Annotated in this window: 51 protein-coding genes and 1 tRNA gene (1 of these 52 running past the window's edge); 13 read left to right on the top strand and 39 right to left on the bottom strand. The window is 35.1% G+C overall.

Translation table 11 applies throughout. The features are described 5' to 3' along the window. Positions 1-53 carry the 5' portion of a selenide, water dikinase SelD gene (gene selD / locus BKP35_RS08615; RefSeq protein WP_084031538.1) on the bottom strand. The gene continues 982 nt to the left of window position 1, outside the view, so only the first 53 of its 1,035 coding nucleotides appear in the window; its start codon is at positions 51-53; the stop codon falls past the left edge of the window. Positions 54-211: 158 nt separating this feature from the next. Then, the gene (gene trxB, locus BKP35_RS08610) at positions 212-1,150 is read right to left on the bottom strand and encodes a thioredoxin-disulfide reductase (protein ID WP_071312939.1); all 939 of its coding nucleotides are present in this window, start codon (positions 1,148-1,150) and stop codon (positions 212-214) included. Between the two features lie 148 nt (positions 1,151-1,298). Between trxB and BKP35_RS08605 the strand changes: the two genes are divergently transcribed. The 3 genes from BKP35_RS08605 (at position 1,299) to tsoY (ending at position 4,017) form a co-directional block, all read left to right on the top strand. Further along, positions 1,299-2,186, top strand: coding sequence for a LysR substrate-binding domain-containing protein (locus BKP35_RS08605; protein ID WP_071312938.1), 888 nt, complete (start codon positions 1,299-1,301; stop codon positions 2,184-2,186). A gap of 205 nt (positions 2,187-2,391) precedes the next feature. Further along, entirely contained in the window at positions 2,392-2,712 is a 321-nt protein-coding gene (locus BKP35_RS08600) for a DsrE/DsrF/TusD sulfur relay family protein (protein WP_071312937.1), read from the top strand. A 141-nt stretch (positions 2,713-2,853) separates the two neighbouring features. Continuing rightward, positions 2,854-4,017 (top strand): selenoprotein TsoY, encoded by a 1,164-nt coding sequence (gene tsoY / locus BKP35_RS08595; RefSeq protein WP_376797737.1) that lies wholly within the window; start codon positions 2,854-2,856, stop codon positions 4,015-4,017. A gap of 59 nt (positions 4,018-4,076) precedes the next feature. Here the strand turns inward: tsoY and BKP35_RS08590 are convergent, their stop codons facing one another. The 12 genes from BKP35_RS08590 to BKP35_RS08535 form a co-directional block, all read right to left on the bottom strand. Further along, positions 4,077-5,363 carry a molybdopterin molybdotransferase MoeA gene (locus BKP35_RS08590; RefSeq protein WP_071312935.1) on the bottom strand — a complete coding sequence of 429 codons (1,287 nt, stop codon included), beginning with the start codon at positions 5,361-5,363 and terminating at the stop codon, positions 4,077-4,079. A 171-nt stretch (positions 5,364-5,534) separates the two neighbouring features. Next, on the bottom strand, positions 5,535-5,747 hold the full coding sequence (locus BKP35_RS08585; protein WP_071312934.1) for a twin-arginine translocase TatA/TatE family subunit: 213 nt from the start codon (positions 5,745-5,747) through the stop codon (positions 5,535-5,537). 144 nt (positions 5,748-5,891) lie between these two features. Further along, positions 5,892-9,035 (bottom strand): molybdopterin dinucleotide binding domain-containing protein, encoded by a 3,144-nt coding sequence (locus BKP35_RS08580; RefSeq protein ID WP_071312933.1) that lies wholly within the window; start codon positions 9,033-9,035, stop codon positions 5,892-5,894. Next, positions 9,001-10,272, bottom strand: a complete 1,272-nt coding sequence (gene nrfD / locus BKP35_RS08575) for an NrfD/PsrC family molybdoenzyme membrane anchor subunit (protein ID WP_169819176.1) — start codon at positions 10,270-10,272, stop codon at positions 9,001-9,003. The genes BKP35_RS08580 and nrfD (BKP35_RS08575) overlap by 35 nt, the downstream gene beginning before the upstream one ends. 15 nt (positions 10,273-10,287) lie before the next feature. Beyond that, positions 10,288-11,160: a 4Fe-4S dicluster domain-containing protein gene (locus BKP35_RS08570; RefSeq protein ID WP_071312931.1), complete on the bottom strand. Its 873-nt coding sequence runs from the start codon at positions 11,158-11,160 to the stop codon at positions 10,288-10,290. Between the two features lie 159 nt (positions 11,161-11,319). After that, positions 11,320-13,581, bottom strand: a complete 2,262-nt coding sequence (locus tag BKP35_RS08565; RefSeq protein ID WP_071312930.1) for a molybdopterin-containing oxidoreductase family protein — start codon at positions 13,579-13,581, stop codon at positions 11,320-11,322. Further along, positions 13,565-14,788: an NrfD/PsrC family molybdoenzyme membrane anchor subunit gene (nrfD, locus tag BKP35_RS08560; protein WP_071312929.1), complete on the bottom strand. Its 1,224-nt coding sequence runs from the start codon at positions 14,786-14,788 to the stop codon at positions 13,565-13,567. Before nrfD (BKP35_RS08560) ends, BKP35_RS08565 begins: the two co-directional genes overlap by 17 nt. Then, on the bottom strand, positions 14,788-15,558 hold the full coding sequence (gene dsrO, locus BKP35_RS08555) for a sulfate reduction electron transfer complex DsrMKJOP subunit DsrO (protein WP_139192826.1): 771 nt from the start codon (positions 15,556-15,558) through the stop codon (positions 14,788-14,790). Before dsrO ends, nrfD (BKP35_RS08560) begins: the two co-directional genes overlap by 1 nt. 14 nt (positions 15,559-15,572) lie before the next feature. Next, positions 15,573-16,223 (bottom strand): response regulator, encoded by a 651-nt coding sequence (locus BKP35_RS08550; protein ID WP_071312928.1) that lies wholly within the window; start codon positions 16,221-16,223, stop codon positions 15,573-15,575. Next, positions 16,201-17,649 (bottom strand): ATP-binding protein, encoded by a 1,449-nt coding sequence (locus tag BKP35_RS08545; RefSeq protein ID WP_071312927.1) that lies wholly within the window; start codon positions 17,647-17,649, stop codon positions 16,201-16,203. The genes BKP35_RS08550 and BKP35_RS08545 overlap by 23 nt, the downstream gene beginning before the upstream one ends. Positions 17,650-17,668: 19 nt before the next feature. Then, positions 17,669-18,532 carry a PhnD/SsuA/transferrin family substrate-binding protein gene (locus BKP35_RS08540; protein ID WP_071312926.1) on the bottom strand — a complete coding sequence of 288 codons (864 nt, stop codon included), beginning with the start codon at positions 18,530-18,532 and terminating at the stop codon, positions 17,669-17,671. 281 nt (positions 18,533-18,813) lie between these two features. After that, on the bottom strand, positions 18,814-19,047 hold the full coding sequence (locus BKP35_RS08535) for a hypothetical protein (protein ID WP_071312925.1): 234 nt from the start codon (positions 19,045-19,047) through the stop codon (positions 18,814-18,816). A 67-nt stretch (positions 19,048-19,114) separates the two neighbouring features. Between BKP35_RS08535 and BKP35_RS18875 the strand changes: the two genes are divergently transcribed. Next, complete coding sequence (locus BKP35_RS18875; RefSeq protein ID WP_169819175.1) at positions 19,115-21,112, top strand: SNIPE associated domain-containing protein; 1,998 nt, start codon at positions 19,115-19,117, stop codon at positions 21,110-21,112. A 429-nt stretch (positions 21,113-21,541) separates the two neighbouring features. Here the strand turns inward: BKP35_RS18875 and BKP35_RS08525 are convergent, their stop codons facing one another. The 3 genes from BKP35_RS08525 to BKP35_RS19835 form a co-directional block, all read right to left on the bottom strand. Continuing rightward, the gene (locus BKP35_RS08525) at positions 21,542-21,895 is read right to left on the bottom strand and encodes a hypothetical protein (protein ID WP_071312924.1); all 354 of its coding nucleotides are present in this window, start codon (positions 21,893-21,895) and stop codon (positions 21,542-21,544) included. Positions 21,896-22,417: 522 nt separating this feature from the next. Then, entirely contained in the window at positions 22,418-22,606 is a 189-nt protein-coding gene (locus tag BKP35_RS08520) for a hypothetical protein (protein ID WP_071312923.1), read from the bottom strand. Between the two features lie 559 nt (positions 22,607-23,165). Then, positions 23,166-24,569, bottom strand: coding sequence for a restriction endonuclease (locus tag BKP35_RS19835; RefSeq protein WP_211274612.1), 1,404 nt, complete (start codon positions 24,567-24,569; stop codon positions 23,166-23,168). A 1,509-nt stretch (positions 24,570-26,078) separates the two neighbouring features. Between BKP35_RS19835 and BKP35_RS08510 the strand changes: the two genes are divergently transcribed. Then, entirely contained in the window at positions 26,079-27,578 is a 1,500-nt protein-coding gene (locus tag BKP35_RS08510; protein ID WP_071312922.1) for a hypothetical protein, read from the top strand. Between the two features lie 16 nt (positions 27,579-27,594). Beyond that, positions 27,595-27,897, top strand: coding sequence for a helix-turn-helix domain-containing protein (locus BKP35_RS08505; RefSeq protein WP_071312921.1), 303 nt, complete (start codon positions 27,595-27,597; stop codon positions 27,895-27,897). Between the two features lie 8 nt (positions 27,898-27,905). Here BKP35_RS08505 and BKP35_RS08500 read toward each other — a convergent pair whose 3' ends face one another. Both BKP35_RS08500 and BKP35_RS08495 read right to left on the bottom strand, forming a co-directional pair. Continuing rightward, positions 27,906-28,262 carry a hypothetical protein gene (locus tag BKP35_RS08500; RefSeq protein ID WP_071312920.1) on the bottom strand — a complete coding sequence of 119 codons (357 nt, stop codon included), beginning with the start codon at positions 28,260-28,262 and terminating at the stop codon, positions 27,906-27,908. Next, positions 28,262-28,498 (bottom strand): helix-turn-helix domain-containing protein, encoded by a 237-nt coding sequence (locus BKP35_RS08495; protein WP_071312919.1) that lies wholly within the window; start codon positions 28,496-28,498, stop codon positions 28,262-28,264. The genes BKP35_RS08500 and BKP35_RS08495 overlap by 1 nt, the downstream gene beginning before the upstream one ends. Positions 28,499-29,168: 670 nt before the next feature. On the opposite strand from BKP35_RS08495, the gene BKP35_RS08490 reads away from it, so the two are divergent. Continuing rightward, positions 29,169-29,375, top strand: a complete 207-nt coding sequence (locus BKP35_RS08490; RefSeq protein ID WP_071312918.1) for a helix-turn-helix domain-containing protein — start codon at positions 29,169-29,171, stop codon at positions 29,373-29,375. 69 nt (positions 29,376-29,444) lie between these two features. Continuing rightward, a complete protein-coding gene (locus BKP35_RS08485) occupies positions 29,445-30,590 on the top strand; it encodes a tyrosine-type recombinase/integrase (RefSeq protein ID WP_071312917.1) in 1,146 nt (381 codons plus the stop codon). A gap of 123 nt (positions 30,591-30,713) precedes the next feature. Here the strand turns inward: BKP35_RS08485 and BKP35_RS08480 are convergent. Both BKP35_RS08480 and BKP35_RS19475 read right to left on the bottom strand, forming a co-directional pair. Then, positions 30,714-30,789: transfer RNA gene (locus BKP35_RS08480), tRNA-Ala, on the bottom strand. Positions 30,790-30,887: 98 nt separating this feature from the next. Continuing rightward, on the bottom strand, positions 30,888-31,118 hold the full coding sequence (locus BKP35_RS19475; RefSeq protein ID WP_169819173.1) for a hypothetical protein: 231 nt from the start codon (positions 31,116-31,118) through the stop codon (positions 30,888-30,890). A gap of 256 nt (positions 31,119-31,374) precedes the next feature. Between BKP35_RS19475 and BKP35_RS08475 the strand changes: the two genes are divergently transcribed. After that, positions 31,375-32,370, top strand: a complete 996-nt coding sequence (locus BKP35_RS08475) for a potassium channel family protein (RefSeq protein WP_071312916.1) — start codon at positions 31,375-31,377, stop codon at positions 32,368-32,370. A 57-nt stretch (positions 32,371-32,427) separates the two neighbouring features. Here the strand turns inward: BKP35_RS08475 and BKP35_RS08470 are convergent, their stop codons facing one another. From BKP35_RS08470 to BKP35_RS08450, 5 genes are all read right to left on the bottom strand, one after another. Further along, positions 32,428-32,745, bottom strand: a complete 318-nt coding sequence (locus BKP35_RS08470) for an ArsR/SmtB family transcription factor (protein WP_071312915.1) — start codon at positions 32,743-32,745, stop codon at positions 32,428-32,430. A gap of 18 nt (positions 32,746-32,763) precedes the next feature. Continuing rightward, complete coding sequence (locus BKP35_RS19470; protein ID WP_071312914.1) at positions 32,764-32,943, bottom strand: hypothetical protein; 180 nt, start codon at positions 32,941-32,943, stop codon at positions 32,764-32,766. Positions 32,944-33,345: 402 nt separating this feature from the next. Then, a complete protein-coding gene (locus BKP35_RS08460) occupies positions 33,346-33,744 on the bottom strand; it encodes a YugN-like family protein (protein WP_071312913.1) in 399 nt (132 codons plus the stop codon). Between the two features lie 366 nt (positions 33,745-34,110). Next, positions 34,111-35,466 carry a glucose-6-phosphate isomerase gene (locus BKP35_RS08455; RefSeq protein ID WP_071312912.1) on the bottom strand — a complete coding sequence of 452 codons (1,356 nt, stop codon included), beginning with the start codon at positions 35,464-35,466 and terminating at the stop codon, positions 34,111-34,113. Positions 35,467-35,805: 339 nt separating this feature from the next. After that, positions 35,806-36,969, bottom strand: coding sequence for an iron-containing alcohol dehydrogenase (locus BKP35_RS08450; protein ID WP_071312911.1), 1,164 nt, complete (start codon positions 36,967-36,969; stop codon positions 35,806-35,808). 316 nt (positions 36,970-37,285) lie between these two features. Here BKP35_RS08450 and BKP35_RS08445 point away from each other — a divergent pair, with 316 nt between their 5' ends. Further along, on the top strand, positions 37,286-37,513 hold the full coding sequence (locus BKP35_RS08445) for a DUF378 domain-containing protein (RefSeq protein ID WP_071312910.1): 228 nt from the start codon (positions 37,286-37,288) through the stop codon (positions 37,511-37,513). A 543-nt stretch (positions 37,514-38,056) separates the two neighbouring features. On the opposite strand, the gene yugI is transcribed toward BKP35_RS08445, so the two are convergent. The 3 genes from yugI to BKP35_RS08430 form a co-directional block, all read right to left on the bottom strand. Further along, on the bottom strand, positions 38,057-38,467 hold the full coding sequence (gene yugI, locus BKP35_RS08440) for a S1 domain-containing post-transcriptional regulator GSP13 (RefSeq protein WP_071312909.1): 411 nt from the start codon (positions 38,465-38,467) through the stop codon (positions 38,057-38,059). A gap of 265 nt (positions 38,468-38,732) precedes the next feature. After that, a complete protein-coding gene (locus tag BKP35_RS08435) occupies positions 38,733-40,544 on the bottom strand; it encodes a tetratricopeptide repeat protein (protein WP_071312908.1) in 1,812 nt (603 codons plus the stop codon). An 80-nt stretch (positions 40,545-40,624) separates the two neighbouring features. Continuing rightward, positions 40,625-41,758 (bottom strand): DEAD/DEAH box helicase, encoded by a 1,134-nt coding sequence (locus tag BKP35_RS08430; protein WP_071312907.1) that lies wholly within the window; start codon positions 41,756-41,758, stop codon positions 40,625-40,627. 734 nt (positions 41,759-42,492) lie between these two features. On the opposite strand from BKP35_RS08430, the gene BKP35_RS08425 reads away from it, so the two are divergent. Continuing rightward, entirely contained in the window at positions 42,493-43,461 is a 969-nt protein-coding gene (locus BKP35_RS08425) for a bile acid:sodium symporter family protein (RefSeq protein WP_071312906.1), read from the top strand. Between the two features lie 178 nt (positions 43,462-43,639). Here BKP35_RS08425 and BKP35_RS08420 read toward each other — a convergent pair whose 3' ends face one another. Together BKP35_RS08420 and BKP35_RS08415 are read right to left on the bottom strand one after the other, a co-directional pair. Further along, positions 43,640-44,818, bottom strand: coding sequence for an aminotransferase (locus tag BKP35_RS08420; RefSeq protein WP_071312905.1), 1,179 nt, complete (start codon positions 44,816-44,818; stop codon positions 43,640-43,642). Further along, positions 44,815-45,309, bottom strand: a complete 495-nt coding sequence (locus tag BKP35_RS08415; RefSeq protein WP_071312904.1) for an Lrp/AsnC family transcriptional regulator — start codon at positions 45,307-45,309, stop codon at positions 44,815-44,817. Before BKP35_RS08415 ends, BKP35_RS08420 begins: the two co-directional genes overlap by 4 nt. Positions 45,310-45,800: 491 nt before the next feature. Between BKP35_RS08415 and BKP35_RS08410 the strand changes: the two genes are divergently transcribed. Then, positions 45,801-46,385, top strand: a complete 585-nt coding sequence (locus tag BKP35_RS08410) for an isochorismatase family protein (RefSeq protein WP_084031535.1) — start codon at positions 45,801-45,803, stop codon at positions 46,383-46,385. 224 nt (positions 46,386-46,609) lie between these two features. Here BKP35_RS08410 and BKP35_RS08405 read toward each other — a convergent pair whose 3' ends face one another. The 6 genes from BKP35_RS08405 to BKP35_RS08380 form a co-directional block, all read right to left on the bottom strand. Further along, on the bottom strand, positions 46,610-46,891 hold the full coding sequence (locus BKP35_RS08405; RefSeq protein ID WP_071312902.1) for a ferredoxin family protein: 282 nt from the start codon (positions 46,889-46,891) through the stop codon (positions 46,610-46,612). After that, the gene (locus tag BKP35_RS08400) at positions 46,891-48,186 is read right to left on the bottom strand and encodes an FAD-dependent oxidoreductase (RefSeq protein ID WP_071312901.1); all 1,296 of its coding nucleotides are present in this window, start codon (positions 48,184-48,186) and stop codon (positions 46,891-46,893) included. The genes BKP35_RS08405 and BKP35_RS08400 overlap by 1 nt, the downstream gene beginning before the upstream one ends. Beyond that, positions 48,179-49,210, bottom strand: a complete 1,032-nt coding sequence (locus tag BKP35_RS08395; RefSeq protein WP_071312991.1) for an electron transfer flavoprotein subunit alpha/FixB family protein — start codon at positions 49,208-49,210, stop codon at positions 48,179-48,181. Before BKP35_RS08395 ends, BKP35_RS08400 begins: the two co-directional genes overlap by 8 nt. 8 nt (positions 49,211-49,218) lie before the next feature. Beyond that, complete coding sequence (locus BKP35_RS08390; RefSeq protein WP_071312900.1) at positions 49,219-50,043, bottom strand: electron transfer flavoprotein subunit beta/FixA family protein; 825 nt, start codon at positions 50,041-50,043, stop codon at positions 49,219-49,221. A 924-nt stretch (positions 50,044-50,967) separates the two neighbouring features. Beyond that, on the bottom strand, positions 50,968-51,228 hold the full coding sequence (locus BKP35_RS08385; RefSeq protein ID WP_169819174.1) for a DUF3006 domain-containing protein: 261 nt from the start codon (positions 51,226-51,228) through the stop codon (positions 50,968-50,970). A gap of 235 nt (positions 51,229-51,463) precedes the next feature. After that, entirely contained in the window at positions 51,464-52,417 is a 954-nt protein-coding gene (locus BKP35_RS08380) for an alpha/beta hydrolase (RefSeq protein WP_071312898.1), read from the bottom strand. Here BKP35_RS08380 and BKP35_RS08375 point away from each other — a divergent pair. Then, positions 52,407-52,649, top strand: coding sequence for an HDOD domain-containing protein (locus BKP35_RS08375; RefSeq protein WP_084031534.1), 243 nt, complete (start codon positions 52,407-52,409; stop codon positions 52,647-52,649). The genes BKP35_RS08380 and BKP35_RS08375 overlap by 11 nt on opposite strands. A gap of 671 nt (positions 52,650-53,320) precedes the next feature. Here BKP35_RS08375 and BKP35_RS08370 read toward each other — a convergent pair. Both BKP35_RS08370 and BKP35_RS08365 read right to left on the bottom strand, forming a co-directional pair. Beyond that, positions 53,321-54,616, bottom strand: coding sequence for a radical SAM/SPASM domain-containing protein (locus BKP35_RS08370; protein ID WP_071312896.1), 1,296 nt, complete (start codon positions 54,614-54,616; stop codon positions 53,321-53,323). A 458-nt stretch (positions 54,617-55,074) separates the two neighbouring features. Continuing rightward, positions 55,075-57,153: a methyl-accepting chemotaxis protein gene (locus BKP35_RS08365; RefSeq protein ID WP_071312895.1), complete on the bottom strand. Its 2,079-nt coding sequence runs from the start codon at positions 57,151-57,153 to the stop codon at positions 55,075-55,077. Positions 57,154-57,671 lie beyond the last annotated feature (518 nt).

The following is a 57,671-nucleotide window of genomic DNA, read 5'->3' as shown; positions in this document are numbered from 1 at the left end:
GCTCAACCAGAGCCTGGTGAATACGAGGTTAATGAAATTGGTGGTAAATTCATTTTATATTCTCCTCTCAACATAGTTTACTTACTTCGTTAATTTATAAGATTTAATACACAGCCACGAAAACTATTGTATCATTTACATTAAAAGTATTCATAATCTTATTATTCGAAAAAATAAACACTCATTTCCGAGTGCTTATTTTCATTCCTTATTATAACTTATCATTTAAATTTTCAATATAGTGTTGAGCGGCTAGAGCAGCAATGCTTCCGTCCCCTGTCGCTGTGACAATTTGCCGTAATGTTTTATCACGGATATCCCCAGCGGCAAAAAGGCCTGGTACTTTTGTTTCCATTTCTTCATTTGTTTCAATATAACCTTCCTCATTCGTAATACCAAGATCTGCTACAGCATTATTCAATGGCACCATACCAATATAAATAAATACACCGTCTGTATTAAATGGACACTCTTCCCCAGTTTTGGTATTGACTAATGTAACACTGCTCACTTTATTATTTTCTCCATGAATTTCTTTTACCGTATGATCCCAAATGAATTCGATCTTGTCATTATCAAATGCACGTTGCTGAAGAATTTTCTGTGCACGTAATTGATCCCGACGGTGAACAACGGTTACTTTTGAAGCAAAGCGAGTTAAGAATACCGCTTCTTCAACTGCTGAATCTCCACCACCAACAACAACTAACTCTCTCCCTTTAAAGAAAGCTCCATCACAAACAGCACAATAAGAAACACCACGACCTCCTAACGCCTCTTCACCAGGGACATCTAGCTTTTTATAAACTGCACCAGTAGCAATAATAACTGCACGCGCTTTATATTCTTTACTACCAGCTATAATTGTTTTGTACTCTTTGCCACCTTTAATTTCTTTAATATCCCCGTAAGCATACTCAGCACCAAATTTTTTAGCATGTTCAAACATTTTGTTTGATAAATCGGGTCCTAGTATATGATCATACCCCGGGTAGTTTTCTACATCTTCTGTATTCGCCATCTGTCCGCCCGGTATTCCTCTTTCTATCATTAGTGTGTCTAAATTTGCTCTCGATGTATATACAGCTGCCGTCATCCCAGCAGGACCAGCACCAACAATAATAACATCATAAATTCTCTCATTGTTCAATTTATTCAACCCCTCACCTATTTTTCATTAATATACCTTATAGATTTATTGTATAAAACATTTTATAATAAATAAAATGCATATTAATTATAGATCTAATGCGTTTTACACATACATAAATCTAGGCTAATAAGTGAGGTGATTGTAAATGGATTTACATCAATTAAAAACATTCTATTATGTCGCAAACCTTCTTAACTTTTCAAAGGCTGCCGAAAAGGTTTCTTTAAGTCAACCGGCCGTTTCTAGACAAATTGAATCGCTAGAGAAATATTTTGGATTAGATTTATTTTATCGAATTGGAAAGAAAATAGAATTAACAGATGCAGGAAGACGATTACTCCAATATACAGAACAAATCCTATCGGTCGCCGAACAAACGGAAAAAGCAATGAATTCATTAAAGAATCTAGACGAAGGTGAAATAGTCATTGGAGCAGGTACCACTGTCGGAAATTACGTACTTTCACCCCTAATATTAGAATTTAACAAAAGATATCCTAACATAGAAACAAAATTAGTGATTGAAAAAACATCAGCTATCATTGAGAAAATAAAAGACGGTTCTATTGATACTGCGATTATTGCCAAATCCCTGAACCATCCCGAGTTTTTTTATCAACCTATTTTTAGAGATGAACTGATTCCGTTAGCACCGAATAACTATTATCAGAATGAAGAAGTAACAATTGAAAATTTATCGAATGAAGTATTCTTATTAAGAGAGCAAGGCTCTAACACTCGTGAACGCATTGACCAGTTAATGGAAAAGCACCATTTCAAACCTAAAAAAATCATCGAATTAAGTACAAATGAAGCTATTAAACACTCAATCTTAAAGGGGTATGGAATCGGTTTCCTTTCAAAATTTACAGTCCAATTAGAAATTGACCATAAACTACTTTTCCCAGTTAAACTAAAAGAGGAATGCACAAGGGAATTTTCAACAATTAGCCAGAAAGGGAAGTACTCTTCTCCAATCATGTTAATTTTTAATTCATTCCTTAAAAAGAATATCCATAGTTACACTAAATAGATAGATGATAAAAGGTATTGAAATATGGAATAAAAATTTAACAAGTAGAGATAAAAGCAACCAACTTATGGTTGCTTTATTTTTTCACCTTTACTATACGTTTCTTGCATAATTAATATAATTATAATGCATTTCACTTATTAATTAAACCGACTTATAATTTATATATAAATAAATTTAGTTTGATATTAGGAGAGTGTATAAGATGAAAATCGGGATCATTATTGAAACAAAGGAAGCTGAAAAAGCATGGAATGCGTTTCGTTTTGCCAATGCTTGCTTAGCTAGGGAACATGAGGTAAAGGTTTTTTTAATGGGGGAAGCAGTAGAGTGTGAACAAGTTGAACATGAAAAATATACTGTGCCAAAAGAACTTAACAAATTTTTAGATAACAATGGTGTATTATTTGCTTGCGGTACGTGTATCCAGTCACGAAAGTTAGAAGATCAAACGGTTTGTCCGATTTCAACAATGAATGATTGCGTTGATGTAGTAGAATGGGCAGATAAAATGGTTACATTTTAAGCAATTAGATCGCGCACAAAGGAACAAAGCAAAATATTTCCACATCAATATGCAATCATTTTTACCTTTAGGAATTGAAGAATCCTGCTCTCAACTAAGTTCTAAGTAGGTATAGAAACAACAATAATTAGGAGGGCAAGAATGATATTTAAATTTGCACCGATCAAATTTCAATCTGCTCTTGCAGCAGGTGGGATATCCCTCATGGCGTTTAATTACCTGCAAATGGTAATACCTCATGGGGGCGAATTAGTAAATCTAACAAATTTCATGTGGGGAGAGTATAGTTTAGCACAGATTGGATTATATCTATTTTTATTTGCTGTGATGATTATTTTCTCCTCGATTCATTTTATATTAACTACTATTCTTATAGTAGGGTTTATACAGTGGCTTATAAGGAAAAATCAACTTCAAGATTTTATGAAAAATCCTCACACAAATATCACCATTTTTGTCCCCTTTGCTTCATTATCTATGACAGCGAATGTGATATGGGGACCTGCTGGTTTTTTTGTACCGGATTTTTCTGTACAACCGTGGATGGTGCCTAGTTTAATTTTGTTTGCCTTACTCTGGCTTCCACTCCTACTTTTGGAATATAAAGTGGTTAAGGGCTTTATAGCAAAACCGACCGATATGAAACAACTAAATTTTGTATGGTTACTTGATGTATTTGCGTTTGGATTAGTAAGTATGACTGGAACAGGAATTGCATCTATGGCCGAGAATTCAACTGTTGCAACAATAGCTGCTGTGGGATCCGTCATCTTAATGATTGTTGGTTTAGTTTTGTTTTTTGCAAAACTTGGTTATTTGCTGCTTCTGCATGTAAAGACTCGTAAATTACCAGGCAAACCAATTTTACCAGCATATTTCCTTGTTGTTCCGATCACGTGTTTGATTGGGGTTAGTTCATACAGGTTGCTATTGTATATGGAGGGCACCTATGGATTTAATCCTTCAGGAGCTGCGTTCTTTTTAATTAATGCTTCCTATATATTGGCTATCAGCTGGGTATTGTTTGTTATTTATCTACTCTTTGATTATTTAAGAAAAGATTTTCTGAAAGCCGATTATGCCCCTACTCAATGGGGAATCGTTTGAGCGTTAGTTGGCTCCCAAGTTTTGGGGGTTTATGTGCAAGGATTTTATTTCACAGGGGTAGCACTTTCTACTATCAACCTTATAAGCATTATTTTAGCTATGATGGTTTACTTTATGATATTTGTAAAATTTCATCGAGCTAACAAAAAGGAAATCACCATTGAGATATCTACTCCAAACAGTGCTAATATTAAATAGCATAAAACGGGTGTCCCAAGTATTAAGGGGCACCCGCTGTACTAGCTTACATTTACATATTATTCTAAATTATTCTTGGATTTCTTTAGCATTGTGTTACTTCCTTCACCATTTAATAAAAGGATATCTACTTTATCACCTTGTTTATAACCTCTAGAACCACCAGGTAAAACGATTAGTGCATTTGAATTTGCCAATGATGTTACTACACCTGACTTATCTAACCCAACTGGTTCGGCATATATCATTCCAGATTCAATCGTCATTTTACTTCTAATAAATCTTACGAAAGGGTTTGGCTTAGGAAAATCTTGCTTTAAGATCCCTGTAACCATTTGTAAGTGCGGGCTGTTCGAACTTAAATAAGATTGTATCCAAGGGCGGACTAACAATTCAAAGGCTACATAACAAGCTGATGGGTTACCGGATAAACCATATAAAATTTTACCTTTATACTCGGCTACAGTTGTAATACTCCCCGGTCTCATACCAATTTTGTTAAATAAAACATTTGCACCAAGCTTTTCGTAAATTAATGGGAGAAAGTCGTAATCACCAACTGAAACACCACCAGTAGTAATTAAAATATCAACCTCAGTTAGAGCAGATGAAATTGCATTAAAACAATGATCAAAATCATCGACTAGTTTACCATAATACTTTGGTATTGCACCCGCTTTTGTTATTTGAGAATTAATCATGTATGAATTACTATTTCGAATTTTTCCCGGTAATAACACTTCATTCACATCAAGTAATTCAGTTCCTGTGGCATAAACTCCAACAATCGGCTGCTTTACTACAGGAACTTTACTGTATCCAAAAGTAGCAAGCAGTGCCTTCACACCTGGATCTACCTTTCTCCCTGCTTCAACGAGAATATCTCCTATCTTGGTTTCCTCTGCTTGAAATGATATATTATCGCCCGGCTTAAATGGTCGCTTAATTACTATGAAAAGTTTTCCTTCTCTAACTATTTCCCTTGTTAGTTCAAACATAACTATTACATCAGTGCCTTTAGGTATTTTCGCACCCGTCATTATCCGTATAGCTTGACCTTTAATTGGTACTTGTTGTGCTAGTGATCCAGCTCCAACTGTTTCAATCACTTCAAGTTCGACCGGATTTGAATGTGTTGCATATGTTGTATCCTCAGCCTTAATCGCAAAACCATCTAGTGGAGAACGATCAAATGGCGGGATATCATGATCCGCTTTAACCGGATACTTTAAATAGCGGTTATCGCTCTCTTCTATTGGAACATATTCTAAATCTCCATATTTTCTGTAATCTAAAACTAAATTTATAGCTTCTTGTATCATGATCGGTTTTCTTTCAGAATACATGTACCGAACCACCTTAAATTTTTTTGAATAAAGGATGTTTTAAATGGTTAGTTGAAAAAATTTAAAGCTCTTAAATAAAGTAATAAAATTGATTAAATAGCTGTCCGTAAAAAACACTCATTAAATATCCATTGAACGGTTGCCTAGGACAACCTTAACTCAGTTTGAACCTTAAACCTCTCTTTTTGTTTGGGACTTCTCCTCATTTTTCTCCATTTCAAACTCCTCAACTACATCCTTAGTCAATTCTTTTGTTGATGATTTAAACTCTTTTAAAGTTTGCCCTAATGCTTTGCCTAATTCAGGTAGTTTTTTTGGACCGAATATTATTAAAGCAATCACAAAAATAAGTAACAATCCTGGGATTCCTATATTACTAAACATAATTGCCTCCTTTTATAATAAGGGTGTCCAAAACAAGTGTCTGACACCGTTTCACAACTTAATATAGACATGCTATAACTCCTTTTTGCCTATATTAAATAGTTAACGAGTGGTATACACTTTTAGGACACCCTTTTCAAAAATTTATACTTTAATTAAATTAATACGAGAGTCGTAGAAAGAGACGCTCCCACCGATGGGTTCACTCATTGGAGTTCCGTTGAGATGATCATCAAGTCTGAATAATGGATTTGGATGTATCCCTGTTCCTCTTAACGGATCTCCTTTAATTATATTTCCATCTACTGTTACATCATTCGCACCATATCCCCAGTGTCCAAAATGTGTAGATATTCCAACTACGCCAGGACGAATTCCTTGAATAACTTGAACTTTACCTATTATTGGACGAGATCTCTCGTTATCTAATAAGTGAACACCATCCGGGTTACTCGTAGACGTTACTTTTACTTTATCTCCGTTGGATAACTTAAGTTTATCGGCATCACTTTTATTCATTACAACATAATTTTCAGGCTGTAAACCTAGTTGTCCCCAATAATTACTTGCAGTTCTTGATTGAGTTCCCCAACTTTCTTTGTATGTGATAAGTATAAATGGTTCTTTATCAATTACCTCTTTACCCATTGAATCAATGATTGGCTCGTAGATTGGATATCCTTGAAAATATTTACCTGTCATTGAATGACGAGTATTTGCCACTTCTTCAATATAAAGCCTAGAAAACCCTCCTAAGCTATTTTTAATAAAGTCTCCATCATAAGCATCTTCAAAGGAAGCAAATCTTCCACCACGATTAATGACATAAACAAATTTGCGCCACTCATCAGGACTTAATGCCTTTTTCCAACGCTCCTCGTCAAAAGTATGTTTCGGTAAATGTTCGTGAGACTTTCTGAATAATTCTAGTTCTGCATCATCGGCATCTTCTACTTCATCTCCCGGACCATTTCCATAGGCAATATTTGCAATCAATTTAAAATAAAAATCTTCAGGACGAAGTAAATCTACACCAGGTGCAAAAGCATCTTTTCCAAAACCAGGTAAATTCATTTTTTCAGCAATCCCAAGCATTAATGCTTCCAATGAAAGCGGCATTTCTTCCCCAAATACTTCGACTGTATCTGTTAATGGTGCTATAACAGGTTGACGAATATGACTTACTCGAACTCGCGTATGATGTGACTGCTGTGGAGTTGCCCATCTTTCTAAATAAGTAACATCTGGGAATATATAATCAGCATACTGGCTTGAGTCTCCAATAACTATGTCACATGCGATTAATAATGGAACCTTTTTAAAATCTAATAATGTCTTTAGTTGAGCCTGACCACCTGGAATTGAATACATTGGTGTATGAGAACTAACTAACGCTACCTTTATAGGATATGGGTATTCATCGCTTACTGCACCCCAAGTTTCCTGTGCTACATTGTTACTAAAAGGATACCACGGCCGTTTTGCTGGATACCCATTAAATAGTGTAGATTCTTCATAATTCCATCCTTCTTTTGTTATAGTAATTCCGAAACGAGATAATTTATTTGTGTGTAATTGATTTACATCATATTTTTGCCCTGGCCTATTACCTACAAAGTTCCATCCACCACCCGGTCTTGATGTCCCCCCTTTCCAATCAAAATTTCCAATTAATAAGTTTAAAACGACTAAAGCTTGAGCAGCATACCATCCATTTGTATGCTTATAAACACCTCTGTTATATTCCACACATGCTTTTTTGCCGTAAGAAGTTAATTCTTTAGCTAATTCAACGATGCTACCTTCATCTGTACCAGCGATATCAGCCCATTCAGTCATAGTTTTTGAAAATGCTTCATCTCTTATCAACTGTAGTGGAGTTTTAACTTGAATACCAGAATCTAGTGTTCTATCAACAAATAAATCCCCTTCGATTACCGTATTTTCATCATTCGGGTCAACAGCTACAGGTTCACCATTCACCATTACTACAAACTGGTTTTCGTTTCCTATACCAATTTCATCAGCTCTAAGATGTTTTCCTGGATGATCATCAACAATTTTTACAAGATATGTTGCATTGCTATGACCCGGTTCACCAGCTTTTTCTGCAGCTGCTTTTGTAGCACTTTTCAAATAATTGCTATCGTATCGTTCATTTTCCATTATCCATCGAATCATTCCGAAACCAATCCCAGCATCTCCACCTGGCTTTACTGGAACCCATTTCCAAGCTTTAGAAGCAACTTTAGTCATCCTCGGATCAACAACTGCCATTTTAATTCGACCTGTTTCTAAACCTTCAGTAATTGGCTCTGATTGCTGTACAGGACCGTAATTTGCTTCGAAAACTACTGAACCAAAGACAAGGTAAAATTCTGTATTAGCATGGTCTGGTCTTGGCGAATTAACCCCACCAACCCAACTACCATTATCGAATGTACGAGTTGTTCTATTCCAAATCCTGTTGTTAGTTTGACTACATAAAGTTGTTTTTTCTATCCAGTTCACGCTTCCAAATGCATCAAGAACGAACCTATCTGTAAAGTCTTTTCTTCCCCTATGAATCCTACCTACCTGATATAAGAATTGATTATTTTTTGGACCCTTATCTGGGTGTTCGGGATCAATAAGGACATCTAAGTGGTCCTTATGACTTCTTTGAAAATCTTTTACAGTAATTTCTTTCTTTCGTAGTTTGGCTATATCTTCTGCCATTCTTTTTGAAACTTCTGAATCAGTTAGTGTATAAATATCCTTTAAGCCCTCAACACTTCTGTCCTCACCAATGTCAGAAAAAATTTTACCGCCGTTCACAATTTCTTCTATTGCTTGATCAAAAGGAATCGTTTTCCATTCATTTGAACCTCGTGGACCATTTCTCTTTAATACTTTTCGAATTCGATAAGGATCATAAACATGCTGAATCCCAGCTTGACCTTTAGCGCATAATTTCCCATCAATATTCGTTACCATATCAGGTTTTAATTCATATGGGATGTTGTCCTTTAAAGTCATATTACTGTATGGATTTCCATCCACCTTCATTAAAACTCCATTATGAATTTTTGTTTTTATACTACAAGCAGTAGTACATTGTAAACATGTAGTGTACAAAACGGTATTTGCGTCTGTATATGGATAGTTATTGTCACCAGTTAATGTACCAGCGTAGCTTTTTCTTGCATTGGGTAGTGTCCCTGCCATAAACGCTGTCCCGCCTACAAACGCACTAGTTTTTAAAAAAGAACGTCTAGATAGCTTGCACTCCATCGGCTGTTTCTCCATTGTCTTCTTTCCCCTCCTTAGTTTCCATAATTGGTAACGAGTTTAACGCTAGGCTGAATAACAAAATTACTATCGAAATTAAACCTAAACTCGTTATCCACTCAAATAGATTTGGTGTATATTCAAATAATAAGCGATCGTGAACAAAAGCGGTTTCCAGGCCTGGCATCGGTGACTCTAAGTAGGCTGGTACGACTAGGTTCCATCTAACACAAAAGATACCAAGTATTGTAGACAGTCCTGCTAAAGCTTTTAATGTTGAGCTACCTTTTTTAATACTTAGGAGTAAAATAGGAATTATAGCCCCTAGCATTATTTGACCTACCCAGAATATATACCAACGTTCTCCAAACATCATATTTAGCAGGACTTGCCTTTCATCTGGAACATAATTGTAAAGTCCGACTAAATATTTAGCAGCAACTATTAATAAATCAACTGCAATAAATAGTATTAATAACCCACCAAGACTTTTTAACATTGTATTGTCTTGTTTTTCTTTAGGTACTAACAAAGCATATAAAAGTAACATTAATGCAGCTCCTGAAACAAGTGCTGATACTAAAAATAAAATTGGTGTAAGTCCCGAATTCCACATATGTTTTGCAACAATAACACCAAACAATGATCCCGTTCCTGCGTGAACCCCGATTGCTGTAGGGATACCTATAATACCAAGAATTTTCATCCATTTGTGTGTTTGTTTACGATCACGTTCTAATTTTTCTGAATTATCCGGGATACTATAGCCTATAGAAACTAATTTAAAAACAAATTTTTTAAATCCTTTAGCCTTTATAACTAATCGAGAAATATCTTCCCTTAATAAAAACCACAGTTCAGCTACAATGATTAACATGTAAATTAAGTAAAAATGAATTTCCCAGGATAAGATCGATGTAGGCTGCCTATAGACTAAAGCGTGCCAAAACCTTTCTGGGTGACCTAAATCTATAAAAATAAACATTAAACCAGCAACAAGTGAAAAAAATGCAGACAATAATGCAACTTTCCCAATTTTTTCATATTGTTTCATATTAAATACGTAAACCATCGTAGATAGAAGAAAAGAACCTGCTGATAACCCTATAAAAAAGATATAGAATACAACCCATAATCCCCAACTAACGTTACTAGTCAATGCTGTCATCTTTAAACCTTCAGTTAACCTATAATAAATTGCCCAAAGGCCCACTAATGAAAAGGCACCAATTATGAAAAAGTAAAGTCGTTTCAAACCTTTCACCTCCATTTAAGTTAAATAATAAACACTTGGTTTTGTTCCTAATTTTTCTTTAAGCCTTTTTACTCTCGGGCTTCCAATTAAACTCGCTACTAAGCCATTAGGATTATTTAAATCACCAAAATAGGTAGCTCTTCCAATACAAGTCGTTACACATGTTGGCAACATTCCATTTTGTAGTCGGTGAATACAAAAATGACATTTTCGAGCATTACCTATTGGTGATTTATTTCCTTTCCGAACTTTTTCATCACCGTATTCAAATGTAGGTTCAAGTTCATACGGCATAACTTCTGGTGTATTTTCAGTGTGGTATTCTCCCCAATCAAAACTTCTGGCTCCATATGGACAAGCAGATAAGCAATACCTACAACCTAAGCACTTATCATAATCAATCGATACAATTCCATCCGGTCGCTTATAGGTAGCCCCAATTGGGCAAACCTGTGTACATGGTGGGTTTTCACAATGCATACATGGGCGAGGAGTAAACCTCCTACTTACATTTGGATAGGTACCTATTTCTTCTTTAATTACTGGTCGATATACCACTCCGGGTGGAAGTCCATTTTCTGCACTACATCCAACCGTACATGCATCACAGGCAACACACTTTTTTTGGTCAATTACCATAATCCAATGAATTTCTTCAACTGGTTTTTTCAAAGCTTCATGTAGTTCTTTTTGCATTCTTATAACTACATCTTCAGTAGATACCGTTTCAACCAATGGCAATACTTCTGTATGCTGAGTTGCTTTTACAGCTTCAATCATAGGTTTCCATTTAATCAATTCACTAGCGACTAATAATCCACCACCGGCAAGTAAACCTTTTTTTATAAACTCCTTTCTACCTTGATTGGGTTCTTTATTACTTCCCATTGCTTTCACCTCCGTTAGAATAAAAAATGAAGAAATCCTTCTCTTTAATTTTATTTGAAAGTTGCCCAATGAGATATTGGGGTAACCTTTAAACTTATATCTTAAAAAGTAAGAAAAACCCTGATACAATGTATCAGGGTTTACCCTAAGTTTATAGAATCATATTTTTCTTATGTTCACACATATTTCTTTATGCAACGCTTGTCCAGTTACTTCATCAACTAAAAACTTATTTAGTTGATTAACCGCAAAGCCTTTTTCTCTTGCATAATCTCCAAAAGCCCAATGTCCAAATCCCCATTCAGTACCTAATACTTCTGGATGCATACCGGGACTAAAACGTAATTGCGCTTTAGTTTCCCCAAATGGGGAAATGACTCCTACAAGTTCCCCATCCTTGAATCCTAATGAATTTGCTGTCATTGGATTAATATAAAGATAATTTTGATCTTTTAATTCTGATAAATAAGGATTATTTTGTGTACGTGAATGTGTATGTGTTATATGCTTCCATGAAATAAGATAGTAAGGATATTTTTTATCAGGTAGCCATCTCCTTTGTTGGTATTCTGGTAATATATAATTCAAGCTAATATTTTTGGATGAATTTGAAAGTGAAAATTGAAATTTTTTCGTCTCAGTTTTTATTACTGTCTTTTCGTAACGACGGTACTCTGTTGATTCGGGCGATGTCCACACTCCGCCCGGAGCCTCTTTCAGTTCGTCTAATGTAATATTTGCTTTACTACGTTGCAGGCGAATATCTAAATAGTCCTCATACCTTATATTTGAAAAAGCAACCTGACCACTTTGATCTTTTAACTCGAGTCGCTTTGCAAGTTCAATAAAAAACTCAGCTTCTGAGTATTGATTAAATAATGGTTTAATTACTGGTTGCCTTAATGCAACATACTCCCAATTAATTCCTCTAGTAACTAAACCAAAACGTTCTAAATAAGTTGTCCCTGGTATAACTATATCAGCGAGATTAGAAGTTTCATTCAGATAATTGTCGTTAACAACTATAAATTTTAACTTTTTTAACCCTTCCACAACTTGAGAAGTATTCGGCATAGAAAGGACTAGATTACTCATTGTGATAAAGGCAACATCTAATTTGTATGGCCCATTTTCTTCAAAAAGTTGCCGGAATGTTTCAACATAAACTCCTGAATTATGACCAAATGGAAATTTTTCTTTTCCATCGAAACGTTTTTTCTTTGGAGGTGAAATCCTGATAGGTGACTCTCCTAACTTAAATTCTTCTGTCATCATCATTCCGCCTGGTTCATCAACGCTTCCTACTAAAACATTTAATAATAAAACAGCACGTATTGAATTAAAACCATTTGATTGTTGGCCAGGACCTATCCAAGCATCCGCAATTGAAGGTTGATTCGTTGCAAACTCAATAGCTAGACTTTTAATATCTTTTGCTGAAACCCCACATATTTTTTCAGCCCATTCTGGCGTTTTATCCTTAAGGTATTTTTTATATTCATCAAAACCAAATGTCCAATTTTCTATAAATTCTTGGTTATATAAATTTTCCTCAATAATTACATGGGACATAGCTAACGCTAATGCTCCATCGGTACCTGGAATGATAGGATACCAAAGATCAGCCTTAGCCGCTGTTTCACTATATCTAGGATCAATAATTACTAACTTAGAACCATTGCTTTTACCGTTTAACAAAATTTGAGGGAGGTGAGACCACTTAACCGCGGATAAAGGATTCCACCCAAATATTAACATGTACTTACTATTTTGATAATCTCCTAACGGTTCATCAACTCCAAACACCGCCATTGTGGCAGCTTTTCTTGTAGCGCTACATATATTTGTATGAAAACTTATATTTGGCGTGCCAAATAAATTACCAAAATCCCTTTGAATTGAAGTAGCCAGTGAATTTTCCGAAAAAGTGATTAAAGCTTCTGGGCGATCTTCATTTATTAATTTCTTCAATTCTCTAACAATAATATCAAAAGCCTCGTCCCATGTTATTTCACGCCACTTCGGATCAACATTTATTCCTTTTTCTGGATTTGTTCTCAGTAGTGGTTTTTTTACTCTATCTGGATCATACAATGCCATTATTCCAGAAAGTCCTTTAGGGCACATTGCAGCACCATCTTTTTGGTTTTCTGTAAAATTCAATGAAGTATTACAAACTCCAATAGGATTATATTTATTTGGTTCAAGCTTAGCAACTACGCCATCACGTACTGTAGCAATAACTCCTGTTCCCCCACCACACATATGACAACAAGTAGGGATTTTAATTTCCTCAAAATTTAATAGGTCATGAGCGACCGACTTCATAGATTTACCGTTAAGCAATGACACTCCAATAGTTGCAGTGCCAGCAATAAATCCTCTTCTCGTACATTTTAAAAAATCAAGCGGTTTCTTCATCGAAATCACCCTTCTTGGTCTTTTGATGAATGATATTTTTTAATATAGGTATATGGCTAACGCCAAATAAATAGACGATGAAGCCTGATATGATAATAAATAGACTATAGATCCATTCCATTAAACTTGGAACATAATTTGTACTTTCTATACCGTAGATGTTTTCAGATAATCCTTCAATTAAAGGAACACTTAATGTAGGAGTGATAAAGTTCATGCGAATAAACCAAATTCCTATTAAGCAAGAAATCGAACTTAACCAAAGTATCCAGAAACGTCCCTTCGTATTCATCCTATAGATTGCAAATAATATCAAAGTTAATATTATACCAATGCCAATTTGTCCGATCCAAAAAGATTTCGCATATTCTCCATAAAATAATAAATGGATAACAGCAATACTCTCGTTAATATCCGAATAATAGTGAACAAATAATTGAGTCATAACAACAAATACATCGAGGACAATAACAATTATAAAAATATTACTTAATTTCTTGATATATTGAGTTTTTAGGTTTACGTTATGAAAACAACCTAATAAAAATATTATTGCTGCAATTCCAGATAATAAAGCTGATATTAGAAAAATTACCGGAAAAATTGCTGAATTCCAAAAAACTCTTGCTTTAATTACTGCAAATAAAGCTCCAGTTCCACCATGTACAGCAATCGCTAAAGGAATGCCGAGATAGGTTAAATACTTTATTACCTTTTCTTTGTTTTCATTACACCAAGTACTAATTATACTTTCAGTGTTAGAATATTTTTTTTCTATACCAAGATTTTCAAAAACTAACAGTAATGCAACTGTAACCATATAAATAACGTAAAGGTGAAGTTCCCATGAAAGTACAGAGCTAACATTCCTATTTATAAAAACAGTCCAAAATCTCCCTAGATGACCGATATCTATAAAAATAAAAAATAATCCTACTATTAATGTAATAAAAGAAGAGTAAAGTGCAATTAGAGCTAGGTTTCTAAACTTAGCAATATTAAAGATGTTACAAACTCCATAAAATAAAAACAGGCCTACACTAATACCAAGAAAATAAACATAAAAGGTAACCCATAATCCCCATCCTACTATATTATTTAGATTAGTAAACGTTAGTCCCTGATTTATACGGAAATACATGAAAAAAAAAGTAGCAATTGCTAATAGGGAGAAAACACCCCACCAAAGCTTATTGGATTGTATCACTAATCATCCCTCTTTTCCCCTAAATAAAAAGTCCTCGGCTTTGTTCCTAAATTTGACTTCAGAGTCCAACTGCCCTTGGCTTTTATACTAACCTCACTGTTAGGATCATTTAAATCCCCAAAAAAGCGAGCTTTTCCTAAGCAAGCTGTAACACAAGCTGGTAATTCTCCTTTGTCAACTCTATGGGAACAGAAATGACATTTTCGAACGCTATTTTGAGGAGCCTTGCCTTTTCCACGCTGATAAATTTTATCATACTCTTGATAAGGTGATGCTTCAAAAGTATTTGGTTGATCATAATAATTTTCACCGAAATCAAAACTTCGGGCTCCATACGGACAAGCAGTCATACAATACCTACATCCAATGCATGTTTCATAGTCTATTGAAACAATTCCGTTCTTTTGTTTCTTAGTAGCGCCTACTGGACAAACCTTTACACACGGTGGTTTATCACATTGCATGCAAACTCTTGGTAAAAAACTATTGTAAACATTTGGGAATTCTCCTTCTTCCTTCTCAATAACCACATTATAATGTATGTTAGGTGGGGTGTTATTTTCTTGTTTACAGGCAATAGTACAAGCGTTACAGCCAATGCAGCGATCTAAATCTATCACCATACCATATTTTTTATTTTCTGTGTCCACTTCATTTTCGATATTATCAATACTATGGCTTTGACGAATTAACTCACCTGCAACTAGACCTAGTGTACCTAATAAAGATGTGATAACAAATTTCTTTCTTGTTATTTTCTTTTCTTCCATAAGCAAGCCCCCATTTATTCGTCTAATAGTCCAGACTCTAGACTATAACGAATTAATTCTGCTAATCTCTTCACTTGTAGTTTTTCTTTTATTTTATGTTTGTGAGCTTCTACAGTCTTGATACTAATTACAAGTTCGTCCGCAATTTCTTTATCCGTTGCACCTTGAGCAACTAACTTTAATACCTCTTTTTCCCGTGTTGTAAGAGCTTTCCTTTCTTTTTTAATTTCATTAGTTGTATTCTGCTTTTTTACCATTGCATGTACAAACGTTTGTGTTAAGCTACGATCAACATACGAGCCTTCATTTATTACTTGCTTAATCCCCATTATTAATTCTTCCTCTGGCGCTTTTTTTAAAATGTATCCATTTGCCCCTAACTCTATAGCCTTTACTAAAGATTCTTGATCACTATACATTGTTAACATAAGAATTTTGATATTTGAATTTATTTTTTTTATGTGTGTTACCGTATCAAAACCATCCATCTTTGGCATATTAATGTCTAATAAAACTAAGTCTGGTATCTGTTTTTTTATTAATTCTATCGCTTCTTCACCATTTCCGGCTTCCCCTACAATATCAAAATGTTCAACTTGATTTAATAAAATTTTTAATCCTGATCGAACCAAAGTATGGTCATCAGCTAATAGAATACGTATCATCTTCTACTATCCCCCTAAGTGGTATGCGCACAAAAATCGTTGTCCCAATACCTTGCTCAGATTCTATTAATAAATTACCGTCTAATAACGATGTTCTCTCTTGCATACTAAATAACCCCATATTTTTATTTGAGCTCATTTGCTCAAATTCTTTTTGTACATTAAAACCTACTCCATTATCCTCTATAATCAAAATTAAGTGACTGTGGGTTTTTTGAAGAGAAATGTTTATCTCAGTAGCTTGTGCATATTTTGCAATATTCGTAAGAGCCTCTTGCATAATTCTGAAAATAGACGCTTTAGCTTTATTTACCAAATTGATGTCTAAAGGATTATCAACTTCTAATAATACATTAATAGAATATCTTTGTTCGTATTCGTATACATACCTTTCAAAGACTTTTACTAAATCTTTTCCTTCTAAAAACCTTGGCCCAATTTCAACTATGATGTCGTGTATAGAGGTAAGTGATTGTGACACTTGGGTATGGAGGTCAATAATCTTATCTTTAGTATTTTGATCCACCACTAAATGTTCAAGTGACTTTAGATTCAATTTCACTCCTGTTAACGACTGACCTATTTCGTCATGAAGCTCCATAGATATTAACTTACGCTCTTCTTCTTGTATATTTATAACTTTTTCAAGAAGGAATCTCCGTTTATTATCTAGTTCACCTGTCTTTTTTTTATAGTTTTGAAGATCTTCGATCATTTGATTAAAAGAGGTGATCAGTTTCCCCATTTCATCTTTTCTTTCTGAATTAGGTACGCGATAATCGAATTTACCTTTTGACAACATTTGTGTTCCCTTAACTAATTCGGTAATTGGCTTAGTTAATATTTTATGCAAAGTTGATACTATAATAGCCGATATTACAAAAAACACCATTAAACTAATAAAAATATTTGATAGAATAGCTTTCACAATAGCAAGTTGTTTACTTTCAGAAATTCCTACTCTGACAACTCCTACCTGATAATCTGTAATCGGAGCTGAAAAATCCCAAATATACCCAGCGTCAGTTTTTACCACTTGCATCTCGTCACTATTAGAAATATTTAATAAATCATCAGATGGAGAGGAAGGTAGAGTGTGAGTAAATAAATTCCCAGCCCAATCAAATATTAATATATATTCAATGTTTTTATTTGAGTTGATATGTTCTTTTAGCATTCTATTCAGACTGTGTATATTTTCTGTTAATAAGTGATTAACACTGACATCTGCAATATTTCGAGCAATTGATTTACCTTGTTCTTCTAATTGTTGATGAAGGTGAGCTTTTAAAAGAGATTCAGTGTAACTACTAATCCACAAAGATAAAACTAAGACTACTACTAAATAAATACCAAATAGTTTACTACTCAAACTTAAAGATTCGATTAGGAACTTTTTAACTTTTAAGAGGTTAATTTTATTCATCTTTTTCTACCTCTCTTTTTTATTTTTCATTAAACGATACTATTTGTAGTTTTTCAGCAATTTCTAATTGGATTTTATCATTAGGAAAATTACGAAAATAATAAATAAGCTTCTCTTTATAATCCTCTTTTAAATTATTATTGATTAAAATCACAGGTATTGGAGCTACATCAAATTCTTCGATAATTGTCATTTCTGTAATAATTGGTACAATTCGTTGACTATTTAAATTCATTAAAATTTCATAGTTTAGCGAATCTATACTAATAGCCTTTACTATCTTTGATTGTAATGCTAATAAAGATTCGTCAACAAAGAATGAATAATAGTAATTTTCAAAAAAAGTTTCTCTATTTTCTCCTATTTCAATCAAATAATTATCAACCATTTTACTGCTTATCGAATTTGGCTCTGTATAACTGAAAAGGCTATTTTTTAGGATACTTATATCACTTGCCTCAAGATCATTTGAAACAATTATTGTTTTTAGTGGACTTATTAGTTTAGGGGAAAAGTATATTGAATAGTCATTACTAAATTTCTCTATATTAGAATCGTCTAGATAAACATAAGCAAAATCTAACTCATTTTCTTCTAACAATAAATAAAATTCCGAGTAGCTTTTTCTTAACATTAATTGAGTCTTTAGATTTAAAGTCTCTTCAATATTTAGTGTCATTTCGTTAAAGAGTAAAAAGTTTTGTAGGGGAGTAAGTTCATTATATACACCAAATTTCAATTCTGAACTTTCCATCGGTATCGAACTACTAGTTGCAAGTAATGGTATTACATCGTCTCTCTCACTATAACAACCTATGATAAAAAATGATAAAAAAACAAAAAAAGCAACTTGAACATTAACTTTTTTTACATTATTTTTCATAAATTAAGCCAACCCTTTTCATTAATCTCATTAGTAATACCTTAATAATAACAATAAATTCGACTAATTTATATACTAAGACAAATATTTAAGTCGTATTTATCAACACACAGAATAATATACACATTATTTAACTATTTTACTTTTTTTAATTAAATGCTATTCTCCTATTCCAAATGCATAGTATAAATAAATTCATAGGTCGAATTTTTAAAAAATATAGTTTGTTACGCAGTAAGAGTCTACTATGTCACATTATTATCTACCACAATATGGGACGTTTATCTCATAAGAAAAAACGTCCCCGCAATTATCCACGTTATAGGGTTTGCAAGCAATGTTAAATTAAATAGCTTAAATATTTTAATGGCTTTACTAATAACCCCTAAAACCCTCCCAACGGACGTTATTAACATTCCAATAAACATAATTGCAGGGGACAAAATTGCAACGAGTGCCCCTATTGCTACAGTTCGATTTTGCATCGGTGGCCATTCAACAAAAATGATTTTCAAATAGAGACCCTAAATAAAGTTTATTATGGTAAAATTTATGAAAAAGCTTAATTGGGGTGTGTATTCAATGGAGAGGGGTAACTGGTATTTATCGACTTGGTTTATTTCATTTTTATTTACATTATGGTTTTTAGTAGTTCCGCTAATTATTGGCATTATTCTATTAAAACAACAGTCGAAAAATAATGTAATTTTTTATAATAACCTTGTTGCAAATACAAAAAGCAAAGAAAGAGAATTACAAATGAAGGAAGACGATTTATGTACTAAAGAAAAACTATTAATAGAAAGTAAAGCTGAAAAAGAAAGACATATCAAGGAACTGGAATCGAGACACTTAGAAAAGCTTAAATTATTGACTAGAGACAGAGAAATTGATTTAAAAACAAGGGAAGTAGCGATTAATAAGAAGGAAAAGAGTTGGGAAGATAGATTAACGGCAAAGCAAAGGGAGTTAGCTTTGAAAGAACTTATACACACTATCAAGGTTACAGCTTTAGTAAAAGAGAAACTACAAAAGATAAGTGAATTAGAAATAACGTTGATTAATGAAGAAAAGGCTTTAAATCAAAAGATTTTAAAAAAGAAAAAGGAACTCTGTCTAATAGAACTGGCACACCGATTAAGGTTTTTATCTAATAAACGATCAATTGAACTAGAGTTAGTAAATCACCAAAATAAAATGAAAGCGATAGTTAATGAAAAACATGAGGAGTTGGCTTTACTAGAGCAAGTGCATATTCAAAATTTGGAGGATTTGACAAAAGAGAAGAAGTTGCAACTTGAAGAAAAGGAAAAAGATTTAAAGCTTAGGGAACAAGACGTTGTTATAAAAATACAAGAAAAACGGAATGAACTTGGCAACCTTGAGTTAGCACATTTGAAAAAATTAGATGCTCTAACTAAGGCAAAGGATGAAGCTTTGTTACTTCGTGAGAAAGATGTTGAGGAAAAAGAAAGAGAATTAAAGGGAGCACAACAAGAAATGCAATTAATCAACCAAAAGATTACTTTAATGAAACAACAAGTTATAAGCCTAGAAGATGAATTATTGTATCAGTCGTTTGGTTTTTATGAGACAAGATTTGACTTAGAAAGTTCAATAGAATACAAGGGATACCTACAGCTAGTAAGAGATAAGCAGAAAGAATTAGTTAAAAATAAGATGGCAGTAGTTAGTCACATTGGTGCGAACCATAAGCAAACAAAAAGCACCAATCAATTTAATAAATGTATTAAATTTGCTATACGCACATTTAATAATGAATGTGATGCTGTAATTAACAAAGTAAAGTTTTATAATGTAGATGTTTGTGAGAAACGGATACGTACAGCTTTTTATGAAATTAATAGTTTAAACATGTATAACTCCTTCGAATTAGCTGAAGATTACCTTAATTTAAAACTAGAAGAGTTATTTTTAGCTTACGAATATTCTCAGAAGAAGCAAGAGGAGAAAGAGGAACAACGACGGATAAGAGAATTAATGAGAGAGGAACAAGAAGCCGAGCGACAATTACAGGAAGAGTTAAAGGTATTAGAAAAAGAAAAGCAGCATTTAGAGAATGCTATGATACACGCATCACAATTTAGTGAAGAAAAAGTTAATGAACTGAAGGGTAGATTAGACGAAATAGAACACCAAATTGCAGATGTTGATTATCGTGTAAAAAATACAAAGGCTGGCTATGTATATGTCATTTCAAATATTGGCTCTTTTGGTGAGAATATATATAAAATTGGAATGACAAGACGGTTAGAGCCTATAGATAGGGTAAAAGAACTTAGTGGGGCATCCGTTCCATTTCGATATGATGTGCACGCTATGATTTTTTCAGAGGACGCACCACAATTAGAAGCATCACTACATCGAACATTTAGTCATAGAAGAGTTAATAAAATTAATGAGAGAAAAGAGTTTTTTAACGTTAGTCTAGAAGAAATAAAAAGAGTTGCCAAAGAAAACCATAACGCCATTATTGAATTTACGATGTTAGCAGAAGCTCAAGAATATAGGGAAACTTTATCAATAAATAAAAAGATAGCTAAACAGTATATTATCTAAATTTAAATATTAGTTTATTTATTGGTAAATTTAGAAGGTGTTGTAATTTGAGAATTATTCGTATTTGCTGAGAGAAGAGTATTTATAGGTCAAGTTAAAAATATGAATGTTGTTGGTGGATCTATAATGTATTTGCAGATTGTTTCACTGTAGGTGAAATGCTCATATTAGAGTAATCGGGATAGGCATTAAAATTGTATACTTACTGCATAGTTCAAAACTTATGTTCATTAAAAATAGGCTTGTTTATGCAATGTAACAATCTTGGAACAAGTTTTCATAAGAAAAATCTTAAAAGAGTAATCAACCTTAACAAGATTAGAAGGTTGATTACTTTTTTAAAATAAGATCACATACTTACCTTGCGCAAACTTAATTTGTCTCTTCATAACTTACTTAGCTCAACTTTATAACAATAATACAATAATCTTATATTCTTGGATCTACCAGATAAAATTTACCCACTACTTCAAAAGCTAAAGTGTCATCTCTTTTAACTCGAAATCTTCCCATTCCTCTACCATCATCTTCTTTTTGAAAAATTGCTATCCCATGCTTCTCTAAAACATCCATTTGTTCTTGTGTTATTACACCTAATGTATTTAAATTAGAATATTTAGTTGTATCCTTCATTTTTAAGCTTTCTATGTAATCGTATATATCTAGAATATTTGTTTCATTCTCATTTAAATACCTTAGTATTTTCCAACTTTGTTTTGAGTCTTTATGATTAAAAAATTGATACATTTCAACCTTTTTTTTGATATCAGATTTATTACTCATGATATTCCCCCTCTAAAAATAAAGAAACCTTATACATGGTATTATGTAAAATAGTCTTTTATGCCACAATATTTGTATGAAGGTCTAATTTCTAGACATATTATCCTACCAAAGAGCAACTGTTTCTAATATTTCATCTACTTCTCTTAGATTTACTTCTAATTTACTCCGTTTCAACGTAATGATTTTCACAGCTTTAACGCATGAGAACTGATCAAATTCTCTATAACATGATACTTATCGGATTACTTTTAAGGTAAGTTAACACACATTACAGGCACTCTTTCCACCAAACGCAGCTCTGTCATTTCTCCTCGGCGATATTCCGTGCATCGATTGTAGCGTATGCCCCTAAAATGGTTCAAGCATAACTCCTCTTACCACATTATTTTTTACTCTAGACGACCAACAGCTGACGAAATCCTGTAAGACAATCAAATTGTTACAACTAGAGGGTACAAAAAGGAGTTATTAATTGAGTAGTAAGCGTCTACCGCTCAGTAGTTATCTAATGTATATTCCCTACTTTATAGCCCATTCCCCTTTACAATCAGGACATTTCCACTTCACAATTCGGTCTCTCTCAATATCTGAAATTCCAATTTTTCGAGTAAAGTGTGTAGCATTATAAGAATCTTGATGTTCTTTCGGTATAGGTTCTCCTTGTAAATCAGCATTACAATGTGGGCAATATTCTTTACTGTTCTTCATCAATTCATATCCTTTCAGTTACTTCAAATTTTTCTCCTCTATAAAGAATTAATCCCATTCTCGTTGTACTGCGCAGCAAATGACATTTTTATTAGTTGACCTTCTTCAACCTAGTTCCATATTGTTGAGGATTTTTTTTAATTATAACTTTCACAAAAAGGATACTTTAGTCTATTTTACTGTTTGATTAAATAGTATAATATCGACTGTTCGAATAACTGAAATGTCTTTTTCTTTTGAAATTCTTTTTAGCAATTCGTTTTCGCTTTCATTATGTAAATACTCATGTAATGCAAAGATATAATTGTGATAATTAGTGTAGTTTTAGTTGCCATTAAATACGTCCGGGCATACATTACATAAATTAAAGCTCTCACAGTTGGACTTGTGTGTGGAACAGACCCAATCGTAGGAGGGAGCATTACCGTTTGAGTACACTTAAACGGTAATGAGAAAAGTATATTCAATAACACTAAATAATATTATGTATCAATTATGGGTTGCTTTGACAATCAAACAAAAACCTTGTGCGGGTGGCACAAGGTTTAAAGTCCTGTAATCATTTATAAAAATCATTGATCTTTACTTCCAACATAGAACGATCCCAGAGGACCACATCATTAGATTGAGCTAACGCAATTGCAGATTTAGTAAAGAAATTGTTTGTAATAACAATAGCTTTAGATAATTGGTAATGTTTTACTCCTGCAACCACTTCTTGAATAGCCTTATTGGAAACACTATTTGAATAACACTTGGTTTGTATGCCTATACGAAGTCCATTTTTTACAGCGACAATATCAATCCCTTGATCGCCAGAAGATGGTGTCAGATTAACTGAGTACCCCATCTTTTTAAATAAGTCGTAAATAAACTCTTCAAATTCCGTTCCACTCATAAAATCAACATCATCCATAGTAACATGCTCAAACTTATCACTTACACCATTTTTCTTCTTATTATTCACTCTCAAACTCAACTCAAAAGCATTACGTTCTATATTCTCTCCATACAGTTTTACTTTATCTTTTATCGCAACAAAAAGCCCAAAGATACTTTTATCGGAAGTAGGTACCAATAAAGGTTTATGAGTATATAAGAAGTAAGTAAAATAGCTAATACTTTGATCAGATTCATGTTCCAGGAAATCAATCTGGTAATAAGATGCGATACATTCATCAAAACTCATTTCTTTAAGCGAAGGAAAATAGCCTCCATAAGATTCTTCAAATTCCTTACTCAATAACTCAATAGCAATGTCTTTTAAAATGCTAATTATAAGAAGATAACCTTTCTCTTTATCATCTATAAATGATTTATCTATTATCCCCTTGTGAAACAATAGATCCAATAATTTATTATAATCACAAAATATTTCCTCTTTATGATTACTTCCAAAATAAAAACCATAATTTTTATTTAAATTCATTTTCCTAAGAAACATAGTTGCTAATAGATCTTCTTCAAGATAATCAACAAAATCGATTGCTTTAAATAAATTTTTCATATATCGTTCAAAGAAAACAATAATCATACTTTTTAAATCAGGCATCTCAATTAATCTCTTTTTCGTATGCTCTAAGCTTTCCAAAAACAGATCCTCATATGAACAAAAATCACTTATATATTTATTAATTTTCCCAATTTCTCTGTTTGAAACATCAAAACAATACTCCCAATCGTTTGATAAGACCTTTCTATTAATTCTCAGTTCATTATAAGTAAAATAATAACAGTCCCTTTGATCATTTTTTAATAAAAAGGTTTTTAATTCATTGTCAGATTCTCTAATTAAGTACCCTTTTTTATCAACAAATAAAAGATGATAGTTATACCTTTTTCCATCTAACAAAGTTTTATTTCTAAAAGTTTTATCAAACTCCAAGCAAGTCCACTCTTTCTGAAGCAACAATGAATTTTTCAAATTATTAAACTCACTAATATTTACAGAAAAATTGCTCATATATCCCTCTCCTCATTAACCACTTTTCTCCAATTATACTAAATTAAAGAATTTATAAAATAGATTTATAATTATCTACTCAAAAAAAGTGTCAAAACTTAAACATTATGATACCAATCATTACTACAGATGAAATCGTTTATGAAATATTGTCAGCACTTAGTGTCATAAGTATCTCAAAACTAGGTATATATACATAAAAAATAATTCCATATTGTTACTATACTTCCGCAAAAGTCAAAATTTATATATCGAATAATTATCCGATAACACTCAATAATATTTAATAATGTTTAATATATTTTTATAACGCTTAATAACAATTGACATCAGCAAATCCGACATCTGTTTAAATGCACACTTGCACGCGAAATGACCTTATCTTCCCCCTAATCCTATAAAGGATGAAAATAATTCCATTCTACTATACAATAGAGCTAGCATTCTAAGTATCTATAACCCACCTTATCAATAGATTACTAACCCTGTTTTTCCGGTCGATCAGGTGCAATCTTAACATATTGTTGTTTATTTTAAAGTCAATTGCAATTAATAAAACAATACATATACATATGTTATTTTTAACATATATGTATATGTATATGTATTAAATAGAACAATTATTAAATCATTGTCAACAACAAAATTAATAATATAAATAAAGTGAAAAAAAGCCTAATACCCCTTATGTTTACTGAGGGGTATTAGGCTTTTGGTCTTCCGCAATCGTGCACTCATCTATTGAACAGTATGCGTCTACTGAGCAGCAAAGATATGTTTACTTAAACTTTTGAATTTACTTCCCATTCTGCATCACAATCTGGACATTTCCCTCTTTCTGTAAATCGTATATTCAACTTATAAGCAGGAGGACTTTTTAGTTTTAGTTCGAAATTATTGCCTAAAAAGTGATTTGACAGGCTTTTATTAGTGAATATAAGTTAGGATACAATTCACATTTAGGAGCAGGGCTTCTAATAAATTTCGTTATCTAAAAAAATTAGTAAAGCTGGTGAAAAGTAAAGACAACCCGTTCCACTTATTAAATATAGAAGGAACTGGCAACTCAAAAAATCCAATAAGAAACTGAATACTACAAAAAATCGTGTGATGATTATCAGTAAATAGTAAGTTATACCGTCATCAAACCAACAAATACTTCTAGTCTAGTACAGCATGTAATTTAATAACGTAGCAAAGATGTAAAGAGTTATACTAAGTAAAATTTTTTTGTCCCTTTTAATTGAATTCTCTAAATAAATTGGTTACAATTATAATAACAAATATAAAAACACTAATTGCGAAGCACGCAAAAATATCTCTATGAGATTTTTTGCGTGCTTTTTTTGTTTTATATTTCCGTACAAATACAGAAAATACACAAAGCACTACAGAATATGCCCTTTCCCTGCTAAGGAAAGTTATAATATTGGTTTTGTTTTATGCCTAATGTGTGTTTTGTGTGTGAGCGTCTTTACTTAAAATAATAATTTGATGAGGTGAGCTTTAATGAATAAGAATTCCTGTTTTGATTATCTCAATAACAATCAAAAAGAGATAATCAATAATTATTTGACTTTTCGTGATAATAATGGTGTCGTCTCATTTGATGGGTTTAAAGCCAAGAAATACATTTCTAACAAGGAAAAGACTTTAAAAATCTTAAAAAGTGAAATTAGTTGTCTATTTTTCAGGATAATTTGCGGCAGATGTTCTATTAAAAGTTCCAAAAGTGATTTTAATCAACTAACCCCAGAGGAAAGAAAGCAATTTAATCCAGATGTGTTCGATCCGATTAATATAGAGGAAGAAGATTACTTCTTTATTTCTAAGGAAAGGTCACCTACAACACTTCATAGTACCTACAAAAAAATCAAACCATTTTACTATTGGATTTTAGGAAAACTTGATAAAAAAGCCGATGAAGATAATGATAAGTTCCGAGAATTTAGAAGAACAAAAAAGAATGTTATGGCTTTTTTAGAGCAGTTTCCTACCAATGAAAGCGAATATCCAAATGATATTATACTCAATAAAAAAGTGAAATCGTTTTTAACAAGAGAAGAAATGATTATTATTTATAATATGCTTTTAAAAAATATAAAAGCATTTAACCCAATACGTGATGCTAGTGCTTGGCAATTAACCTGCACGACTGGTATTCGTCCAGAAGAAATAATCAACATTAGGATTGAGCACTTTCAATTAAATGCAGAGGGGTTAATAGAACTAAATTATAGAGGATGGGGCATTTTAGACCTTCCTGCTCAGGCAAGCAAAAGGGGTATGAGCCCTTCTCATGCTTTATATAAAACCCCTGTACCGTATGAAACCGTTAAACAACTAAATAAATATTTGACACATTTATATTTGAACCAAGGAAAGAATGTACCAAAGGGAAAAGGTTACCTTTTTCGACCGGACGTTTCAAATATAGAAAGACCGTATAAAAAAAATTTCATGTGGAAGATCATGAATAAAATGAAACCACATCTTGATTTCCTTTCGATTGAACAAAGAAGAGACTTTGAATTAAAAGCAGGTAGACGTAGTATGAATAACCTAATCATGGGACCAAAAGTTACTCTTCTACCTGAAGATCTTAATGGAAAAGTCCAAGAGATGGCGGCAAATTACCAAATGAGGCACAAACCAAATCAAACTATTGCGGAAAAGCATTATACACAAGAGATTTCAGAAGATGATTATTATAGAGTATTAGAACATACAATTAACTTCCCTTGGAATCTTAAAGAACTTGAGAAGTGGGAATTAAAATATGGCTATAAAAAACCACTAGTAACATCTACAAAAGATGATACAACAACTAAGCTACCAGAAGAAAAAACAGCTACTGCAACCATTGCCGAAAACAATCTTACTGAAGTCGTATCAAAGTTAGAGAACCAACTCCATGATCTTAGAGTTAAACCTAAAGGAATGACGGCTCGACAATGGATGATTGAGAGAAACCAGATAAAAAAAGAAATTCGAAGATACACAATTTAATATAGGGGGAAACAAAATGACAAAAGATTACGTAGATTTCATAAGATATTCTACCTGGAAAGAGTTTGAGAATTCAGGTCAATTCCCAGGGCCTATCCCACGGATTTTTGAAATGATTGATGATGACATGATTTTAACGACCCAGGATATTAGTGAATTGCTAGATGTTAGTGGGGAGACTGTCAGAAGATGGTGTCGCCAAAACAAACTTCGAATTGTCGCTCCTATTGGACAATTTCGTGTTTTAGGGGAGGATTTAAAAGAATTTGTCTACCAATGGTATCGGAAAGACCTAGTTAAGAAGGCTAACCAATTTTAATAGATTGGTTAGCCTTCTTTCTTATAATAATTAATTAACCTATCCAATTTTTCTTTCATTTTGTCAATTTGCTCCCTGTTAGTTTCCGTTCGCAACTTATGAATCATCTGTAAGAGTTCTTTTCTTTCACGTTTGGGATTGTATATTTTAGACTTTATTTCCCCTTTTTGAACACCCTTAATAAAATTAATTAAATTACCATTGGTTTCACAACGATGACAGTCCCATTCCGTTGTATCTGTGCACATGTTGATCGGCTTCCCACAATGCGGACATGGAATCACCACTTGATTTTTTTCAGGTAAAAAAAGATAGTCGATTTTTTTTTGCTTAAAAAAGGACAAAACGGCATATTCTTTTCCCATTACACTCGATCCCAATAGGGTGTCACTTTTGCTTTTTTCATAAACGCCTTAAAATCCTCACCTACAACGATATATTTTCCACCAAATGAATAAGATGGCAGTTTTCCATTTCGACACCACCTTCTTACACTTTCTACATGCATGTTTAACAAATCCGCGATCTCTTCAGGATGTAAAACGGTTTCATCTGGTACATCGAAGATGGCATGAATGTCTTCTATTGAATGGTTTTCCATAGTAAATATCACCTCTAGCAAACCATTTTTCACACAAATCACAACATTTATACGTATTTATTTATTTGTTGTTATATTTAAATACAATGAATAGGACCTTGATCATTGGTAGACTGCTTTATTACGATAGTAAGGTTCTTTCTATAGGAAAGATGTTATATTTAGGTACTCCCTGTTAGACATCTGAAACTGTACCAAAAATATAATATTTTTTTGTTTTTATGTGTACTTACAATAGCCGTCTAACGAATGACTACTTATACTTAGGATAACGCAATAAATTTTCATTTTTAATGCACCCAAAATATTGGGCAATGAATCTGTAACCTAACCACCCTTTGTTTTATTAGAGGTTTTATGGTGCACATAAGAAAGGAGTTTAAAATATGGCCAAATAAATAATTTTTTGTTCCATAAATCCAATCACCAAATGACTTATAAAAAGGAAAAAGTGGAACAAGCACCTGACTTGATCAAACAAAGAAAAAGAAAAATTTAGTATTTTTGAATGTACTTTCACTCGCCACCCCAATCTCAGTAAGCTATGATGGAAACAAGAAGTAATACAACAACTACATATTAAAATAGCGGAAGTACCGCGAGATCGATTTAGGGACAAGTCTCTCTAAATGGTCTTGCGGTACTTTTTTATTTGAAAGGAGCAACCAAAATGAGTGTAAAAACGTTAAATGAAGATTACCCGATTGTCCTTACGGCATCTGACATTGCTGAAATCTTGCAAATATCCAAGCCCACCGTTTACGAGCTGATGCGACAACGCGACTTCCCAATCATCAGTGGAATCGGAAACATCAAACGGGTGAAAAGGGATGCCTTTTTCGCCTGGCTAGACAAGCGTTCTCAACAAGCAGGTTAATCCAACGGGCATGTGGTTATACTTCTAATGACCACATGCTTACCAAACCAAAAAATGGAGGTAAGCAACATGTTAAAATCGTTAAAAGGCTCTATAAAACCAAGAGGAAACTCCTTTCAAGTAAAATATGATGCCGGTCGTCACCCTCATACTGGTAGACGAATCCAAAAGACTGCCACCTTTAAGACTGAAAAAGAGGCAGAACAATTTTTAATTGAGGTGAACTATAAGCTCAACAACGGCATCTACAAAGTAGAAACAAAAGAGACATTTGGTGAGTATTTCAAACGATGGTTTGACACCATGCATAAAAAGACGGTCGCAGAAACGACCGCTGAAACCCGTGACTGTTTGGCAAGAAAACACCTGATCCCAAGATTTGGTTATCGGAAACTAAGTGAAATTACCACGATGGAGCTCGATTTTTTTTATAGTGATAAAATTGATGATGATTATTCTCCCAAAACCATCAAGGAATTGCATATTCTCATGAAAAAATCACTAGATCAAGCCGTTAAATGGGGATTGCTACAATCGAACCCAGCCTTATCCGCTACGCCCCCCTCCCTCGTTCCTAAAAAAGCTGAAATATGGGACTACGACCAATGGGATCAATTCCTAGAAGTAGCTAAAGCGTATGGGGATGAGGAGTTCTACACTACTTCTTATTTTACAGGGGGAAGACGAGGGGAACTGCTCGGGCTTCAGTGGAAAAGTGTGGACCTTGAGAAGAAAAAAATTCACATTCATCAAACGTTGGCATACACCAAAACCAAAAAACTTCACTTAAAGGAGCCCAAAACCAAAAGTTCCAATCGAACGATTTCCATCGGCGACTTGGTGGTGGAAGCGTTAACGAAGCAAAAAGAAAAGCTGGAAGCAAGAAAGAGAGAGTTAGGAGATGGCTACCAAGACCTAGACCTTGTGTTTCCCAATTCCTTTGGCGGGTTTAAAACCCCAAGAAACAAATTACGAGAATTTTATTCGTTAACCGAAAAGGCCGGTCTTACACGTATACCGCTACATAATTTGCGGCATTCCCACGCGACCAACCTCTTAAAAGAAGGGATTCAGCCAAGAGTCGTGCAGGAGCGTTTCGGTCATGCTGATTTAAGAACCGCTCAAGAAATTTATTCCCACGTCACCCCAGATATTCAGGAGGAGGCAGCGGTGAAGGGCGAGAACGCGTACAATGCCCGAAAAAAGAAGGCCTAAGCATTAGGAACCTTTGGTCAATGTTGTTGGACGTTGTGAACAATTGTGAACAACTCTCCGCAAATGAAAAACGACACGGTGCCTCATTTAGATGAAAAACCGCGTCGTTAGTACGTTTATGTATGGTGGAGACTAGCGGGATCGAACCGCTGACCTTTTGGCTGCCAGCCAAACGCTCTCCCAGCTGAGCTAAGCCCCCACATTTTTTAAACTTAAAACGATTATAGACAAAATAGGCAAAAATATCAACAGGATTTTTATTGCCATTTTCATTTATCGTAAAAATTTTATTTGATTTTAAAATAAGACAAACAAAACGTAATAGGCAGCCCCTGCCACAATCGCTGCTATTAATGCCGTTAACACATTTTCTTTTATAATCTTTTTATGCTTAACTAAGTCAAACATAAACCAACCGATAAATATCGTAAAAATAAAAACGATGACTTGTACCAAAATATAATCCGCTCCCCTACTTGCTTTTGCTTCTACTATCTTAATATGTTTTTCGGTAGATGTAAAATGCAAAAAAATTCAAATGAATATTAGTAGGGGGAAATATTCCGGCATCAAAGTTTTTGCATGTTTCTACGACTAACAACATTTCGAGCTCGCGTGACTTTTTCTCCTACTTGTAACAGGTTCAGGTGTACGACATCTTCTCGTGTTACCTTTTCACCCTACTTGTTCAGTTTCGGGAACGAGAAACGATAATAAATCCTAATTTTCCCTACACAATAGGACATACTAAACAACACACCAATTTTTTTCGGGGGTAGGAATTATGAACTTTTCAGCTGTAGCGCATACGTACGCCCGTTTTCCAGTGATTGTTCGTTTATTTTTAATGGTTATCGTACTTATTATTACAGCAGGGATTGCGATCCATTTTATTGAGCCTGAAACTTTTCCTAGTATTTTTGAAGGAATTTGGTGGGCAATTGTAACAGCATCGACGGTTGGCTATGGGGATTATGCTCCTGCATCAACGGTCGGACGACTGCTTGCTTTTATAGTTATCATGTTTGGCATTGGCGTCGTTTCTTTTTTTGTAACAACGTTAGCCTCTTCAACAATTACAACCCGAAACGCCTTAAAACATGGGGAACTTGAATTTAAAAAAGACGGTCATTTCATCATAATCGGTTGGAATGAACGATCGAAAAATATGATTATACATTTACAAAAACTAAATCCACTGCTTGAAATCGTTTTAATCGATCAAACGTTGAAACAATGTCCGTTAAAAAATCATCAAATGCATTTTATACGTGGCAATCCGCTACAAGATGATACACTTCATCGCGCGAATATCGAAAAAGCTCATACAGCTGTAATCACCGCAAATTTACACGGGCAAGAGGCGGAATCCGATGCGAAAAGTATTATTACTTTACTTGCCTTAAAGGGACTGAACCCTAACCTATATACCGTTGTAGAAATTTTAACGCCTGAACAAAAAAACAATTGCGAGCGAGCGGGCGCTGATGAAATTATCGAGACATCTCTTTTAACGAGTTTAGCGATGGTTAATAGTACGTTGTATCATGGGATCAGCTCTGTTATTCACGAATTACTGGAACACGAAAAAGACCATATGCTTTTATACGATGATGTCCCAAGTAGATATTTCGGTCAACCTTTTCAACAATGTAGACTTGATTATGAACATCAGGATAAGCTAATCATCGGAATTAAAAGAAGAGACCAAGTCACACTACACCCGCCTAGGTCTTTTATTCTTAATGAAAGAGACCAGTTCATTGTGATTAAACGGTAAAAAGTGGCTGTCTCGAAAGTGGCTGACACTTTCATTTAGGACAGCCACTTCTTCCTTCTAATTTCTACTAAAAATACAGCATAGTTGCGGGGATAATATTTTGTTAACTTCTGTATCGTTTAACTTGTAATAACTCCATGTACCTTCAGTTTCTTTCATAATAAAACCGGCGTCTAGTAATATTTTCAAATGATAAGAAAGTTTAGATTGCTTCATATCAAAAATGTCACATAAGTCACAGACACATATTCGGTCTCTCATACACAGTTCATGCATAATTTCGAGACGCTTTTCATCTGCTAATGCTTTGAATTTCAGTTCATATGCTTTAAAATCAATCGAACTTTCCGTGGAGAAAAGTTTTATTTCTTTCATGCTTATATCACCTCCGTCCTAATATGAACAACATATGTTTTTACAACAAGGCTTTTGTTTTACAAATAACCCTTTAATAGCTTTTATAAAACTTAGCCCCATTTTTTGTTTAGTAGATGAACTCTCCTTCATTTGTTTGGCAATCATATGTTGACGATATTCAATTTCAGTCTTCAAAAAATAGTGGTTATGAAGCATTTTCAATTCCTCCTCATCAATTTATCAATTTTTTTTGATTAATAACACATATTAAATCAACTTTTTTTGATCTAATTTAATTATAATACAACAAGAAAATTTTAACAATGTTATTTATCAACTTTTTTTGATTAATTTATTTCGAGTAATTTTGATTTCTCCAAACGAAAAAAGAGGGTGGGACAAAAGTGTCTGACACCACGCGGATCCTACTAAATATAGACGTAAAGATTTATCATATGTCTATATTCGGTGTCTAACGGTGTCTGACACTTTGTTTTGTCCCACCCTCATTAAAAAAGTTGACTCACACTTCGAATTACTTCGGCCCTTAAAGAGAAATTCTCTCTTTCTATATACTGAAGTTTCGAATGTCCTTGAGTCATCCTCACTTTCTTTGCTTTAATCTTGCAGTACTGCCTCTAACTCTTTGACAAGGTCTTGTCCTGTTAAAATCCATTGCTGAGGAAACTGAGCATCGCTATCGACAGGCGCCTGAAATTGATTGACCCAAGGGTTTGGATCTATCGCCTCATCATCTAACCCTTTATTATATTTATGGGAAAGTAAAAACGGGCGACCGAGCTGTACAACGACGCCTCGTTGGTCTAACATCCCTTTGACAGCACTAAACGGTACACGTAAAAATAAGTAACTCACTTCATCGTCCATTTTGTAATCAAAATAGCCGTGATCATAATCCCAGTTTCCACCGATGTCATATCCTAGCGGCTTTAATTTTTTTTCTAAGTCAATTAACTTGTATTGCTGATTTTCTATTTGCGACGGAACTTCGATCATTTTTACTCCTCCTAGTGACAACTTTGCTAATTATAGGTTGTCCTTTTGGCATGTAAAAATGTAAAAGTATCATACGATTTTTCTCGACTTAGGCTGTAGCAAAAGTTGCGGACATGAGAGGCCTTATTTTGTGATTTTCCTTGTTTTTAAAGAATTATCGGACACGAGGGCCCTTATTGCCCTCCATTTTGCTGAAATTTATACTTATTTCAGTAAATAAAGGCTCTCATGTCCGCAAAGTTAGAAAAACTTGCTTATTTACGAAAATAAGGGCTCTGATGTCACATAAATTTTTAAGGTCCTCGTATGTCCGTTAAAATACTAGGTCGAAAAAACCAGCCCTTATTCCGAGCTGATTTTCCAAACTTATTTATTTAAACGTGCTTCCAACTTCGCCTTTTCTTCTTCAAATCCTGGCTTACCAAGTAAAGCAAACATGTTTTTCTTGTATGCTTCAACTCCAGGTTGGTCGAACGGATTCACTCCTAGTAAGTAGCCACTAATAGCGCATGCTTTTTCGAAGAAATAAACCATGTAACCGAAGTGATACGGTGTTAATTCAGGGATTGATAAGATTAAGTTGGGAACTCCACCGTCTGTATGAGCAAGCATTGTTCCTTCGAATGCCTTTTTATTAACGAAATCCATCGTCTGGCCTGCTAAATAGTTTAAACCATCTAGGTCACTCGCTGCTTCTTCAATCAGAATTTCTTTTTCCACTTTTTCTACGTGAAGGATCGTTTCAAAAAGATCGCGACGCCCGTCTTGTACGTATTGTCCCATTGAATGTAGATCAGTTGAGAAGTCTACAGCAGCAGGGAAAATTCCTTTTTGATCTTTTCCTTCACTCTCACCGTAAAGCTGTTTCCACCATTCAGAAACGAAGTGAAGTGCTGGCTCGTAGTTGACCATTAATTCAATCGTTTTTCCTTTGTTATATAGCGCGTTACGAACTGCGGCATATTGATAAGAATGATTCACGGTTAAATCTGGGTTTTCTAAATCTGTCATCGCATTACGAGCACCTTGCATCATTGCATCGATATCGACACCACTTACAGCAATTGGTAGTAAACCTACAGCTGTTAAAACTGAAAAACGTCCACCTACATCATCAGGGACAACAAACGACTCGTAACCTTCTTCTGTAGCTAACGTTTTAAGAGCACCGCGCTCTTTATCTGTTGTCGCAAAAATACGTTTGCGTGCTTCTTCCACCCCATATTTTTTCTCTAAATAATCACGGAAAATACGGAAAGCAATTGCTGGCTCTGTCGTAGTTCCAGATTTTGAAATTACGTTAACAGAAACGTCTTTTCCTTCAAGTAGATCTAGTAAGTCACGTACATATGTAGAGCTAATGTTATGTCCTACGAAAATTACTTGTGGAGTTTTGCGGTCTTCTTTTGATAATACGTTATAAAATGTATGGTTTAATGCTTCAATCGCAGCACGTGCACCTAAATATGAACCACCAATTCCAACAACTAATAATACGTCAGAATCAGACTTGATCTTTTCTGCTGATTTTTTAATGCGAGCAAATTCTTCTTTGTCATAGTTTTCAGGAAGATCAACCCAACCTACATAGTCATTTCCTGCACCTGTTTTGTTATGTAATGCATTGTGAGCCGCTGTTACTGCATCTTGTAAGTAAGATACTTCATGCTCTTGAATAAAATCTAATGCTTTTGAGTAGTCCAATCTTAATTTTTCAGCCATTGTTAAAATCCTCCTAAAGTCGATTTTTTATCGTCGATTAAAAATTAACATAATGCTAGTGAGTGAATTTCATAATTACCAAAAAGTAGTCACAATAAACGATATATAGTTGCAAAGTGTTTTGGTGCAACTATATATTCATCTTAGTGACGGAAATAATGAATTATGAAATTTATTATAGTATGTGTTAATTTAAAATATCTAAAAACCTCACCTCTTTCACTTTATAAAAACGGTACGGACAAATCAAGTTTCCATTTTTATGTAAGCGTAACCAATTTGAATATTTTTAATAAAAATGAGCATCGGGTCAACTAACACCCCGATGCTCTAACTTTTTTATAAAGACTTCGTCAAAATCTCTATTACATTTTCTTTATTCAATTTTTTAAAGTTTCCGAACTCGCCTTTAACCATTGCTTTGTCCGCCATTAATTCAATGTTGGAGTTATCGATATTATAATCACTCAAACGACTAGGGGCACCTAGGCTTTGCCAAAACTGTTCAAGTTTCACAATACCTTTTTCAGCAATTTGTTGTTCTGTTTTTCCTGTTGGATCGACACCCCAAACACGAGTCGCTAATTGATTAAGCTTACGTAGTCCTGGTTCTTCGACATGACGTAGCCATTGTGGATATATAATCGCTAAGCCACCTGCATGCGGGATGTCATATACCGCTGAAATCGCATGCTCGATATTGTGTGAGGCCCAATCTCCAACAGCCCCCATTTGTAAAAATCCGTTTAAAGCGATCGTTCCTGAATAAAGAACCGTTTCACGCAACTCGTAATTTTCCAGATCATCGATCAATTTTGGAGCGGCCTCAATCACTGTGAGTAGGACGGCCTCACACATTCTTTCTTGAAGTGGTGTGTTTTGTGCCGGGTGAAAATATTGTTCAAGCACATGCGTCATCATATCAACAACACCATATACAGTATGATTTTTCGGAACAGTGAACGTATTTACTGGATCTAATATTGAGAACTTCGGAAAAACGTGTGGACTTCCCCAGCCGTATTTTTCTTTCGTTTCCCAGTTCGTAATTACAGAACCAGCATTCATTTCAGAGCCAGTTGCTGCTAATGTTAATACGGTGCCAAACGGGATTGCCTCTTTAGGAATATGTTTTCTCGTCACAATATCCCATGCGTCACCTTCATATTTCGCACCTGCAGCGATTGCCTTCGTGCAGTCAATTACACTTCCACCGCCCACTGCTAAAATAAAGTCGACATCATTTTGCTTACAAATGTCTACACCTTTATGTACGGTCGTCAGTCGTGGGTTTGGTTCTACACCTGCCAATTCAAAAACTTCAACTTCGCATGCTTTTAATTGAGAAAGCACACTTTCATATAGCCCATTACGCTTGATGCTGCCTCCACCGTATACTATTAAAATCTTGTTTCCATACTTCGGTACTTCTTTTTGCAATTGTTCGACTTGCCCTTTACCAAAAATTAATTTTGTAGGATTTTGAAAAATAAAATTATCCATATTCCATCCCTTCCTTTCTACCTCTTATTATGTACGATTTTCATTTTTAACGTAAAGTAATACGAACGGATAGACTATTATTTTATAAAAACTGTAGCATAATGCAAAATACCATTTCATATTCTAAAATCGAGTCAAAAATGGAATTATTAATTCTACATTATGAATTTTGATTTATAAATTCTAAATTATACATTCTTAATTCTAAATTAAATGCCAAAATGTATAATAAACGTCATTCTTTCTCATTCTAACAGTAGAAGCAGTTAAGCTTCTTGTACAATGCATGATTCCCCCGTTTAAGGAGGTGAGAAGAATGAGCGGAATTCAACGATTTGCTTTAGTTTTAGCTATAATTGGAGCGGTTAACTGGGGCTTAATTGGGTTCTTTCGTTTCGATTTAGTAGCTGCGATCTTTGGTGGACAAGCAGCTGGTTTTTCAAGATTTATTTATGCGTTAGTCGGTCTTGCTGGCTTATATTGTATCTCTATCCTTTTCAAGCCTGACGAAGAGTTAGAGCGCAGCCCACAACCAGAAAGATAACGTGTTTTTCACAACAGTTGGGGGGGCTTTAGAGCACTCCCAATTGTTTTTTAGCTAGCTCATATCACTCCTTTATAAATTAGTTTAAGGCTGTTATTAAATTAAAGGGTTTAGACTTTCAATTCACAGAAGCTCTTTCTGTCGATCCTTTATTTTCTGACAGCCTTTTATCATTTCCGAGGCAATATTACAAGAAAAGCGCAAGGCGCCCGCCTATCGGCGAAAACCAGTGGAAGACCTGCCCGTAGCGGTCAGGGTTTAGACCGCGAGGGAAGGTCTGAAGTGGTCGAGCCGATGGCGCCTGAAACTAGACAATTAGAAAAGCGCAAGCGCCTTGGTCACGAGCGAAAGGCACTGGAAGGCCTTTGACAGAAGCCGCCTTTTGGCTTCCGAAATGGACTGAAGTGACCGAGCTCGTAGGCGCTGGAGCTAGACAATTAGAAAAGCGCAAGCACACCGCTTAGCTTCGATAAGCGTTGGAGGGCCAGAAATGATTACATAAAAAAAAGCAACCGTCTATATAGAGCGATTGCGTTTTTTTCATTATTTTTTAATACGTTTGTTTAGGTCAGCTTGAATTTCGTTTGATTGCTTTAACCAACCTTTAAGTTTCTCTTCAAGAGTGTTGAAGCCTTGGCTCTTCTCTTGGTGTTTTGCTTCTACTTTTCTTGGCTTTTCCGAACGAGCCGGTCTTGCTGGCTTTTCTGGCGCTGGTACTGTTTCACGAATAGATAAAGAAATTTTTCCTGATTCTTCATCGATTGACATTACCTTTACTTTAACTTGATCTCCAACAGAAAGGTGCTCGTTAATATCTTTAACAAACCCATGAGCAACTTGAGAAATGTGAACTAATCCTTGTTTTTCTCCATCGATTGCTACAAACGCTCCAAAAGGTTTAATACCTGTAACTTTTCCTTCTACTACACTTCCAACTTCTACTTGAACTGACATGAAAACAACTCCTAACTATTTTTTAACTTATTAAGTATAGCACAAATCGACATAATACACAAAGAGAGTGTTTTACTTTTATATACCACTTTTATTTTTGTCTAAAACATTTCAGAAAATGCGTAAGCGCGCACAGAAAAAAAGAGGGTCCCAAAAGCATCAGTTCACAAAAGCCAAATACTAAATAGAGACGTACTTAATTGTTTCCGTCTTTACTTAGCGCATAATGTTGACTGACACCTTGTGTTAGGGACAACCCTCTTTACTATAACTCAGCTAATTTTTTTGTCACAAGTTGAGTCAATTCTGTTTCTGAAATCGTTTCTAAATTCTCCTCTGAAGAGGATAAATTTTTCCAAGCTTCATTTTCCGTTAATTGGGAAACAATAAGCTCAATTAAATCTTTTTTATTTAATTTTGAATACCCACGAATTTTGCAACTTTTCGCAAGAGCAACTAGCTTGTCCTTCGTATAAGTTTGTAAATTTTCTTGAAGAGAATTGTCGCCAGAATTAACTTCTTCACTCTCAACCACTTCTTTAGAAGGATGTACTCCTTTTTCCACTTCTTCGGCACTCTTATCAGAAGACTCTTTTTTCGTATCATCATCGACACCAATCGTGTCCATTAACGTTTTTTCGAGATCTTCCCAATCATTTAATACAGGTCCAAATTTACTTTTTTCAATTTGCAACTGTTGTAATGCCTGCTCTTTGTCACTAGCATGTAATGATGTTTTTATTTTTAATGAAATCGCTTCGTATACATCTGCGATTTCGTCTAATTCACGTGTATCAAAACGATCTACTGCTTGCTTTGCTTTTTCCATATCACCAACAGCACTGTAATATTTTCCAAAACTTAAGAAAACTGTGGCTAAAGGTGCAATTTCAAGAGCCTCGTTAAGTGCAGTTTCTGCTTTACTATAATCGTTTGTTTGTAAAAATGCTTCAGCAATTTGTAAGTATACTGGTAAAAATTGAGGAGAATCTTTGCGAACAACATTAAACTTTAGGAGAGCTTCTTCGGATTTCCCTTCAGCAAGATCCGTTTTACCTTCCGCAAAAATACTACTTAATTCCTCGTTTAATGAAAGCTCAACTGGTTTTAGTGATATTTGCTGCCAGTTGCCCTCTATCCATACTGTCACTGGTTGGTCTGCTTCACCCCACTCAGCGAGGACAGACAGAAGCTGCTTTTTCAACCAATCTTCAAGTCGTTGAGACTTTAAAAGCTCTCTTGTTAATTGTAATGACCAAGGGTTATGATGATTCCTTATAAACTCTATTCCCGCTTGCTTTTCATGCTCACTACCATTATATAAAGACGAAACCATCATCAGTTGTTCAAACCCTAAATCGTCTTCTGCATAAAGAAGGGGGATTGGTAGTTTCTCTTCAGAGAACAAAAGAAGATTATTTTTTAAAATCTCGCCTTTTTCTTTAATAGGTTCGTTCACTTTTATTTTTTCAAAAGCCTTTTGAGCGTCGTCTATATAGCCTTCGTTACTTAGGGCCAATGCCGATCGATATAAAGACATCGGTGCAAAGTGGGCATGTTTTTCTTTATAAAGTCCACTAAGAAGCTCGTCTTCCTTTAAAACTGAGAACATCTCTACGAGCTTTTGTAGCATGTCATAATCATGGTATGGATCATGACCTTCACGTTCATTAAATGCACTTAAAGCTTTTTTAGCATAATTTCTCGCTTCGTTCTCACGCTCAAGCCGATAAAGAAATATTGCTCCTTGTGTTAAGGCAAAAATATTTTTATCATCTAGCGTTAAAACTTTTCTCACTTTTTGGAATCCTTCTTGAAAATTGTTTAAAATCCCATGAATAACCGCTAAATGGTTTTGTGCAGGAATATAATCTTCAAAAATAGATATCGCTTTCTCAAAGCTGTTTTTAGCTGATTGTAGGTCACCTTGATTTAATTGCTGTAGTCCTTTTTGGTAATTCTCAAACACTTGTCTAAATTTATAAGGTTGACTCGTCTGAAAATGTTTCAGCCGCTCTTGTGTTGCTAATAAAGGTGACTTTTTAAGTTTTTTCTTTTTTACTTTATTCCGTTTCATAGTTGAAAACTCCTTTTTCCGATCGACAAACCTATCAACTATTTATAATAATATAAATTAGCCTTTCGCGCTACCTTCGTTTAACGAAGTTTTCCAAAAGCTAATTGTTTTTCACTGATTTTAATCTTTAAATGCTTCTCAAATTTATCAATGATAAACATTTGTTTATGCGTAACAAGTGTAATTACTTCGCCTGTTTTACCCATTCTTCCTGTTCGGCCTGCACGGTGAACATAAGCTTGTGCATCAACAGGAGGGTGTACGTTAATAATATGGCTAACATCGTCTACGTCTAAGCCGCGAGCCGCTAAGTCTGAGGCGACGACAATTTCAATTTCACCGTTTTGAATTTGCTGCATAACTTTAGCTCTTTGTTGCTTATCATTATCACTAGATAATGCGGCAGCCTTTATTCCTTTGTAACGAAGTTTCTCTGTCGTCTCAACAACCTTATCTAAATGGTTCACAAAAACAATCCCTCTTTTTATTTTCAAACTATGAATAAGCCGCCTTGCAATATCAATCCGCTCGCGTTCTTCACACTTAATAAAAAGGTGATCAACCTTCTCTGTTTCGATTTTTTCATCACTAGAAATGAACGTGACGCTCGACCTGATCAACGTCTCAATATCATCTTTTAAGTCATTTGAGATCGTTGCTGAGAAAAACATATAATTTGTTCCTTTATCAAATCGTTTAGAAAGTTCGATAAAAGCTTGTCTCGTTTCTTTTTCTCCAAGCATGCGATCTGCTTCATCGACAACGACCATTTTACTTTGATGGACTTTTAATTTTTTTTGTTGGGCTAATTCATGTATACGCCCAGGTGTACCGACAATGACTTGAGGCTTTTGCTTCTTTAGTTTTTCGAGTTGTCGTTTAATATTTGCACTACCGATAAAAACATCAATGTTAATATTGGTATCAGTGGTGAGCTCTTCTAACACACGGTAAATCTGCATCGCTAATTCGTGTGTAGGAGCTAAGATCATCGCTTGAAGTTCTTTATTATTTTCATCAAGCTTTGTGAGTAGTGGTAAGAGATAGGCTAACGTCTTGCCACTACCTGTCTTTGATCTACCTATGACAGACTCCCCTTGTAAAATTTTCGGAATTGCATCTTTCTGTATTTCGGTAGGTGCTGTTATGTTCATTTTTTGTAATGCTGTTTGTAAGTAAGGAGCAAGCTCCAACTGAGAAAAAGTATTTTCCATTTCATTCACCTTTCAATAGTTCATTCTACTTGTACTATACAGAAAACGAGTTAAAAGAACAAACGGGAATATATTTTGGATGACCACTTCTTTTCATATAAAACCGTCATGATCATTTAATTGCACCATCTAATATGGAAAAGGCGGGGGCTTTTTCATACAAAACCTTCATGGCGGCATATCCGTCACAATCTAAAATGTAAAAGGAGGGCGATTTCCTTCTCTTCGCTGTAAACCTCTAACGAGTTTTAGAGGCTCGTTCTGAAAATCACCCTCCTTTTTTCATACAAAACTATAATGACGTTGTAACGTCACCGTATAATCTGTAAAAATGGCTTGTTACCATTCCAACTTTCAGCTTTCCGACTAACCACTAACCCCTAACCAACAAACCACCTAACTACTAACCAACTTTTATACAAAAACACTTTCCTTAATTGAAATTCAGCCATGTTAAATAAATTTCTTTATTTTATGTATAAAAGAGAAACTATTGGTAAAGATATAGATGTATACAATTTAGTATTCCCCCTATTTTTAGGCAAAACTTTTAAAAGTTTTGTCTTTTTTTATGTCCAATCTAAAATTTGCAAATTTCTGCATTTAGTTTACAATTAATTTCATAATTACCAAAAACGAGCCACATTACGCAACTATATATTGATCTTCGTGGCGAAAATAATGAATTATGAAATTCATGAAATTAGAACAAATTCTTTTTGGGGAGGGGTTAGTTGAAAGCTCTTAAGATTATTAACTACTTGATCACGAAATTTATGCCGCTCTGGATCATTTCTTTTGCTATCATTGCTTATTTTTTTCCATCTCTATTTTTTGTATTAGAAAAATGGCCAGGTCCTGCCCTTGCTTTTATCATTTTTATCATGGGACTCTCCTTACCTGCAAATCAATTTATCGCCTTTTTAAAAAAGCCTAAGCTAGCTTTTCTCGGTATTTTTTTAAAGTGGGTAATGACTGTTAGCATTTCAATGGTTTTAGCTTTAGTATTTTTTCGAACCTCTCCTGAGATTGCAACAGGTATAATATTGTCTGGCGCAGTCCCAGGTGGAACGTCAGCTAATTTGTACACATTTATGGCAAACGGAGCAACCGTTCTAAGTATATCGATGTCAATAATCGATACCATTATCGGCCCTTTTCTTACACCAATGGTGGTTAAAGCCTTTGCTGGGCAACTCATTTATATTGCATTTTGGCCATTTTTTCTCAAAATGGTTTACATTATTTTTATTCCGATTTCGATTGGCCTATTTAGTCAATGGAAGTGGGGAAAGTCAGTTGAGAACATTAAACCATTTGTAACCCCTTTTTCAGCAATTGCCCTTTTTATTATCGTTTTAGCAACTGTTTCATCTGCGCAAGATGCAATTTCTGTGAATTTGCCATTAATGCCTCTATTAATTTTCGTTGTATTTTTACAAGTATTATTTTCGATGATTGCGGGCTATTACGTTGCTAAACTCTTCCGTTTTCGTGAAGGCGAATGTCGGGCAATGTTATTTCAAACAGGAATATGTAATACAGCATTAGCCGCCTTACTTGCGATGGAATACATTAGCCCTCTTGCGGCTATCCCTGCTGTAATTGCTGTAGTAATAAATCTTACATTAGGTGCTACAATGGCAGTTGTTTTTCACAGAATTGATTTAAAGGAAAAGACATCTAAAACAGATGTAGCATAATCTGTTCTAAAGAAGCCAGTAATGCTTCGTCTTATTTTGCGTTATAATCTTGTACATTAATAAGGTTGTATTCATTCAAAAAGGAAAGTACCATGCAGTTATTACTGCACAGTACTTCCCTTTTTTTATGTGTTACTTATTCCAAATTGTTAATAGTGTTTTAGACAAGCCAAAAATCTTACCTAAAACTTACAAGAAATCGGTCAATTCTTGCTACCGCCTCTTTTAAATTTTCTAATGATGTTGCATACGAACAGCGAATATGCCCTTCACCACCAGCTCCAAATACATGACCAGGAACGACAGCGACACGCTCTGCTAATAATAGTTTTTCTGCAAACTCCTCAGAAGTGAAACCTGTATTTTTTATCGATGGAAAGGCGTAAAATGCTCCACCTGGAACGTGACAAGGAAGTCCAATCTCTTCAAATGACTTAACGAAATAATTGCGGCGTTGTTTGTAGCTTTGAACCATTTTCTTTACGTCTTCCATGCCAGTTTGCAGTGCCTCAAGAGCTGCGTGTTGTGCCATTGTCGACGCGCACATCATTGAATATTGATGAATTTTTAACATTGCGCTAATGATGTCACTAGGTCCAGTGACAAAACCAAGTCTCCACCCTGTCATCGCAAACGCTTTTGAAAAACCAGAAATAATAACAGTTCGATCTTTCATTTCATCAATATTAGCGATGCTTGCGTGTTTACCGTCATACGTCATTTCTGCATAAATCTCGTCAGATAAAACAATTAAATCGTGTTCTTCAACTATTTTGGCAATTTCCTTAAGCTCATTTAAGCTCATCGTTGACCCTGTTGGATTATTCGGAAAACTTAGCATAATTGCTTTTGTCCGATCTGTTATTGCTTCTTTTAGTTGTCTTGGCGTTAGGCGGAAATTCGTCTCTGCCGTTGTGCCAACAGAAACCGGATTACCACCAGCTAATGTAACTAACGGAGCATACGAGACAAATGTAGGCTCTACAACGATCACTTCATCCCCTGGGTCAACAATCGACCGTAATGCAATATCTAGCGCTTCACTAGCACCAACAGTAACAATAATTTGTTCTTTCGGATCATATTCAAGCTGAAACTGTTTTTTCATATAATTTGCAATTTCGATGCGCAGTTCAATCATCCCTGCATTTGCCGTATACGAAGTATAACCTCGTTCTAATGAAGAAATGCACGCCTCACGCACTCCCCACGGTGTGATAAAGTCAGGTTCACCGACTCCTAAAGAAATAATATTCTCCATCGATGAAGCCAAATCGAAAAACTTCCGAATCCCCGATGGTTGTATTGAATTTACAAGATTAGATGTTCTTAACGAAGACTTTGTTTTTTGTGTCATGGTGTAATCACGATCCTATGATCACCTTCACCGTCACTAAACACTACGCCATCATGCTTATATTTTTTTAACTGAAAGTGTGTCGTTGTGGATATAACCGAATCTATCGTTGAAAGTTTATCAGATACAAAACGCGCGACCTCATTCATCGTTTTTCCTTCAATGACCACTGACAAATCGTAAGCTCCACTCATTAAATACAATGCTCTCACTTCTGGAAAGCGGTATATTCTTTCAGCAACATCATCAAAGCCGACACCACGCTTTGGGGTCACTTTTACATCAATTGTCGCTGTAACAGTTTCTGTTTCAACGATTTTTGACCAGTCGATTACTGTGGAATAACCGACAATCACTTTTTTCTCTTCTAATTTTTTAATAATCGCTTCTATTTCAGCAACTGGTAAATCAACCATTTTCGCTAAAGTCTCCACTGGAATTCTTGCATTTTCTTCAAGCAACTGTAAAATTTCTCGATGTTTTTCTTCCATAAGATTATCCCCCCATTAAAATCTAAAAATAAAAAGGATAGCGCGATTGAATAACGTTCGCTCAAAAACCTAAATCACTTTATCCCTTTAACTCAGTAATTTGTTAATTATGCAGTATATCTTATCATAAAATAACCTGTGTTTGTTATATTTTTTCGTTAATTCTGAACTTTGCATAGTTTCCCCTTATATTTTTCAAATCCGTACGCATTGAACGCTTCTATACGTATGATTTTACCTAATATTTCCAAAACAGTACACATTAAGGGCTTCGTTATAAAAATTGTTATATCAATTATAAAGGTTGTACACATTAAGATAAGGAAACAAAATTAATCGTTAGCTTTATCAATTGAGTGAATTTCATAATTACCAAAAACGAGCCACATCACGCAATATATAGTTTGCGAATGGTTTTGGCGCAACTATATATTGATCTTAGTGGAGAGAATAATGAATTATGAAATTCATTAAATTATTTTAACTTTTAAATTATAAAGGGGGGAGCGATCATCGAACATACAAATATAGCTCTCATACTTATTGATGTAATCAATGATTTTCAGTTTGACGATGGTGAGCAACTCCTTGCTCAGGCACTTTCGGCAGCGAAAAATATTGCGAATTTAAAGGAACGGGCAAAAATGTATAATATCCCGATTATATATGTTAATGATAATTTTAAAAATTGGGATCTTGATTTTGTTGAACTAGTTGAGCAATGTCTTCGTCAAGAAGAAAGAGATAAACCTTTCGTAAAGTTGTTAAAACCAAATATAGGCGATTATCATATCTTAAAACCTTCTTATTCTGGGTTTTATGCAACGCCCCTTCAGTTGTTACTAGATGATTTAAACATTGATACACTCATTATTACAGGCGTTGCTGGGGATATGTGTGTCCAGTTTACCGCTAACGATGCTTTTATGCGCGGTTTTAATCTTTATGTTCCAAAAGATTGCATTGCCTCTAAGACGGAAGCGGCAAACGATATTGCGTTAAAACAAATGAAGGAAATTTTAAAAGCGGATATTACAGTTGCGGACCAAGTAGTACTTCATCATTATATACAATAAGCATAAGACATTTCTGTTGATTTTCCTATACTTTCTACTATAATAATAGTGTAAACATCACATAGTTAGTTTGTCGCCATACAAACTAATAGTAGTGTTAAAGATTTTCTCATACTATCACTCCCAATTGATGATCAATTTTAGGTAGTAAAATGAAAAGAACCTTAAGGAATTAGCGGTTCCTTAAGGTTCGTGAAAATCTTTGTCTTAACAAATGTTATCCATTAGGCTAAACGGAATACAACTCCGTGTCCGCCTTTTGGATACTCCCATTTAATATTATCATTTGGACAGCCGATACGACAGCTTCCACATTCGTGGCAACCTTCGTATCCAACAAACATACGGTCACCTTCCCATTTGTACACTTCGCCTGGGCAGAAGATCGTACAGATTTGACCTTCACATTGTGTTGCGCATTTGTTATGGTCTAAAATCGTTAAATGTGACTTTGGGTCTGCATTATAACGTAGGAGATACTGTTTTTCTTCAATTGTTTTAGCCATTATTTCATCACCTTCCAAGCTTGATAAATATCTTTAACAACACCAAACTTGCCACGGCCTGCAGTCATAGATTTCATAATTTTCGCCTGCTTATCCCACTTAGGCGTGCCGTCAATTGTAAAGAACTGGCTTGCTGCACGGTTCATTAATGGAATGTACTCATTTAAGTATTGAGGGTTGTTCTCAAACGTATGAGTAAGATCCTTGTATTTCTTCAAGTCTTGCCCGATAAAGCTATCGTAAATGCTTGTGCGATAAGAATCTAAGCCAACTTCTGAGAAGTCTTTATTTTGCTTCGCTTTAACAATGGCTTCTGCTGCCATTTTACCTGAAGCCATCGCCATGTTAGAACCTTCACGGTGAATTGCGTTTACAAGTTGAGCCGCATCGCCAATTACAAGCACTCCGTTACCAACAAGTTTAGGGATAGCATTATAACCACCTTCTGGAATTAAGTGAGCTAAATACTCAGCCGATTCTCCATCATGAATATAAGGACGGATCATTGGGTGATTTTTTACATACTCTAATAATTCATAAGGCTTAATTTTTGAACGGATCATTCCAGATAAAGTTGTACCTACACCGATGTTGATACTATCTTTATTCGTATACAAGAATGCTGTTCCTAGTTCACCTTTCGTTGCATCACCAAAAATCTCAACTGAACAACCTTCGTTTCCTTCTAAACCGAAACGGTCATTAATTTTACCTTTTGGCATGTTAAGAACTTCCATTGCACAAAGTGCTACATCTTCATTTTGCATAGGTTTACGCATTCCAAGTGATTTAGCTAAAAGTGAGTTTACTCCATCTGCTAAAACAACAACATCCGCATAAATATCGCCATCAGGACGGTCAGTACGAATACCAACAACTTTTCCATCTTCTTGAATGCACTCTGTAACAACAGTTTCATTGATTAGTAGAACGCCTTCTTCAACAGCTTTTTGCGCGAACCATTGGTCAAATTGCGCACGAAGAACTGTAAAGTTATTGTAAGGTTCCTGAGCCCACTCTTTCCCTTTATAGCCCATTGATACCATAGATTCTTTTTCTAACATCCAAAAACGTTGTTCAACCACTGGTCTTTCGATTGGTGCTTCCTTCCAAAATTCAGGAACAATTTCTTCAGTTTGCTTGCGGTATAAAATACCACCCATTACGTTTTTAGACCCTGGATATTCACCACGTTCAACCATTAATACTTTTAAGCCATTTTTCGCACATACATTCGCACAAGCTGCCCCTCCTGGACCTGCACCAACTACGATTACATCAAATTTCTCAGGCATTAGTTTTGACACCTCCAACTTCTTTTAACGCTGTTCTAAATTCTTCAGTTAACATTGGAACGATTTCAAACAAGTCACCAACGACACCATAGTGAGCAGCATTAAAAATTTGTGCATCTGGATCTTTATTAATTGCAATAATAGTTTCAGAGTTACTCATTCCTACTACGTGTTGAACAGCTCCGGAAATTCCGATTGCAAAGTATAATTTTGGTGTAACTGTTTCACCTGTTTGACCTACTTGGTACTCATGACCGATGAGTCCAGCTTCAACAACGTCACGACTAGCACCAACTGTTGCATTAAGTACGTCAGCTAAGTCAGTTACTAACTTAAAGCCCGCTGCATCCTTCACGCCTTTACCAGCAGCAACAATAATTTCTGCCTCTGCTAAGTTTACCTTTTTACTCGCATCACGAACGATTTCTAGTACTTTCGTACGTAGATCTTCTTCTTTTAACGAGATTGTCTCTTCAATGACTTCACCAGTACGGCCTGGCTCTGGATCTAACATCTTCATTACTTTCGAGCGAACCGTTGCCATTTGTGGGCGATGCTTTTTACAAAGGATCGTCGCCATTATGTTACCACCAAACGCAGGACGGCTTGCTTCAAATAAACGCTTCTCTAAATCAATATCAAGCATTGTCGTATCTGCTGTTAAACCTGTCATAACTTCTGTTGCAACCGCACTAGCTAAATCTTTTCCGTTAGCTGTTGCTCCGTATAAGAAAATTTCAGGTTTATATTTGCGAACTAAATCACCAACAGCTTTCATATATGTTTCAGAACGATATTGTTCTACGATTGGGTCATCGATGACGTAAACTTTGTCAGCACCGTATTCAAATAATTGTGGGCTAAGGTCTTTTACATTATGTCCGAGTAATACCCCACAAAGATCTACTCCTAGCTTATCAGCTAAAGCACGGCCAGCACCGAGTAACTCTAAAGAAACTCCTACTACTTCACCTTCAATTTGCTCGATAAATACCCATACACCTTTGTACTCTTCGATATTCATAGCCATAATTACTTCCCGCCTTTCTGTGCGAATAGCTCACGTTTCTCAAGAACTGCTGAAACAAGCTCTTTGACTTGCGATTTTGCATCGCCTTCAATAAGCTTAGCACCTTCACTTTTCGCTGGCGGCCACATCTTACCTACAATTGTTGGTGAGCCTTTCATACCTAACTGTTGCTTGTCAACATCATCAAGGTCTGCTACCGTCCAAACGGTTGGTTCATAACGAGCAGCTTTAATCATGTTTGGCATTGGAGAATAAGCAACTTCATTAATCTCTTTTTCTACTGTTAATAGACAAGGAGTTTGAGATTGAATGATTTCATATCCGTTTTCAATTTTACGACGAATTTCCACTTTTGATTCTTTATTATCAACATTCTCTATTTTAATAACATTTGTAATTGGTGGAATTTCCATACGACGAGCAATACCAGGTCCTACTTGACCAGTGTCTCCATCGATCGCATGCTTTCCACAAAGAACTAATGAAATCGGTTCTTTCTTTTGAATCTTTTCAATCGCTTTGGTTAACGCATAACTAGTCGCTAACGTATCTGCTCCAGCAAATGCTCGGTCAGAAATAAGAACTCCTTCGTCAGCACCTATTTCTACACACTTTTTGATCGCTTTCACCGCTTGTGGTGGACCCATCGATAAGACAGTAACCTTACCACCATGCTGCTCTTTCAAACGAACTGCTTCTTCAACCGCATGTGCATCATAAGGGTTTAAAATAGCTGGTGCACTTGAACGATCTAGTGTGTTCGTCTTTGGATTTACTTTAATTACTTTTGTATCCGGGACTTGCTTAACACAAACAACAATGTGCATTGATTCACACTCCTCACGTATACTTCAATTTTACATACCTTGGTTAATTTTTTTTGGGAAACTAACTTTACAGTAGTTAAGTTCCCTCTACTATCATTCAAAAATAATTCATGATTATTTTTGATAGTATCAATAGTTATAAAAACACTTGAGGTTGTAAAAGTAAGTTCAGTAATTCACTTACTTTTCCATGATGAAAAAGATTGATAGAAAATTGCCCCCTACCAAATTTACAATGTGAAATTCTCCTAAGACTATGTTTCTAGGGCCGTTTGATGAGAAAGTTGAAAGGTATTCTTGCTGCCGAACCGCCTCCCTAAGGATATTCTTAGATTATAGGAATTTTACACCTGAAAAACATTCAGTTTTCCATTATTAGGGTACCAAATACCCCCCCTATAAAAGCATCGCTACTAATCTACTAATTTTAGAACCTTCTTGAAATTAAGATAATTTTTAATTTTAGTTCTTGTAAGCGATTGCTTAGTTTATTTATACCAAATTTACGGGGTTTGAACAACCATAAATTGTAGACTTTTACAGAAGCAAAACTACTATCTTACATTCAAATAACAAAATTCTACCAAAAACCCTGTCACAAAAGCGCCACATAACGTTTTTTCACTATTTTGATAGTTATTAATACTTTACTTAAATAATTGTCGTTTTTGTGAAGAAAATTTTCTTTTTTTCAAATAGTTTTTAAACAATCGTAACTATTATATTTCAAATTTTGACTATAAACCAAGATATGCTCATCCACGATTAAAATATGCTCATAAAAAAAAGAAAAAATATGGGACTGTCCCATAAGAAAGTTTCAGACACCGCTTGGCACCAAATATAGACGGTTTATAAATCCATACGTCAAATATTTAGTAAGCGCTGCATGGTGTCAGACACTTATGGGACAGTCCCACCTTTTTAATTACGTTTAAAATTACTTCGTTTACGTGATTTTAGTTGGTTCAACTTTTCATTCATTCGGTTTTGCTGGGCATTCGTTTCTTCTAGTAATAGTTGAAGAGCAACGATCGTACCATCAGTGATCGTTACATTAACAATACTACCTTCTTTTGCACCTTGAGGAAGATCTTTTATCGGAACATTATATTCTTTTTCTTCCTCACCTACGAGTAAAACCGCCAGTTCCCCATCAACAAATCGGTCAATTACGGCTTTCATAATGTCGAGCATCCTTTCTGTTCTTCTTTAAATTATACTGTTTCTCATCTGAGTGAATTTCATAATTACCTAAATTGAACCATATGAAACATATGTAGTTGCGAGCGAATTAACGCAACTACATATAGATTCTTATTGGCGATAATATTGAATTATGAAATTCATTAATCCATTATCTATTTTACGGAGCATAGAGTCATTTTTATACTGTACATGTTATTTTATAGTCTAACAATTATTCATTTTGCAAAAATGCGAGAACTCGTTCTTCGTATTCTAGTTTGTCTGTTAAATAAGATTCTATGTGACCGCCACCTTCAGTGACCCAAAGTTCTACTTGTTCTGTGTTTGGAATAGCTCCAAAAATGCGCTCGCTATTTGAGTATGGAATAGGTTCATCATCTGTACTATGGATAAGGAATAGTCGGTCTTCACCGATGTTTTCCACCGCTTGATATGGACTCACTTCTTCTGCGACAATCCCTGAAAGATGCGGGATAATATTAATGATCAACGATGTGAACGGGAAAGAAGGTAATCCTGACCAGTAAGGTAAGTTTTCTGTTAAGTACTCCTCTAAATCTGCAAAAGGACTGTCAGCAACGACGGCGCGAATATCATCGCTCTCTGTCATTGCTAAAATCGCCGTTACCGCCCCCATTGACCAACCGATTACTGAAATCTTTTCAGACCCTTTTTCTTCTTTTACAAAACTTGTTGCACCAAGCAAATCATCTTTTTCAAACTGACCGATCGTCACTAATTCACCATCTGATTTACCTGAGCCACGAAAATCAAATAACAATACGTGATAACCTTCATTCGTCAATCTTTTCGCTAACTGTAACGTCGTTATTTTTTCTTGCGTTCGAACATCTCCATATCCGTGAGCAAAAATCACCGTGTGTTCTGCTTCAACTTCTACACCATCATTTTGAGCTGGCACCCACCAACCACTTAAGCTAAGATCATCTTTCTTACTCAAAAATGAAACATCCTCGTAAATCAAACCAAAATCAGTGGGAAATTGCGTGATTTCACGTCTTTCGGGCTGCGTTAAGTTTTGACCAACGTATATTGATATCGTGACAACCATGAGCATAGATATGAATAATAGTAGAGAAAGAGATATAATAATTTTTTTCCGATAACGCATTGGTCTTGACTTCGTTTGTTGAATGACGGCCATATTGAAATCCTCCGAATCTATTTTTTATCTTGAAGATGTTGAAGCCGATGACGAGGCATTGCGGCGATTAAGGAATTTAAACGATAAAATTACGAATATGATCGAATTTGACATCTCACTTTCTTATAAAATTTTAAAAATGGTAAACACGTTTGCTTATTATACTAGAGTAAAAGTTACGTCCATTCAACAAGCGATCGTTATTTTAGGATTAAATGAGTTAAAGAAGTAAATACAATTATTACATTGAAAGACCATGGAGGGGATACGCCCACTATTAAGGAAATAATTCAACGCTCATTAATTAGGGCAAAGCTTGCTGAGCTATTAGCGGACCCTTTACTTGGGCATAATAAAAAATCTGCATCATTTATAGTTGGATTGTTCTCACTACTTGATACGAAGAAGTGTAAACGTTTTGTGGCTGGACGAAAACTCGTAAATAAAAAAGTTTCACGCTAGAAAAATCATTGCGTGAAACTTTTTTGCATTACAGAACAAAATAAATGTAGCTTCCTATCACTTATTTAAAGCTTCCTGGTACTGACTTAACAACCTGCCCTTTGGTTGTTACTGATACTGGAGTTACTCCTTGTTGAATAATTTTCATTACTGTCACCTCCTTGTTTGAGTTTTGAGTTTTGAGTTTTGAGTTTTGAGTTATTGTTAGTACTGCTTCGAAGCTGTGCGTATCCCTAGTGTAGATCTGTTGTGAGGAAAAGTTAAATATTTCTTTAGCTTCTCCTTTTGAGTTTCCACATCTTCTGGTGTGAAGCCTTTATGAACGCTTTAGTGTTCAGTAGCTTTTCTATTTCGTTTTTGAGTTAACACGTGGGCAACTACGAAGCTCATCCCTCATACAACTCATAACTCTTCACTCAAAACTGCCTTTTAAACTCAAAACTACTTTGCTATTAAACTTAAAACCTTTTTAATTTGTCGTTTTTCGTGAGAGCAGGGGCGATCGCCTGTCGCTTTTCGATAAAACGGACAATGGTTTCCTTGGCAAGCCGGTCTAAAAAAACACGATTGACAGTTTTCATCGGTTTCTTCACCCGAAGTCGTCCAAAGAGCTACTTTATCGTAATCAATATTAAGTGTTCCATCTTCTTCAAGTGTGCCTAACTGATTCTCTTCAGCATCAAACGCTAACGTACACTTAAAAATTTGAGCATCACTTGCGATAATAAACGAGTTTGGCTTTGCTGCATAACATACAGAAGCTGTCGGTTGAAGGGAACCCGCAATTAAAGCACTCATCGGAAGTCCTTCTTCAATTGCTTTTTCGGTAAACTCCCAAATTTTTTCATCAATCGTATTACGGTCACAAACCGGCAGGCACTCATCGTTTTTACCGCCCCAACGAGCCACCGGTCGAAAATACGTTTTAAAACGTGGATCATCTCCAAAGTTAGCTTTCAACGAAGATATGAAATCTGGCATCGCTGCCAAGCTTTCTTCATCAAAATTCGTTCTTAGTGTGATTTCAAAATCGCCTTCTACTTCCTTTAAACTTCTTAAATTTTCGAAGATCGTTGCAAATGAACCTTCACCGTTTGCTAGCTTGCGACGTTGATTATGTTCAACTTCATTACCGTCAATCGTAACCATTACTTGTTGAACACCGTTTTTCAATAGTTGTTCAAAGCGATCTTTCGTTAATAAATATCCGTTCGTTGCGACTTCTGCTGAATAAACAAAGTCTTGCTCATTAGCTACTTGTAAAAAAGTTTCTGATAGTTCATTGATGACGTCATCGGCTAGTAACGGTTCTCCACCAAACCAACTAACCGTTAATTGTTTAAGGTATTTCCCTTGTTGTTGAACGTAATTTTTTAACCCTTGTTTTGCTTTTTCGGTCATTTTTCCACGTGGAAAATCCTCATAACAATATGTACAGCGGAAGTTACACGACTCCGTTGGTAAAATGACTAAATGCATCGAGTCGGTACGGTGCATCGTTTGATGTAAAAATGTTGCTCGTCTTTTCTCATCAATCTCACTGCTCACAAGAAAACCTTGTTGAACAAGTTGTTGTTCAAGATGGGTTTCACCTGATGCACCTTTCGTTAACAGCCCATGTACTTTTTCGGCCTCTTCTTTATCAAAAAGAGCAATTGCACCACTGTAACTGTTATAAACGATTAACTCTCCTAAATCGGTTTCTGAAACCACGTTAAACCTTGATCGTTTGTACATGAAAAATCATCCTTTCAAGTATACACAATACTTGATTATAAAAAATATATTGGAAGGAATTCAGTGACATAGTTCACATTTTTTAAAATAATTAGGCCTTTCCAATTGTCATGACGTATTAAACATATATTTTTCCATACAAAACGATCATGACGATTAATAGTCATCATCTAACAGGGAAAAGGCGGCTGATTTCCCTCTCTTCGCTGTGACCTTCTAAGGAATCTCAGAGGCTCGTTCACGAAATCAACCGCCTTTTTTATACAAAACCCTCATGACGATTAATCGTCACAATCTAATATGGAAAAGTCCAGGGTTTTGCTTTCCAACTAACCACTAACCAACAAACCAACTTTTACCACAAAAAGCTGCCTCCTTAAAATGTTCGAACCCTTTCTGTCTTACTAGAATAGGAACTACGCATTTATTGAGACAGCCTATATTTCAGTTATATTTAATTATATTTTAAAACGATCACATGCTTCTTGAAGTTCATCGGCCATTTTTCGCAATTCGTTGGATGCGTGAGCGACTTCCTCAATCGCTGCTAGTTGTTGTTGTGAAGAAGCAGCTACTTCTTCAGCACTTGAAGAAGCGTTTTTAGATGTTCCTGCCATTTCTGCAACTGAGGCTGTAACTTCTTCAGAGCTTGCAGACATTTCCTCAGCTACTGCTGATAAGTCTTCAATTTGACCAGCGACATTATTGACCGATGCAAAAATTTCTTCAAACATTTTCCCTACTTCTCCAATAACGACAATCCCCTTATTCACTTCATCCTTGCCTTCATTAATGGAAGTAACTGCTTTGGTTGTGTTGTCTTGAATATTGACGACTAAATCGTAAACAGTTGTTGCTGAATTTCTCGTTTGATCTGCTAGCTTTCGAATTTCATCTGCAACTACAGCAAAACCTTTACCTGCTTCCCCAGCACGTGCTGCTTCGATTGCCGCATTTAAGGCTAATAGATTCGTTTGCTCAGAAATATCGGTAATTAAGTGAATGAACTTTCCGATTTCACTCGAATCGTGTTTTAACGTTTCAATAATTGCCGTCGTTTCCTCTGTCTCTTCTTGAATTCGTTCCATTTGAGTGACAGCACCCGTAACACTTTTGCCCCCGATACCTGCCTTTGTAGACATCTCTCTAGAAGAGTCGGTAATATATGATGCCGTTTCTGCTACTTTTTGAATAGCTACTGCCATTTCCTCCATTACCTGCGAAGTTTCCTGTGTATTTTTCACTTGTAATTCCGCACCTTCGGCAACTTCTTGAATTGAGTTCGATACTTCTTGGCTCGCTTGTTTTGTTTCACCAGCACTTGCTAATAATTGCTGCGAGGAGCTCGCCACTTGGTTCGAAGAAGTTAATACTGTTCCAATGATTTGTTTTACCGAATGTTGCATTTCACTTATTGCTACTGACATTTTTCCGGTTTCATCATTTCGGTTTAAACTATCTTTAGAAAATTCGTTTGAGAAGTCACCTTGCGCCATTCGTTGTAAAACATGAACAGTTTCATGCATTGGCTTTGTCATATTTCTTGCAAAAGTAAATGCGATAACAAAACCAATGATTGTCGCAATAACAATCGATATCAATAAATAATTTCTTAACGTATAAAGTCCGGCAAACACCTCAGACGTTTCAACTTCTATGACAATTCCCATTGGTTCGTCACCCATTTGGAATACACCTAAACTACCTAAAACTTCATTACCTAAATAGTTATTGTATTGTGCAGCATGTAAAAATGAAAGATCACCGTTAGAAATGGGTTGTTGCAAATAGTTGGCTGCTTCTGTCTCTAATATTTCATTTAATGCTGCGCCCTGTTGATAATCGCCTCTTTGTGTATTACTAAAAAAGACTCCTTCACCGTTAACTAAATAAGCATCTCCAGTAGCACCAAGGAAATCAGTTCCAGCATGGACTACGTCTGTAATTCTTTGTTCTTGAACTAAAAATACTAACGTACCGATCGCTCTATTAGAAAATCCATCCTCATAGACAGGGGTAGATAAAACGACTGCATTAAAGTCTTGCGTCGTCTCAAATAAAGAACTCCACACTTGCTTTCCATTGATCGCATCAATGAAATAATCACGAAACTCTAAGTTAGACCCTTCAAAATCAGATTGGTTTGTTGTAGAGTACTTTACAATCCCTTGATCATCGGTTAAAAACACTTGATCATATTCATACTGTTCATGAATTAGTTGTAAAAACTGATCAAGGCTATTGTAACTTTGGCGATATTCAAGTGAACCCGCTTCCTCATTCATTAAAATATGTAAGTTTCCATAAACGTCTTTAGACTTTGCGATGCTGATTCCTTCAGACCGCTTTTCACTAAAATAATCTGCTAACCTTTCTTTCGTTAACTCTAAGTAAAGTTCACTTTCACTAACAACTTCATCTGTAATGTTCCCCTTAGCTATGATATACGCAGCAATTCCGACCGCCAGCAAAGGTAAAAGCCCAGTTACTACAAACATAAAAAACAATTTTTTATTAAACGAAAAATTCTTTAACATAAAGCCCTCTTTCCTTACTTGTTGTAATTTTTAAATATCTAAAATAATTTTAACAAAGTAAAGAAAGCGTTTGTATGTACTAACATCCTTATTTTCAACCTGAATACTTGGTTATTTTTGTACCAATGCACAAAATATTCATAACCGATTACCGTCACTATCCCGCATGTAAAAATGTTGTTCGATTTTCTTTCGCTTCGCTTTTATTAAGCTTTATGATTGATACTTTTGTTATTAGATGAGGATAGAGATTTGTACATACAACGAATGGATAGTATGGGAGGAGTGTGCAGTAGTTAGGTTCCTTATGGGGTCGGGCATGCAAGAAGATCTCGCGTTACCTTTTGTTGAGTGTGACGCTTTGTTCAGGCACGGGAGAAGGTCTAGCGTCACCTTTTGGGTGGTGTGACGCTTTGTTCGGGCACGCGAGAAGGTCTCGCGTTACCTTTTGGGTGATGTGACGCTTTGTTCGGGCACGCGAGAAGGTCTCGCGTTACCTTTTGGGTGATGTGACGCTT

This window comes from Anaerobacillus arseniciselenatis, assembly GCF_001865995.1.
GTDB lineage: Bacteria > Bacillota > Bacilli > Bacillales > Anaerobacillaceae > Anaerobacillus > Anaerobacillus arseniciselenatis.
Note: the sequence above shows the minus strand (reverse complement) of the source record. Positions and strands in the feature narration are given on the sequence as shown.

Excerpts from the sequence above, each read along its gene's own strand:
- BKP35_RS08605 (WP_071312938.1), top strand. The coding sequence starts at position 1,299 with ATGGATTTACATCAATTAAAAACATTCTATTATGTCGCAAACCTTCTT.
- BKP35_RS08600 (WP_071312937.1), top strand. The coding sequence starts at position 2,392 with ATGAAAATCGGGATCATTATTGAAACAAAGGAAGCTGAAAAAGCATGG.
- BKP35_RS08590 (WP_071312935.1), bottom strand. The coding sequence starts at position 5,363 with ATGTATTCTGAAAGAAAACCGATCATGATACAAGAAGCTATAAATTTA.
- BKP35_RS08585 (WP_071312934.1), bottom strand. The coding sequence starts at position 5,747 with ATGTTTAGTAATATAGGAATCCCAGGATTGTTACTTATTTTTGTGATT.
- BKP35_RS08580 (WP_071312933.1), bottom strand. The coding sequence starts at position 9,035 with ATGGAGAAACAGCCGATGGAGTGCAAGCTATCTAGACGTTCTTTTTTA.
- BKP35_RS08570 (WP_071312931.1), bottom strand. The coding sequence starts at position 11,160 with ATGGGAAGTAATAAAGAACCCAATCAAGGTAGAAAGGAGTTTATAAAA.
- BKP35_RS08565 (WP_071312930.1), bottom strand. The coding sequence starts at position 13,581 with ATGAAGAAACCGCTTGATTTTTTAAAATGTACGAGAAGAGGATTTATT.
- dsrO (WP_139192826.1), bottom strand. The coding sequence starts at position 15,558 with ATGGAAGAAAAGAAAATAACAAGAAAGAAATTTGTTATCACATCTTTA.
- BKP35_RS08550 (WP_071312928.1), bottom strand. The coding sequence starts at position 16,223 with ATGATACGTATTCTATTAGCTGATGACCATACTTTGGTTCGATCAGGA.
- BKP35_RS08545 (WP_071312927.1), bottom strand. The coding sequence starts at position 17,649 with ATGAATAAAATTAACCTCTTAAAAGTTAAAAAGTTCCTAATCGAATCT.
- BKP35_RS08540 (WP_071312926.1), bottom strand. The coding sequence starts at position 18,532 with ATGAAAAATAATGTAAAAAAAGTTAATGTTCAAGTTGCTTTTTTTGTT.
- BKP35_RS18875 (WP_169819175.1), top strand. The coding sequence starts at position 19,115 with ATGGAGAGGGGTAACTGGTATTTATCGACTTGGTTTATTTCATTTTTA.
- BKP35_RS08525 (WP_071312924.1), bottom strand. The coding sequence starts at position 21,895 with ATGAGTAATAAATCTGATATCAAAAAAAAGGTTGAAATGTATCAATTT.
- BKP35_RS08520 (WP_071312923.1), bottom strand. The coding sequence starts at position 22,606 with ATGAAGAACAGTAAAGAATATTGCCCACATTGTAATGCTGATTTACAA.
- BKP35_RS19835 (WP_211274612.1), bottom strand. The coding sequence starts at position 24,569 with ATGAGCAATTTTTCTGTAAATATTAGTGAGTTTAATAATTTGAAAAAT.
- BKP35_RS08510 (WP_071312922.1), top strand. The coding sequence starts at position 26,079 with ATGAATAAGAATTCCTGTTTTGATTATCTCAATAACAATCAAAAAGAG.
- BKP35_RS08505 (WP_071312921.1), top strand. The coding sequence starts at position 27,595 with ATGACAAAAGATTACGTAGATTTCATAAGATATTCTACCTGGAAAGAG.
- BKP35_RS08500 (WP_071312920.1), bottom strand. The coding sequence starts at position 28,262 with ATGGGAAAAGAATATGCCGTTTTGTCCTTTTTTAAGCAAAAAAAAATC.
- BKP35_RS08495 (WP_071312919.1), bottom strand. The coding sequence starts at position 28,498 with ATGGAAAACCATTCAATAGAAGACATTCATGCCATCTTCGATGTACCA.
- BKP35_RS08490 (WP_071312918.1), top strand. The coding sequence starts at position 29,169 with ATGAGTGTAAAAACGTTAAATGAAGATTACCCGATTGTCCTTACGGCA.
- BKP35_RS08485 (WP_071312917.1), top strand. The coding sequence starts at position 29,445 with ATGTTAAAATCGTTAAAAGGCTCTATAAAACCAAGAGGAAACTCCTTT.
- BKP35_RS08475 (WP_071312916.1), top strand. The coding sequence starts at position 31,375 with ATGAACTTTTCAGCTGTAGCGCATACGTACGCCCGTTTTCCAGTGATT.
- BKP35_RS08470 (WP_071312915.1), bottom strand. The coding sequence starts at position 32,745 with ATGAAAGAAATAAAACTTTTCTCCACGGAAAGTTCGATTGATTTTAAA.
- BKP35_RS19470 (WP_071312914.1), bottom strand. The coding sequence starts at position 32,943 with ATGCTTCATAACCACTATTTTTTGAAGACTGAAATTGAATATCGTCAA.
- BKP35_RS08460 (WP_071312913.1), bottom strand. The coding sequence starts at position 33,744 with ATGATCGAAGTTCCGTCGCAAATAGAAAATCAGCAATACAAGTTAATT.
- BKP35_RS08455 (WP_071312912.1), bottom strand. The coding sequence starts at position 35,466 with ATGGCTGAAAAATTAAGATTGGACTACTCAAAAGCATTAGATTTTATT.
- BKP35_RS08450 (WP_071312911.1), bottom strand. The coding sequence starts at position 36,969 with ATGGATAATTTTATTTTTCAAAATCCTACAAAATTAATTTTTGGTAAA.
- BKP35_RS08445 (WP_071312910.1), top strand. The coding sequence starts at position 37,286 with ATGAGCGGAATTCAACGATTTGCTTTAGTTTTAGCTATAATTGGAGCG.
- yugI (WP_071312909.1), bottom strand. The coding sequence starts at position 38,467 with ATGTCAGTTCAAGTAGAAGTTGGAAGTGTAGTAGAAGGAAAAGTTACA.
- BKP35_RS08435 (WP_071312908.1), bottom strand. The coding sequence starts at position 40,544 with ATGAAACGGAATAAAGTAAAAAAGAAAAAACTTAAAAAGTCACCTTTA.
- BKP35_RS08430 (WP_071312907.1), bottom strand. The coding sequence starts at position 41,758 with ATGGAAAATACTTTTTCTCAGTTGGAGCTTGCTCCTTACTTACAAACA.
- BKP35_RS08420 (WP_071312905.1), bottom strand. The coding sequence starts at position 44,818 with ATGACACAAAAAACAAAGTCTTCGTTAAGAACATCTAATCTTGTAAAT.
- BKP35_RS08415 (WP_071312904.1), bottom strand. The coding sequence starts at position 45,309 with ATGGAAGAAAAACATCGAGAAATTTTACAGTTGCTTGAAGAAAATGCA.
- BKP35_RS08405 (WP_071312902.1), bottom strand. The coding sequence starts at position 46,891 with ATGGCTAAAACAATTGAAGAAAAACAGTATCTCCTACGTTATAATGCA.
- BKP35_RS08400 (WP_071312901.1), bottom strand. The coding sequence starts at position 48,186 with ATGCCTGAGAAATTTGATGTAATCGTAGTTGGTGCAGGTCCAGGAGGG.
- BKP35_RS08395 (WP_071312991.1), bottom strand. The coding sequence starts at position 49,210 with ATGAATATCGAAGAGTACAAAGGTGTATGGGTATTTATCGAGCAAATT.
- BKP35_RS08390 (WP_071312900.1), bottom strand. The coding sequence starts at position 50,043 with ATGCACATTGTTGTTTGTGTTAAGCAAGTCCCGGATACAAAAGTAATT.
- BKP35_RS08385 (WP_169819174.1), bottom strand. The coding sequence starts at position 51,228 with ATGAAAGCCGTAATTGACCGATTTGTTGATGGGGAACTGGCGGTTTTA.
- BKP35_RS08375 (WP_084031534.1), top strand. The coding sequence starts at position 52,407 with ATGACGGCCATATTGAAATCCTCCGAATCTATTTTTTATCTTGAAGAT.
- BKP35_RS08380 (WP_071312898.1), bottom strand. The coding sequence starts at position 52,417 with ATGGCCGTCATTCAACAAACGAAGTCAAGACCAATGCGTTATCGGAAA.
- BKP35_RS08370 (WP_071312896.1), bottom strand. The coding sequence starts at position 54,616 with ATGTACAAACGATCAAGGTTTAACGTGGTTTCAGAAACCGATTTAGGA.
- BKP35_RS08365 (WP_071312895.1), bottom strand. The coding sequence starts at position 57,153 with ATGTTAAAGAATTTTTCGTTTAATAAAAAATTGTTTTTTATGTTTGTA.